61 protein-coding genes are annotated in these 57256 nt (G+C 38.3%); 41 read left to right on the top strand and 20 right to left on the bottom strand.

Annotated elements, in window-relative coordinates; translation table 11 throughout:
• Positions 1–405 precede the first annotated feature (405 nt).
• Complete coding sequence (locus FB379_RS11305; protein ID WP_066251605.1) at positions 406–933, top strand: nitroreductase family protein; 528 nt, start codon at positions 406–408, stop codon at positions 931–933.
• Positions 934–1012: 79 nt separating this feature from the next.
• On the opposite strand, the gene FB379_RS11310 is transcribed toward FB379_RS11305, so the two are convergent.
• Entirely contained in the window at positions 1013–1885 is an 873-nt protein-coding gene (locus tag FB379_RS11310) for a LysR family transcriptional regulator (RefSeq protein ID WP_066251606.1), read from the bottom strand.
• 144 nt (positions 1886–2029) lie between these two features.
• Between FB379_RS11310 and FB379_RS11315 the strand changes: the two genes are divergently transcribed.
• The 5 genes from FB379_RS11315 to FB379_RS11335 all read left to right on the top strand — a co-directional run bounded on the left by FB379_RS11315 (position 2030) and on the right by FB379_RS11335 (position 6886).
• The gene (locus tag FB379_RS11315) at positions 2030–3175 is read left to right on the top strand and encodes an AbrB family transcriptional regulator (protein WP_066251609.1); all 1146 of its coding nucleotides are present in this window, start codon (positions 2030–2032) and stop codon (positions 3173–3175) included.
• Positions 3176–3267: 92 nt separating this feature from the next.
• Positions 3268–3546 (top strand): YciI family protein, encoded by a 279-nt coding sequence (locus FB379_RS11320; RefSeq protein ID WP_066251612.1) that lies wholly within the window; start codon positions 3268–3270, stop codon positions 3544–3546.
• A 295-nt stretch (positions 3547–3841) separates the two neighbouring features.
• A complete protein-coding gene (locus tag FB379_RS11325; RefSeq protein ID WP_063387799.1) occupies positions 3842–4798 on the top strand; it encodes an alpha/beta hydrolase in 957 nt (318 codons plus the stop codon).
• Entirely contained in the window at positions 4795–5337 is a 543-nt protein-coding gene (locus tag FB379_RS11330) for a helix-turn-helix domain-containing protein (protein ID WP_063387800.1), read from the top strand. The genes FB379_RS11325 and FB379_RS11330 overlap by 4 nt, the downstream gene beginning before the upstream one ends.
• Before the next feature lie 301 nt (positions 5338–5638).
• Complete coding sequence (locus tag FB379_RS11335) at positions 5639–6886, top strand: restriction endonuclease subunit S (protein WP_144598026.1); 1248 nt, start codon at positions 5639–5641, stop codon at positions 6884–6886.
• Positions 6887–6939: 53 nt separating this feature from the next.
• Here the strand turns inward: FB379_RS11335 and FB379_RS11340 are convergent, their stop codons facing one another.
• Entirely contained in the window at positions 6940–7278 is a 339-nt protein-coding gene (locus FB379_RS11340; protein ID WP_063387802.1) for a helix-turn-helix domain-containing protein, read from the bottom strand.
• Positions 7279–7452: 174 nt separating this feature from the next.
• Between FB379_RS11340 and FB379_RS11345 the strand changes: the two genes are divergently transcribed.
• The 3 genes from FB379_RS11345 (at position 7453) to FB379_RS11355 (ending at position 12248) form a co-directional block, all read left to right on the top strand.
• Positions 7453–8175, top strand: coding sequence for an EAL domain-containing protein (locus tag FB379_RS11345; protein WP_082829624.1), 723 nt, complete (start codon positions 7453–7455; stop codon positions 8173–8175).
• A gap of 388 nt (positions 8176–8563) precedes the next feature.
• Positions 8564–10312 carry a methyl-accepting chemotaxis protein gene (locus tag FB379_RS11350; RefSeq protein ID WP_144598027.1) on the top strand — a complete coding sequence of 583 codons (1749 nt, stop codon included), beginning with the start codon at positions 8564–8566 and terminating at the stop codon, positions 10310–10312.
• A 691-nt stretch (positions 10313–11003) separates the two neighbouring features.
• Positions 11004–12248, top strand: coding sequence for an HAD-IIA family hydrolase (locus tag FB379_RS11355; protein WP_144598028.1), 1245 nt, complete (start codon positions 11004–11006; stop codon positions 12246–12248).
• Positions 12249–12799: 551 nt separating this feature from the next.
• Here FB379_RS11355 and FB379_RS11360 read toward each other — a convergent pair.
• The 5 genes from FB379_RS11360 to FB379_RS11380 all read right to left on the bottom strand — a co-directional run bounded on the left by FB379_RS11360 (position 12800) and on the right by FB379_RS11380 (position 16286).
• Positions 12800–13432: a response regulator transcription factor gene (locus FB379_RS11360; RefSeq protein WP_144598029.1), complete on the bottom strand. Its 633-nt coding sequence runs from the start codon at positions 13430–13432 to the stop codon at positions 12800–12802.
• The gene (locus FB379_RS11365; protein WP_063387806.1) at positions 13425–14471 is read right to left on the bottom strand and encodes a sensor histidine kinase; all 1047 of its coding nucleotides are present in this window, start codon (positions 14469–14471) and stop codon (positions 13425–13427) included. The genes FB379_RS11360 and FB379_RS11365 overlap by 8 nt, the downstream gene beginning before the upstream one ends.
• Positions 14468–15202, bottom strand: coding sequence for a cell wall-active antibiotics response protein LiaF (liaF, locus tag FB379_RS11370; protein ID WP_063387807.1), 735 nt, complete (start codon positions 15200–15202; stop codon positions 14468–14470). Before liaF ends, FB379_RS11365 begins: the two co-directional genes overlap by 4 nt.
• Before the next feature lie 82 nt (positions 15203–15284).
• Positions 15285–15929 carry a PspA/IM30 family protein gene (locus FB379_RS11375; RefSeq protein WP_063387808.1) on the bottom strand — a complete coding sequence of 215 codons (645 nt, stop codon included), beginning with the start codon at positions 15927–15929 and terminating at the stop codon, positions 15285–15287.
• Positions 15930–15944: 15 nt separating this feature from the next.
• Positions 15945–16286 (bottom strand): lmo0954 family membrane protein, encoded by a 342-nt coding sequence (locus tag FB379_RS11380; RefSeq protein WP_063387809.1) that lies wholly within the window; start codon positions 16284–16286, stop codon positions 15945–15947.
• A 134-nt stretch (positions 16287–16420) separates the two neighbouring features.
• Between FB379_RS11380 and FB379_RS11385 the strand changes: the two genes are divergently transcribed.
• On the top strand, positions 16421–16840 hold the full coding sequence (locus tag FB379_RS11385) for a hypothetical protein (protein ID WP_144598030.1): 420 nt from the start codon (positions 16421–16423) through the stop codon (positions 16838–16840).
• A gap of 348 nt (positions 16841–17188) precedes the next feature.
• On the opposite strand, the gene FB379_RS11390 is transcribed toward FB379_RS11385, so the two are convergent.
• Positions 17189–18166, bottom strand: a complete 978-nt coding sequence (locus FB379_RS11390) for a LacI family DNA-binding transcriptional regulator (RefSeq protein WP_144598031.1) — start codon at positions 18164–18166, stop codon at positions 17189–17191.
• Between the two features lie 95 nt (positions 18167–18261).
• Between FB379_RS11390 and FB379_RS18470 the strand changes: the two genes are divergently transcribed.
• From FB379_RS18470 to FB379_RS11410, 5 genes are all read left to right on the top strand, one after another.
• The gene (locus tag FB379_RS18470) at positions 18262–18405 is read left to right on the top strand and encodes a hypothetical protein (RefSeq protein ID WP_157727969.1); all 144 of its coding nucleotides are present in this window, start codon (positions 18262–18264) and stop codon (positions 18403–18405) included.
• Between the two features lie 565 nt (positions 18406–18970).
• Positions 18971–19912 carry a ring-cleaving dioxygenase gene (locus tag FB379_RS11395; protein WP_144598032.1) on the top strand — a complete coding sequence of 314 codons (942 nt, stop codon included), beginning with the start codon at positions 18971–18973 and terminating at the stop codon, positions 19910–19912.
• 41 nt (positions 19913–19953) lie between these two features.
• The gene (locus FB379_RS11400; RefSeq protein ID WP_144598033.1) at positions 19954–20565 is read left to right on the top strand and encodes an alpha/beta hydrolase; all 612 of its coding nucleotides are present in this window, start codon (positions 19954–19956) and stop codon (positions 20563–20565) included.
• 1074 nt (positions 20566–21639) lie between these two features.
• Complete coding sequence (locus FB379_RS11405; RefSeq protein WP_094245876.1) at positions 21640–22572, top strand: aldo/keto reductase; 933 nt, start codon at positions 21640–21642, stop codon at positions 22570–22572.
• Positions 22573–22669: 97 nt separating this feature from the next.
• Complete coding sequence (locus tag FB379_RS11410) at positions 22670–23251, top strand: LOG family protein (protein ID WP_066251226.1); 582 nt, start codon at positions 22670–22672, stop codon at positions 23249–23251.
• A gap of 83 nt (positions 23252–23334) precedes the next feature.
• Here the strand turns inward: FB379_RS11410 and FB379_RS11415 are convergent, their stop codons facing one another.
• From FB379_RS11415 to lexA, 3 genes are all read right to left on the bottom strand, one after another.
• Positions 23335–23919 carry a lysophospholipid acyltransferase family protein gene (locus FB379_RS11415; protein WP_066251223.1) on the bottom strand — a complete coding sequence of 195 codons (585 nt, stop codon included), beginning with the start codon at positions 23917–23919 and terminating at the stop codon, positions 23335–23337.
• A 732-nt stretch (positions 23920–24651) separates the two neighbouring features.
• Positions 24652–26031 carry an NADP-specific glutamate dehydrogenase gene (gene gdhA / locus FB379_RS11420; RefSeq protein WP_144598034.1) on the bottom strand — a complete coding sequence of 460 codons (1380 nt, stop codon included), beginning with the start codon at positions 26029–26031 and terminating at the stop codon, positions 24652–24654.
• Positions 26032–26360: 329 nt separating this feature from the next.
• Positions 26361–26984: a transcriptional repressor LexA gene (gene lexA / locus FB379_RS11425; RefSeq protein WP_063388299.1), complete on the bottom strand. Its 624-nt coding sequence runs from the start codon at positions 26982–26984 to the stop codon at positions 26361–26363.
• Positions 26985–27143: 159 nt separating this feature from the next.
• On the opposite strand from lexA, the gene yneA reads away from it, so the two are divergent.
• The 9 genes from yneA (at position 27144) to FB379_RS11470 (ending at position 33414) form a co-directional block, all read left to right on the top strand.
• On the top strand, positions 27144–27458 hold the full coding sequence (gene yneA, locus FB379_RS11430; protein WP_144598035.1) for a cell division suppressor protein YneA: 315 nt from the start codon (positions 27144–27146) through the stop codon (positions 27456–27458).
• Between the two features lie 18 nt (positions 27459–27476).
• Entirely contained in the window at positions 27477–28127 is a 651-nt protein-coding gene (locus FB379_RS11435; RefSeq protein ID WP_066251220.1) for a YneB family resolvase-like protein, read from the top strand.
• A gap of 75 nt (positions 28128–28202) precedes the next feature.
• Positions 28203–28433 carry a DUF896 domain-containing protein gene (locus FB379_RS11440; protein WP_066251255.1) on the top strand — a complete coding sequence of 77 codons (231 nt, stop codon included), beginning with the start codon at positions 28203–28205 and terminating at the stop codon, positions 28431–28433.
• Positions 28434–28504: 71 nt separating this feature from the next.
• On the top strand, positions 28505–30514 hold the full coding sequence (tkt, locus tag FB379_RS11445; protein WP_144598036.1) for a transketolase: 2010 nt from the start codon (positions 28505–28507) through the stop codon (positions 30512–30514).
• A 98-nt stretch (positions 30515–30612) separates the two neighbouring features.
• Positions 30613–31059, top strand: a complete 447-nt coding sequence (gene sirA / locus FB379_RS11450; protein WP_063388295.1) for a sporulation inhibitor of replication protein SirA — start codon at positions 30613–30615, stop codon at positions 31057–31059.
• Between the two features lie 86 nt (positions 31060–31145).
• Positions 31146–31364, top strand: a complete 219-nt coding sequence (locus FB379_RS11455) for a YneF family protein (RefSeq protein ID WP_063388294.1) — start codon at positions 31146–31148, stop codon at positions 31362–31364.
• Between the two features lie 321 nt (positions 31365–31685).
• A complete protein-coding gene (locus tag FB379_RS11460) occupies positions 31686–32396 on the top strand; it encodes a cytochrome c biogenesis CcdA family protein (RefSeq protein WP_066251214.1) in 711 nt (236 codons plus the stop codon).
• A 127-nt stretch (positions 32397–32523) separates the two neighbouring features.
• Positions 32524–32880, top strand: a complete 357-nt coding sequence (locus tag FB379_RS11465; RefSeq protein ID WP_063387698.1) for a response regulator — start codon at positions 32524–32526, stop codon at positions 32878–32880.
• Between the two features lie 69 nt (positions 32881–32949).
• Positions 32950–33414 carry a CcdC family protein gene (locus FB379_RS11470; protein WP_063387697.1) on the top strand — a complete coding sequence of 155 codons (465 nt, stop codon included), beginning with the start codon at positions 32950–32952 and terminating at the stop codon, positions 33412–33414.
• A 97-nt stretch (positions 33415–33511) separates the two neighbouring features.
• Here FB379_RS11470 and FB379_RS11475 read toward each other — a convergent pair whose 3' ends face one another.
• From FB379_RS11475 to FB379_RS11485, 3 genes are all read right to left on the bottom strand, one after another.
• Positions 33512–33937: a DUF2621 domain-containing protein gene (locus tag FB379_RS11475; protein ID WP_063387696.1), complete on the bottom strand. Its 426-nt coding sequence runs from the start codon at positions 33935–33937 to the stop codon at positions 33512–33514.
• Positions 33938–34003: 66 nt separating this feature from the next.
• Entirely contained in the window at positions 34004–34321 is a 318-nt protein-coding gene (locus tag FB379_RS11480; RefSeq protein ID WP_063387695.1) for a hypothetical protein, read from the bottom strand.
• Positions 34322–34844: 523 nt separating this feature from the next.
• Positions 34845–34985: a small acid-soluble spore protein P gene (locus tag FB379_RS11485; protein ID WP_063387694.1), complete on the bottom strand. Its 141-nt coding sequence runs from the start codon at positions 34983–34985 to the stop codon at positions 34845–34847.
• A 154-nt stretch (positions 34986–35139) separates the two neighbouring features.
• On the opposite strand from FB379_RS11485, the gene FB379_RS11490 reads away from it, so the two are divergent.
• From FB379_RS11490 to FB379_RS11525, 8 genes are all read left to right on the top strand, one after another.
• The gene (locus FB379_RS11490; RefSeq protein ID WP_063387693.1) at positions 35140–35403 is read left to right on the top strand and encodes a hypothetical protein; all 264 of its coding nucleotides are present in this window, start codon (positions 35140–35142) and stop codon (positions 35401–35403) included.
• Positions 35404–35647: 244 nt separating this feature from the next.
• A complete protein-coding gene (acnA, locus tag FB379_RS11495; RefSeq protein WP_063387692.1) occupies positions 35648–38374 on the top strand; it encodes an aconitate hydratase AcnA in 2727 nt (908 codons plus the stop codon).
• 158 nt (positions 38375–38532) lie between these two features.
• A complete protein-coding gene (locus FB379_RS11500) occupies positions 38533–39042 on the top strand; it encodes a redoxin domain-containing protein (RefSeq protein WP_144598037.1) in 510 nt (169 codons plus the stop codon).
• A gap of 204 nt (positions 39043–39246) precedes the next feature.
• Positions 39247–39387, top strand: a complete 141-nt coding sequence (locus tag FB379_RS11505) for an FbpB family small basic protein (RefSeq protein ID WP_082829475.1) — start codon at positions 39247–39249, stop codon at positions 39385–39387.
• A gap of 73 nt (positions 39388–39460) precedes the next feature.
• Positions 39461–39604, top strand: coding sequence for an acid-soluble spore protein N (locus FB379_RS11510; RefSeq protein WP_063387690.1), 144 nt, complete (start codon positions 39461–39463; stop codon positions 39602–39604).
• A 162-nt stretch (positions 39605–39766) separates the two neighbouring features.
• Positions 39767–39988, top strand: a complete 222-nt coding sequence (gene tlp, locus FB379_RS11515; protein ID WP_063387689.1) for a small acid-soluble spore protein Tlp — start codon at positions 39767–39769, stop codon at positions 39986–39988.
• A gap of 274 nt (positions 39989–40262) precedes the next feature.
• Entirely contained in the window at positions 40263–40688 is a 426-nt protein-coding gene (locus FB379_RS11520; protein ID WP_144598038.1) for an acyl-CoA thioesterase, read from the top strand.
• 3 nt (positions 40689–40691) lie between these two features.
• A complete protein-coding gene (locus FB379_RS11525; protein ID WP_144598039.1) occupies positions 40692–41000 on the top strand; it encodes a hypothetical protein in 309 nt (102 codons plus the stop codon).
• A 186-nt stretch (positions 41001–41186) separates the two neighbouring features.
• Here the strand turns inward: FB379_RS11525 and FB379_RS11530 are convergent, their stop codons facing one another.
• Positions 41187–41477: a HesB/YadR/YfhF family protein gene (locus FB379_RS11530; protein WP_063387686.1), complete on the bottom strand. Its 291-nt coding sequence runs from the start codon at positions 41475–41477 to the stop codon at positions 41187–41189.
• 72 nt (positions 41478–41549) lie between these two features.
• On the bottom strand, positions 41550–42704 hold the full coding sequence (locus FB379_RS11535; protein ID WP_158640190.1) for a CapA family protein: 1155 nt from the start codon (positions 42702–42704) through the stop codon (positions 41550–41552).
• Between the two features lie 224 nt (positions 42705–42928).
• Here FB379_RS11535 and FB379_RS11540 point away from each other — a divergent pair, with 224 nt between their 5' ends.
• The 3 genes from FB379_RS11540 (at position 42929) to FB379_RS11550 (ending at position 45978) form a co-directional block, all read left to right on the top strand.
• Positions 42929–44194 carry an ammonium transporter gene (locus FB379_RS11540; RefSeq protein ID WP_066248561.1) on the top strand — a complete coding sequence of 422 codons (1266 nt, stop codon included), beginning with the start codon at positions 42929–42931 and terminating at the stop codon, positions 44192–44194.
• A gap of 66 nt (positions 44195–44260) precedes the next feature.
• Positions 44261–45238, top strand: a complete 978-nt coding sequence (locus FB379_RS11545; RefSeq protein ID WP_063387683.1) for a DUF294 nucleotidyltransferase-like domain-containing protein — start codon at positions 44261–44263, stop codon at positions 45236–45238.
• Positions 45235–45978 (top strand): exonuclease domain-containing protein, encoded by a 744-nt coding sequence (locus tag FB379_RS11550; protein ID WP_144598041.1) that lies wholly within the window; start codon positions 45235–45237, stop codon positions 45976–45978. The genes FB379_RS11545 and FB379_RS11550 overlap by 4 nt, the downstream gene beginning before the upstream one ends.
• 19 nt (positions 45979–45997) lie before the next feature.
• Here FB379_RS11550 and plsY read toward each other — a convergent pair whose 3' ends face one another.
• The gene (plsY, locus tag FB379_RS11555) at positions 45998–46594 is read right to left on the bottom strand and encodes a glycerol-3-phosphate 1-O-acyltransferase PlsY (RefSeq protein ID WP_063387681.1); all 597 of its coding nucleotides are present in this window, start codon (positions 46592–46594) and stop codon (positions 45998–46000) included.
• A 155-nt stretch (positions 46595–46749) separates the two neighbouring features.
• Between plsY and FB379_RS11560 the strand changes: the two genes are divergently transcribed.
• The 3 genes from FB379_RS11560 to parC all read left to right on the top strand — a co-directional run bounded on the left by FB379_RS11560 (position 46750) and on the right by parC (position 51729).
• Positions 46750–47157 carry a CoA-binding protein gene (locus FB379_RS11560; protein WP_063387680.1) on the top strand — a complete coding sequence of 136 codons (408 nt, stop codon included), beginning with the start codon at positions 46750–46752 and terminating at the stop codon, positions 47155–47157.
• Between the two features lie 194 nt (positions 47158–47351).
• Positions 47352–49274 (top strand): DNA topoisomerase IV subunit B, encoded by a 1923-nt coding sequence (parE, locus tag FB379_RS11565; RefSeq protein WP_094246508.1) that lies wholly within the window; start codon positions 47352–47354, stop codon positions 49272–49274.
• A gap of 25 nt (positions 49275–49299) precedes the next feature.
• Positions 49300–51729 (top strand): DNA topoisomerase IV subunit A, encoded by a 2430-nt coding sequence (gene parC / locus FB379_RS11570; RefSeq protein WP_066248567.1) that lies wholly within the window; start codon positions 49300–49302, stop codon positions 51727–51729.
• 777 nt (positions 51730–52506) lie between these two features.
• Here parC and ric read toward each other — a convergent pair.
• Entirely contained in the window at positions 52507–53202 is a 696-nt protein-coding gene (gene ric / locus FB379_RS11575) for an iron-sulfur cluster repair di-iron protein (protein ID WP_144598042.1), read from the bottom strand.
• Between the two features lie 199 nt (positions 53203–53401).
• On the opposite strand from ric, the gene FB379_RS11580 reads away from it, so the two are divergent.
• Positions 53402–54145: a YwiC-like family protein gene (locus tag FB379_RS11580; RefSeq protein ID WP_144598043.1), complete on the top strand. Its 744-nt coding sequence runs from the start codon at positions 53402–53404 to the stop codon at positions 54143–54145.
• A 191-nt stretch (positions 54146–54336) separates the two neighbouring features.
• On the opposite strand, the gene FB379_RS11585 is transcribed toward FB379_RS11580, so the two are convergent.
• Entirely contained in the window at positions 54337–54549 is a 213-nt protein-coding gene (locus tag FB379_RS11585; RefSeq protein WP_242009325.1) for a YozQ family protein, read from the bottom strand.
• A gap of 88 nt (positions 54550–54637) precedes the next feature.
• Positions 54638–55330, bottom strand: a complete 693-nt coding sequence (locus FB379_RS11590; RefSeq protein ID WP_130156977.1) for a Crp/Fnr family transcriptional regulator — start codon at positions 55328–55330, stop codon at positions 54638–54640.
• A gap of 338 nt (positions 55331–55668) precedes the next feature.
• Between FB379_RS11590 and FB379_RS11595 the strand changes: the two genes are divergently transcribed.
• Both FB379_RS11595 and FB379_RS19240 read left to right on the top strand, forming a co-directional pair.
• Positions 55669–56781 carry a TIGR04053 family radical SAM/SPASM domain-containing protein gene (locus FB379_RS11595; RefSeq protein ID WP_144598044.1) on the top strand — a complete coding sequence of 371 codons (1113 nt, stop codon included), beginning with the start codon at positions 55669–55671 and terminating at the stop codon, positions 56779–56781.
• Between the two features lie 187 nt (positions 56782–56968).
• On the top strand, positions 56969–57091 hold the full coding sequence (locus tag FB379_RS19240) for a hypothetical protein (RefSeq protein ID WP_277874803.1): 123 nt from the start codon (positions 56969–56971) through the stop codon (positions 57089–57091).
• Positions 57092–57256: the final 165 nt, after the last annotated feature.

Here is a 57256-nt window from a genome sequence, read left to right on the forward strand (position 1 = left end):
TTTATGTTTTAAAAAATGTCAAATGATAATTTTGTACTTCCCAAAACCATTTACATCAAGCATTTAAACAAGATTTTGGACTGCGAAAGCTGAGTAAATAAAAAAAATTAACTTCAAACTGTGAAATAATTAAAAAGTAAAGTGAATGGCTCTGTCGGTATCATAAAGCTGCCATTATAGACAGCAGCATCTAAATAATAACGCTGTTCGTCCATTCCTATATTTTAATTTTTCGGAATGAAACTTCCTAAGTTTTGGCTAAAATGATTCTTTTGTGGATCCATATGAATCGATATAATGATTCCATATCATGTATTGAACAGGAGAGGGAAAAAATCGTTTATGAAAAGGTACATTCATACGAAATCAAAATAGGCGAAAAAATAGAAAGAAGGATGAAGGTGCATGAACGTTTTTGAAGCTATACAGAAAAGACGTGAAATGACAAAGTTTCTAGATCAGCCTATACCAAATGAACGGTTGGAGCAAATTTTAGAAGCAGCTTATTTAGCCCCTTCTGGGAACAATCTGCCTTCCAGGGAGTTTATACTTATAACAAATCGTGAAAAGCTTGATGAATTGGCAAACGCCACGCCTTTTGTTTCTTGGTTGAAAGAGGCGAAAGCGGCCATAGCCGTTACAGGCTGCCCGGAAGTGAGCAAATATTGGCTGCAGGACGCCTCGATCGCATGCGGTTTTATATGGCTGACTGCAACTGAATTAGGTTTAGGGGCTGCTTTTGGTGCGATATATCACTCACAGGATCAAGCAGAATCAAAAAAACGGGAAGATTTTGTCCGGACAGCCTTAAACATTCCATCAGACCGCCGCGTAGTTGCAATATTAGGTTTAGGTTATCCTGAAAAGGAACCGCCCGCAAAAGAAATGGTTCGGAAGGAATCTATTATTCATTATGAACGGTTTCAAACGTAATTACGTTTGCGGAAATTTTGAAAAACCTTTTTCCAAGCAACATATGTAAGGAAAAAGGTTATACGAGTGTCATAGCATTTTATGGAATTTTTTGAAAATCGAGCTTTTCCATAAACTCGACAAACGCTTTCACAAATTTCAGTTGGATCGATTCCTTGTGATAAAACATCCAAGTTTTTCTTAAAATGGGCTTCCCATTTTTCGATTTCAGATCGATTTTATAAATATCGTCGGCATCATCTAAAATCAAGCTTGGCAAAATAGCGTAACCTAATCCGTTCAACACCATTTTTTTGCACGTATCTGCTTTATCGACTTCGATGCTGATCAATGGTGGTTGGGAGTAATTCTCAAACCACCAATTGTCCACTGCCGTTTTTAGCAAGGGATCCATCCGGTAATCAATTCTCGGCAAATTTGGAAGCTCCCGGAGATCTATTTTGTCTTTAGAAGCAATACAAATGGATTCCTCAAATAGTAATCGTTTTTGATCGTTCCAGCTGTAAGCTCCTTTTACGAAAGCGACATGGACTTCGTGGCTGTGGATCAAATGGGCTATCTCGCTGCTCGAGCCTGTCAGGACCTTAAATTCAATGTCGGGATACTCGTTTTTAAAAAGCTTTAAAAGACCGGGGAGTTTATAATCTGTAAAGTAATTGGAAACCCCTAATCTTAATGTGCCGGTTACTCGGTTCTCCATGTTCACAACATTTTCTTTTATTTTTTGTATTTTCAGCAGCATTTGATTCGCACATTTCGCTAAATATTCTCCTTGCGGGGTAAATTCAACTCCCCGCCTTCCTCGATGAACAATCTGTACACCGAATTCCTTTTCAATTTGCTGAAGCCGGTTTGTTAAAGCTGGTTGAGAAATATATAAATTTTTTGCAGCTTTTGTAATGTTTTTTTCGTTGTAGAGAACTTTCAAAATAAGCCAGTCTCGATCATCCATCGTCATCACCTCTCTTTTTCCATCAATAATTTTTATAATCATGCATAGATTATTGATATTTTATTTATATCTAAAAAAAGTATACAATATGTTTGTAGCAAGTTCGAATGCCGCAAGATATTTTGTTTAGAAAGAAGGATTGAAATGATACGAACGAAAGGTTTCTTGCGCAATGTTTCGTTTATTTTATTCAGCAGTATTGGAGGATTGCTTTTATCTCTAACAGGCCTTTCCATCGGCTGGATGCTCGGAACATTGGTGATGGCAGGGGCTTTTTCATTTTGGAGCCATACCAATTCAACATCGTCCGATGACAAGTATGTTTTGCCCCGATTTTGGATGAATGCTGGGCAATTTATTTTGGCGATTGAATTAGGGCAAAAAATCAATTTAACGGTTATAGATATTTTTAGAGATCATTGGATGTCCATCATGACAATGCTTCTCTTGTCCATTGTTTTCTCGCTGCTGTCTGGACTCGTTTTGTGGAAGTTCAGTCATACAGATTTATTGACTAGTTTGTTCGGAACGGTGCCCGGGGGCTTGTCTGTTATACCAGGCATAGCAGAAGAAGTCGGGGGCAACATTGGTGTCGTCAGCATTATACAAACGATGCGGGTATTTTTAGTAGTGCTTGTGATCCCGTTTCTTGTTTCTTCATTTGCGGTCCATTCTGAGAAGCTTGAAGTTTCGAACAACCAATCAGCGTTCATTTTTCCTAGCTTGGAAATGGACGAAATGATTTGGACGGCAGTATTGGCACTAGGGGCATTGGCAGGGTATTACATTGGAAAGCGGCTGAAGTTCCCTGCACCTTGGCTCGTTGGCGGAATGCTTGGTGCTGCTAGTATTCAAGCAGCCGGCTCATCATTTGCAGGCCACAACTTGACTCCATGGTGGCCGAACATTTTGATCATAGCGGCGCAAGTTTTCATCGCTGCAAGCATCGGCTCGAAATTTCATAAAAAGATGTTTACAGGGCTAGGGAAAACAATGGCGGTTGCTTTATTCAGCACGATTGGTTTAATTCTTTCCTTGTTTATTTGCGCTTTTATTGTTTCAAAGCTGACTGGAATAACCTTTGTCACAGCAGTTCTTGCATTTGCGCCGGGCGGTATTACGGAGATGGCTACAACAGCCGCTGTACTTCATGAAGATTCAACATTTGTTGTGGTCGTTCAAGTACTGCGCATTGTGTTAGTATGCATCGCAGTACCTCCATTGATCAAACTGCTCCATCAAAGAAGATTGCGCAATAGAGCACATTCGCATGCAGCAAGAAATATTTGATTGACATTAGGAACTTAAGACATGAAGCTTTTCAAGACTGACAGCTTCAAGTAAAATGGTAAGCGATGAATCTAATAGAAAGAGTGGTTGAGATGAAATATTTTGTCGTATTATTGCCGATGAAAGATGAAGAAAAAAGCAAAGCGTTTCGGAATGATCACTTGAATTATTTAGAGCAGAAAGGAAAAGAAGGAAAAATATTTGCAAAAGGCAGATTTACCGACGGCACAGGCGGTATGGTGATTTATCGCGCCGGCTCTTTTGAAGAGGCCGAAAAGCTTGCGAAAGAAGATCCATATGTTGTGACTGGCGCTAGAGGGTATGAGATTCACGAATGGGAAATGGTCAGCGACGCAGTGCTCCCAAATTAAGATTTTGATAGGAAAGCCGTTGTAGAATGATAGAACATTTGCATCGGTGCTGTCCGTTAGTCTCTAAAATAAATCCCTTAGAGAAAAAGAGCTGTTTTTCTCTAAGGGCTTTTGTATGTTTACGATTTTTCTCAAAAAAACAGTTCGCAGATGCCGGCTGCTTTCAATATGCTGTGGGCTGAAGGCACAATTCTGATAACATTTATATGCAAAAAACAATCATCAGAATTTTCTTGACTTATTTGTTATTATTATCGATAATGATAATAATAACATAAATAAAGGAGAAATTAACATGATTGAACAATTTATCAGCTTTCAAAGCTGCGGATATGAGTTAAAAGGAACGTTATCCGTGTTACAGAACAGCCAAAAAAAGCCGGCTATTCTCATTCTTTCCGGTTCTGGTCCGTTGAATCGCGACGGCAATGATGCAAAAGGAAAATTCCAGTTGAATATATATAAGCAATTGGCATCATTTCTTACTTCTTTAGGATTTATCGTGTTGCGATATGATAAAAGGGGAGTTGGTGAAAGCGGCGGCGATTATTTATCTGCAGGAATGTGGGATTTCGTCCGGGATGCAGCTAGCGCTGTACAATTTTTAAAACAACATCCGCTTGTTGATGAAAATCGGATCATTGCCTTGGGGCACAGTGAAGGAACAACATTGGCAGTTGCTTTAAACACCTTGGAGAAAATGGATGGGCTCATTCTTCTCTCAGGGGCAGGGGAGCGGCTGGAAGAAGCTTTAACGAGACAGAGAAAGCTTGTGTATGAAGCTTTAAACAATGTAACAGGTTTAAAAGGAAAAATGATCCGCATGTTTAACATCGAGCAAAAAAACGAAAAAAAGGCGAATGCCCTTTTTGAAAAAATCATGCAATCTGATCAAGATGTGATCAAAGTTGGTTTTCAAAAAATAAATGCTAAATGGTTTCGGGAGCATTTGCAATACGATGTGCTCGAAGATTTGAAAAAAATAGAATGCCCTGTTTTGGCCATTACCGGTGACAAGGACGTTCAAGCTGATCCGGAAAAGCTCAACCGCCTCCCCGCTATAGTGAAAGGGGAGTTGGAATATTATATGATTCAAAATATGGATCATTTATTGAAAAAACAAGAAGATGAGATTAATATGTTGAAAATGAAAAAAAATTATATCAAAAATGCGGATCAACCGCTTCACGAAGAGCTTTGCGACCATTTGCAAAAATGGTTGAACAAACGGTACAATGAGGTGTTTTCATGATTGAATCAAAAGCTGCTTTAATCTTGCATCCGGTACGGATTCGGATCATTCAAACATTGATCGGAAAACGCTTGACTGTGCAGGAAATAATGGAGTTTCTGCCGGAAGTTCCGCAAGCATCCTTGTACAGACATTTAAAAAAACTTGAAGAAGCAAAGCTGATTGAAATCGTTGAGAAAAGAAAGATAAGGGGAACAATAGAAAAAGTTTATGCCTTGCCGGATGAAACGATTGGGCTCGAAGACAGCGATTTGCAGCATATAAGCAGAGATGAACATTTGAACATATTTATGAGATTTATCGCCAATATTTTAGCGGATTATGAGAGATATTTACGACAAGAACAAATCGATCTCCTAAAAGATGGAGTGGGATTTCGGCAGGTTCGCTTTTATGCAAGCGACGAAGAGTTTTTTCAATTTGCTGAAACTGTCAACCGAGCGATGAAAAAGCTAATGGGAAACCAGCCTGCTCATAACCGAAAAAAAAGAATTTTTACATCTATCATCATGCCGGAAGCAGAAGAAAAATTAAAATAGTGCAGTCTTTTTTATCCGCTTTGATTGGAAATGAAAAGCTAATCAATATGGATCAAAACAGGAGGATTATGTTCTGAATGAGCTATAACTAGAAAAATTGGGGAAGCGATCTGATTGTTGCTTCGGAATTGTCATGGGGCTGTCCAGAAAGTCAAAATCCACTGAAAACGAAACATCATAAGCATTGATATATCAACGTATCAACGTTTCTAAAACATTAAAGGGGCGTCTATAAGCCGGAAAATCGACTTATTAGACTGCCCCATAAAGTTTCAAAATTAATGCATGTGGAGGAATTTATGTGGCGAGCTGGAAGAAAGTTCGGCTTGGTGAGATTGTTCAAATAAATCCTGAATCATTAACGAAACAATTTCCCTTTCAAATGATCGATTACATCGATATTTCGTCTGTTGGAACAGGCGAACTGAGGGAGACATCGCAATATTTGATTCATGAAGCGCCCAGCAGAGCAAAAAGGCTGGTTCGAGCAGGCGATACAATTCTTTCGACCGTCCGTCCGAATCGAAGATCCTTTTTGTTTTTAAAAAATCCGAAAGAAAATCAAGTTGTATCGACCGGTTTTGCGGTTCTTCGGCCTACGGAGCATATTCATCCGAGGTATGTGTATTACCTTATTTCCAATCAATCTTTTACAGATTATTTAGTTTCTCAGGAACAGGGAGCTGCGTATCCGGCTGTCAGCATGGATTCTATTAAAAATGCGCTCGTATTGCTGCCGGACATGCGGACGCAAGAGAAGATTGCGGACATATTAGGAACAATTGATGATAAAATTGAACTGAATATCAAGATAAATAAAACGATCGATGAAACGATCATGACACTTTACAAATACTGGTTCATAGAGTTTGGGCCTTTTAAAGATAGAGGGTTCGAAATTTCTGAATTGGGAATGATTCCGAAAGGATGGAAGGCAGGAACATTAGGTGAAGTTATAGAATTACAAAATGGATATGCTTTTAAAAGCAAGGAATGGAAATGTGAAGGCATACCTGTAATAAAAATAAAAAATATTGTCCCGCCTTTCATCAACAAAGAAGATGCAGCATATGTAGATCCATCTTTATTCCATCGATTAGATCGTTTCAAAATTACACAAGGAGATCTGCTCATTGGGCTAACAGGCGCTGAAATCGGGAAATGCGGCATTTACTATTTTGAAGAACCCGCATTATTAAATCAACGTGTCGGCAAATTTTATTCTAGCGTGCACGAAATGAATACATTGCCATTTGTCTATGCCATAACTAAATTGCCGGATTTCCGCCAAAAAATTTTAGATCGGTCTACTGGATCTGCACAGCCGAATGTCAGCGCGGATGAGATAAAAAAAATGAAAATTGTGCTTCCGCCGGATGATATTTTAAAAAAATTTATACGTTTCACCAGCAATTATTATGCGATGATGATACATAATGCCAATGAAAATGACCGGCTCAAAAAATTGCAAAACGCTTTGCTGCCCCGGCTTTTATCAGGGGAGATGGATGTATTAGATGCTGAAAAGCATGTTGCTAACATGCTGTAAAATGATAAATAAGTTCCAAAAGAGGGGGATTGTTCCCCCTTTTTGGAATACTGCTACTTATCTTTCCAGTTCAATAGGAGATCCAGCATGTTTAGTATGAATTTTTGATCTTCAACCGGCCTTGCCTGAAGTTTTGTAATAATTTGCGACAAAGTATAATCTGGTTTTTTTGAATTTGGTTGAATAGATTTAAATAATTCCTCTAAAGAAACCTCAAGCGCCGTTGCGATTTTGTTAATACTTTCCAATGTTGCGTTTTTTTCACCTCTTTCTAATTGTCCAATATAAGTAGCATGTAGATTTGCTATATCTGCTAATTCTTCTTGACTCCACCCTTTCTGCTTGCGAAAATTTCGGATTCTTTCTCCGATTATTTGCTGTATTTTAGTCATGAACCGTCACTCCTTGGGGATAATAGTGATTCCTTTTTACAATCTACTATGAGAGTTAAGCCCCCAAGAGACTATTGATATTAAAAGTATTAAAATATATACTAAAAATATGAAATATAACATTAGACATTATCCGAAATAGGTCTATAGATAGACGTCTAGGAGGTTCTTCCATTGGTTAAATGGGAAATTAGAAGGATAAAAGAAATTATAGATAACAAATCATTTTGTCATTTTTTTCAACCTATTTATGAATTAAAAGAATCAAAAATATATGGATACGAAGCTTTGCTTCGCTGCAAATATTTTTCCGATCCGGAAATTTTGTTTCAAATCGCCCGTGAATGCGGTTTTTTATATGAACTGGATACTTGCTCCATTCACAATGCAATAACATCGATGGGAGACCTGCAGCAAAAGCTGTTTATTAACGTATTTCCATCGACGATTGTTCATCATTCTTTTACCCAATTTATAAAAAAAATAAACCTTTTTTTTCAGTCGACCGAAAAAGTAGTTTTTGAAATAAATGAAAGTGAAAAAATCGAAAATATTGAATTGTTGAAAAAAAATATTCAATTTTTAAAAGATGAAGGGTATAAAGTTGCCGTTGATGATTTCGGAAAAGGTGAAATATCGTTAGAAACCATTGTCGATTTAAACCCGCATTATATTAAAGTCGATCGTTCTTTAGGCCAAAATTTATATAATTCGGGCAAAAATCAAGATGTTATTAAAAAGCTTTTATTTCTTTGCGAACGTACCAATATGAAACTAGTTTTAGAAGGAATTGAGAAAAAAGAAGATTTAGACATGGCTAAAGCATTGGGGGTTCATTACGCTCAAGGATATTTATTAGGCGAGCCGAAGCCGATGAGGGAAAATACAAAAAAATAATTGCTGCTTATTCATAGTAAATGAATTAGAAAAATAAATTTTATCGGATCGAACATATAGACTATTTTCAGATTATTTTTGCTTCATTGACGTAAAAGAACCGCACTAAATGAACGATAAAATTAATGAAAACGCTTAAATAAAGGATTATCGGTTCATTATATTTTTGACCATATACGTTCGATGTTAGCTAAAAAAATACATATTTGACAATAAATGATTAATTAACTAAAAAAAGTATGTTTAGAGGCCGATAATTAAAATGTCAAGCAACCAATTTCGGATTTGGGGAGTGAAAATGGATGGAAATGAGTTCGTAACGCTTTTCTAAGAGGAAAGAACTAAGTCTTTAAAAAAATTATGGCATAACAAAGGGGTAATGATTTTCATGAAAAAGAAATTTCAATTCACGATACGTATGAAGCTAATGACCATTTCATTTCTATTATTAACGATTCCGTTAGTCATTTTAGGCTTGTTAAGCTATCAGAAAACAACTTCCAGTTTAAACAAGCTGGGGGAAAAGAACTTAAAAAATAGCGTCGAAATGACCATTGAGTTAATCGATGCGTTAAATAAAGAGGTTGAAAAGGGAACATTGTCTTTAGAAGAAGCGCAGGAACAGGTAAAAGTTGCGATATTGGGGGAAAAGAATGCTGACGGCAAACGGCCAATTAATAAAAATTTTGATTTAGGTGAAAACGGCTACCTGTATATTATCGATCAAAAAGGAACTCTTATTGCACATCCAGTTATAGAAGGCAGACAAGGCTGGAATGACGAAGATTCCAAAGGCGTAAAATTCAATCAAAAAATGATTAAAACCGGAAATGAAGGTGGCGGTTTAACTTATTACGAATGGGCTTTGCCTGACAACGAAAATCGAATTGAAAAAAAAGTCGCCTATTCAAAAACTGATCCTCATTGGGGATGGGTTGTATGTGCGGGCACGTATTTAATGGATTTCAATCAGCCGGCTAAAGATCTTCTCGTTTTTTTAATGATTGTCATTGGCGCAACGATTGTGATTGGATTTTTCATCGTATGGTTGTTTTCAAACAGCATTTCCAAACCAATACACGCCGTATCTGAGCGCATGCATTTGCTGGCTAATGGAGATTTAACACAAGGTGAAATAAAAATCCGTTCGAAAGATGAAACACAAAATCTGGCACATGCCATAAATCAGCTGCAAAATAAACTGAAAGAAATGATTACAAACATTTCGAATGCTTCTGAAGTGCTGACAAGCCACAGCGAGGAGATGACCCACTCTGCAAATGAAGTGAAGGCCGGATCAGAGCAGGTTTCAACCACCATGCAGGAATTGGCATCAGGCGCTGAAACGCAAGCAAGCAGCGCGAGCGACATGGCAGCAAAGATGGAGGTATTTGTCGAAAAAGTCCAAGATGCCAGCGAAAAAGGGGAGCATATTGAATCAGTCTCTAGAGAGGTGCTTGAAATTGCCGGCAAAGGAAATAAACTAATGATGTCTTCTACCGAACAAATGTCGAAAATTGACGAAATTTTTCAACAATCTGTTGATAAAGTGCTTGGTTTAAACGGACATTTGCAAAAAATTACAAAACTCGTATCAGTCATACAAGGAATTGCGGACCAAACGAATCTTCTAGCATTAAACGCAGCAATTGAAGCGGCAAGAGCAGGCGAAAACGGAAAAGGCTTTGCCGTAGTTGCAGATGAAGTAAGAAAGCTCGCTGAACAAGTTTCCGTCTCAATCTCAGACATAACAAGCATTGTCGACAATATCCAAAATGAATCAAAGAATGTAGTTGATGCTTTAAAGAGCGGCTATCAGGAGGTTGAACAAGGAACAGAGCAAATTAAAAATACAGGCGCAACATTTCAAACGATCAACAAAGCTGTTACGGACATGGTTCATCATATTCAAACAATTGCGAACAACTTGACGGAAATCGCTTCCAACAGCCGGGAAATGAACCGTTCCATCGAGGAAATAGCCTCGATCTCCGAGCAATCAGCAGCAGGTATTGAGCAAACCTCTGCGGCAGCCGAACAAACAAGCAGTTCTATGGAAGAAGTGGCGAACAGCTCCGAACAACTAGCGAAGCTAGCCGAAGAGCTGAATGAATTTGTACGGCAATTTAAGCTTTAGAAAATAGAAGAATGTGTTTGATTTTTTTGATATCAGAAGATGTTTTTGGGTGGGGATAAATGTCCTCACCTTAAACTTTTGAGCGATACATAGACCAACTCCCTGCAAAAAGGGGAATAAATGTTCAGTATTGCTGGCATTTAGAAGGGGAAGACAACTGGCATAAATGTCAGATCAAATGCAGACCTTTCTTTATTAGAAAGGAGGTCAGTCGTAAAAGTATATTTGATTAGAGATTAGTTCTTAGAGTGCACGAATTGCACAGTCTTTTTGAAAAAAAACTTTTGTCTTATTGCTCAAATTCCCAATATTCCACATCACATTTTCTTCATTAAAACCGCCTTTTTGCTGCGTGAACGATAAATCTATTATAATCATATGTAGAAGTGGAAATAAAGAGAGAAGATTCTCCTCATACAAGCTCATGCAAACTTTCAAACAAGGCAAATCATTTCATTGAAACATCTTTTGGTTTGACAGCAAAAAAACTTCTAAAAGTTTTGCGCCAGTTTAAGAAATGGTTCATTGAGAAAACGATTGTTTTAACACGAGTTAGTTTTGAGGTACTTTAAATTAAGTTCAAATCTTTTCGAGAAAACGATCACTTTAACTTAAATTAGCTTGCTGATGAGGAGTTTTTTTCAATCAGTTTGGTTCATGCGAAAATGGTTCACTAAGGAAGGATGATTTCATGATCATAGATGAATTTGACGTGTTTTTATTTGACCTGGACGGAGTGATTTACATAGGAGAAAATCCGCTTCCTGGGGCAGTTGAATCTTTGCGGCGCTTGCGTCAAGAAAAGAAAATGATTCGGTTTCTTACAAATGATCCTTGTACTACGAGAGAAAAAATTGCCGGACGGCTCAAGCGAATGGAGATTACAGCAAGTCCAGAGGAAATCATTACATCCGCTTGGTTGACAGCTCAATATTTGCGAAAACAAAATATTCGCAGTGCCTACGTGCTGGGGGACGATCATTTACAGCACGAGTGCAGTCAAGCAGGAGTAATGGTTGTAAAGGGTGAAGAGGAGGCAGAAGCCGTTGTTGTCGGCTGGAGCGGCAATGTATCTTTGTACGATATTCAGGAAGCGGTAAAACAAATACATAATGGTGCGAAGTTTATTGCAACGAATGCCGATATGAGTTTCCCTACTTCGAAAGGTCCTTTGCCTGCAACAGGAGCTGTTGCTGAAATGATACGAGCATCAACCGGGAAAAAACCGTACATTGTCGGCAAACCGAATCCATTTATGTTCCAGAAAGCGATTGAATCGATTTCGTCTAAAGCAAAAGTGGTTATGATCGGCGATAACCCGTTAACTGATATATTAGGTGCTCATCAAGCAGGGATTCAAGCGATTTTAATTTCCAACGGGAAGAATGCACCGTTTCCATCTCCTGGGGATTACCGCAATCCGGATGCGGTGATCGGAAATTTGCAGTCTTTATTTGATGATCGTGTCAAAATTAAACAATGGAATACGCGTGATTTTGCATGGCCGGAGCGGATCGAAGCAGGAGTGGCGGGAATTATTTTTAATGAACAGCAGCAAGTTCTCCTATTAAAACGGTCGGATAACGGACTATGGGGCATTCCATCAGGGCATGTAGAGCCGGGAGAAAAGGTGGAAGAAGCAATTATAAGAGAAATTTATGAAGAAACAGGTCTTGAAGTGGAGGTAACCCGGTTGATCGGCATTTACTCAGATCCGGATTCACAAATTTTTTTATACCCAAATGGCGAAATCAGCCACTTTATTACAACCTGCTTTGAGTGCAAAATCATTGGAGGGACGCTGCGTCAAAAAACAGATGAAACGCTTGATGCACGATTTTTCGCTCCAAACGATCTGCCGGAAAACCTTTTAACGATGCATCCGAGATGGCTGCAGGATGCATTGGAAAAAGAGCATGCTCCATATATACGATAAAAGCCGGAATACTGTTGGGGGAAAATTACGTCTTTTTCAAGTTTCGAGCAGAAGAACCTTATTATGAATTTCATTTTACACTGTTCCTAAAGCTAGAAACAAAAGGCTTATTAGATGTGCTATCTGCAAGGAAAGGCTGCTATTTTTCGGCAGCCTAGATAGTCATGCTAGGACTTTTGTTCATCTATTGTTTTTTTAAGAGAAAACTAGTTTTTGGCGGAAAACGAATAGGAGGATTTCTGATTTCTTTTACCGATTTTACCGATTATTTCGATTTCCGCCATCGTTTCGCTTGAGATTTTTGAGTTATTTTTAGCCGATTTTATCAAGCGTTAACATGTTTATATTTGCTTTTGTCGACGAATATGCATTCATTTGGTAGATGAATAACTCGCTTACGTATGAGATCTTCTATTAGGTTGGGAAAACTAGCAATTTTTTTGTTTTGATTATATATGTAAAATGATAAATAAATTTCGATTGAAATTTCCTGTATTTGTGTTTCGGTGAAAAACCATTCCACTTTCTCTTTTCTTCGCTTATTGTCAATTTTACTTGATTAGCGAATGCTTGAACGCATAAATGACGGCTTGGGTGCGGTCTTGAACGCCCAGTTTGCTTAAAATGTTGCTGACGTGAACTTTGACGGTTTTTAATGAAATGTACAACTCATCTGCAATTTCTTGATTTGATTTCCCTTGAGCCATTAAAAGCAGCACTTCCATTTCTCGGTTTGTTAATTCTTCATGAGGATGGCGGTTTTGTTTTTTATTCATTCTTGCCATCATTTTCGTTGTCACTTCAGGCTCTAAGACAGATTGTCCCTGATATGTTGAACGGATCGCATCGGCGATTTCGTCTGCTTTTGAAGTTTTTAACATATAGCTGACAGCACCGGCTTCAAGGGCAGGGTAGACTTTTTCATCATCGAGAAAGCTTGTGACAATAATGATTTTTGCCTCTGGCCATTGATGAAGTATTTCTTTTGTCGCTTCAATCCCGTCCATTTCCGGCATGACGAGGTCCATTAAAATAATATCAGGCTTTAATTGTAAAGCTAGTTCAATGCATTTTTTGCCATTATCAGCCTCGCCGACGATTTCTATGTCAGGCTGGGACGATAAAAAAGCCGAAACGCCGATTCTTACCATTTCATGATCATCAACTAGTAATACTTTAATCATTTTTATCACCTTCATCTGTTAACAACGGTACTTTTATTTCCAATCTAGTTCCTTCATGAGGGACACTGACAATTTGCAATGTTCCGCCGATTTCGGCTGCACGTTCATACATGTTTTGCAAACCATATGCTCCTGATTTTGCCGATTGAACGTCAAATCCTACACCATCGTCGACAATCCGTAAAATGGCCATATTTTTCCGTTTGATCAGCAATACTTCAAGTGTATTCGCTTTGGCGTGGCGAAGAGTGTTTGACACCGATTCTTGCAAAATGCGGAATAAATGGTCTTCAATCCCTTTATCTAGAGGAAATTGCTCTGTCTTCCATTGGATGTTCATCGGCACCTTTTGCCGCAGCTCTGTGAGCAGTTCTTCAATTCCAGTTTGCAAAGATTTACCTTTTAAAGGGACAGGCCGCAAATGCAAAAGAAGAGCGCGCATTTCAAGCTGGGACTGCTGAATAATTTCTTCAACTAAATGGATTTGTTTGCTCGTTCCTTCATCGATTTTTTCCTTGTTTCCTTTAACAGCAGAAATGAGCATCGAGGCTGCAAACAAGTTTTGACTGACAGAGTCATGCAGCTCGCGTGCCAGCCTTTGCCTTTCTTGTGAAATGATTTCTTCCAATCTTTTTTCTTGTTCTTTTGCGTTTTCACCTGCAAGTTTTTGCGTTAATTTCGTCTGTTCAATGAGATGATGCTGCACTTGGTCAATTCGAAGGTTGATTTCATCTAATTCTTTAATGTTTATATGTTCATTTTGTTCAACCGTTTCTCCTTTTGTTATTTTTTTTAGTTTGTCTTCAATCTTGTGTAGTTTATCTTTAAAAGGAAGTCCGAATAGAATGCCGAAAAGCAAGCCGATGGCGCTGCTGATTACGAACGTGAAGAGGATAAACGGAATATCAAGAATTTTTTGTTTCCATAATAATGTCCAATTAGGAAACAGGAACGTAAGCAAAAGCGAAACAGTGAAAAATAAAAAAGTGACTACTGATGTTACTAAGCAGATAATAATTTGTCTTTGCAATACATTCATGTTCTTTTCACCTCTATTCTGCCAAAGGTTATAGAGGTGATAATTTTCACTTTTTGGGCAGATTCATGATAGTTTTTGGACTCATATCGAATTGTTTCGTTCCATACATTCGGTTCACTATAATCAAAAATGGAGTAGGAGCCGATGAAACCGGAATGGTGGACGGACACTTCCAGCTCGTAAGGAACAATTATTTCGATATTGCCGATAAGCTTTCGGATGACAATCACCGCTTCACCTTTCGGAAGAATCGTATAGTTTAAATCTATTACTGTATCGCCGATGCCTGTTTGAATGTTGACATCGTTCCATTTGTATATTTGTTCTTCGGTTCGCTGCGTTCCGAACAATCTGTTTTGAAAAAGAGGCGTTTTGGAAAATGTCTCTTCTTGCGAGAGGATTGGATCTGCTTCTTCAATTTTAGGAGACTTTTTAGCAGCTACCTGCTTGTTTTGAACATAGTGAAAAATAAAGTAAATGAAAACAGCAAATAGAAGCAGTCGGAATGTAAACATATTGAAAAAAGATAGAACGCCGCCAATTATTCCGATCCAAAATAACAATAATCCTGATTTTTTCGGCATTCTTTTTCTTCCAATATATACGCAAAAAATCATCATCATTAGGAAGAAAAGGGCCTCACCATTGAAAAATAAAAGCTCTGCGATGAATAAGATGATGCCAATGACGAAAATCCATTTTGTAAAATCTATTTTCGATTGATGAAACACGAGGCTCCTCTCCTTCCTATTAGTGTGAACATAAATATGGAAAGGCGTAGAGAACTACGCCCTTATAGCATAACAATTTACGTTAAGAATTTGAATCCGTTTCTTGATTTTTTAATTCTTTTTCAAGCTTTGCGATTCTTGCATCAAATGTTAATGTATCGTATCTGTTGTTGATTCGATTTTCCAGTTCATCAAGGTAATTCTCTATTTCAGCAAAGCGAACAAAATGGTTCTTTTCGGAATTATGCTGCTCAAGAACTTGGTTGATCCGGGAGTAGGCGCGTGCAATATTTTCTCGTCCCATCAGCTCCATGCGCTTTATATGCATATCTTTTAATTTATGTTTCATTTCTTCATATTTATGTTCTAAGTCAATGAGCTGTTTCGTTGCTTGTTCAAGCGCTTGTTTTAATTTTGATGCACGCTCCTCATACTGCTGCTGCTCGTTGATGGCAAATTGATGCAATTCTTCTTCTTGCGCTTTCAACGCAATTTCGGCTTGATATTTTCTTTTTTCTTTTAAGTGTTCAGCATGGTTGTATTCTCTTAACAGCTCTTGTTTTAATAATCGTTGGCGTTCGATTAATTTTTGAACCTTTTCAACTTCCTTTTCACATTGGCGCAAATATTCATTTAATAGCGCAATTGGATTCCTTTGTTCCTGTTCATTCAATAAATCATGTAAATCGGCCATAATCACATTTTTTAATCTCGTAAATATGCTCATTTTTTTCCCCTCCATTTATTGTCGTTTTAGTGATTCCCATTGTTTTTCAAAATTGGTGAATGGATCGTCTGACACATACGGATCATTCGATTTTTTCCAATTATTAAAAATGAGATAAAGCACATATGCGGCGATTAAACCGAGAATAGCTGGGACATTTGCAGCTGAAACAGATAGTGCAATCAGCCCGACAATCCCCCAAAACCATTTTTTTGATTTTTTGTCGGATTTCACAAATTGTTTAAACGAAAAGTATAGAACAAGCAAACTGATAAGAAGTCCGACGATTGAGCCGAGATTGGCGATTAAAACTATTGCGGCTATTGCACCTGCGATGAACAAACCGATTTTTTTCATAATTTGAATGACCTCCTTTCAATTTTCATCTTACCTTTTGTGGTCGCTGCTCATAACGAACCTGAGGCATATTTTGAACTACGACTTGAGGCGTATTTCGATTTCCTTTCAATGATTATGTTCTGCTTAGGATCATGGTTAGAAGGGAGGACGGGGCATGGGATACATTGATCAATCTGTATAAAAAGCACGCCATTATTGATTTAATGCGATATTACACCGTGATGAATTTGTTAATGATCTTGTTGCTTTTCTTCCTTAATCTAGCGGATGTGCCTTGGCATTTAATTTTATTCGCCTTGCTGCTCGGGTTGAATTTTTTGCTGATTGGTGCGTTATTGATTTTATTGGTCAAAAATGTTGAAATGGCGTTCGGATTCATTGCCATTTATACGGTTGTCGAATACGTGACAAACGGCGAACTTATACCATGGCCGCACTTTTTTTACAAATTCAACTCGATGGTTGACGGAAATAAAGCGTTTGTTTATGCAGCAAATATTTTGAGCATCGTGATCGCAAGCTTGCTGATAAGAAGAAAATTAACGGAGTAGGAAAATTGTTTTAAAAAGCGGTTTGGGGAAATAACGCTCCAATTTTAAGGATTTTCATTGCTATGCAATTGAAAACATCTGTAAGGCCATTTGTGATTGACGTACACTTTGCTGTCGGCCAAAAAGGGGAGTAAGTATGCAGACAAGTTGTTAACCAGCTTTGAGTAGTAATCGATGAATTTCACACTGAACGTCAAAAGAAAACGGAATATGGAAAAAGACGCATGCAAATCGTCAAAATGATTACAAAATCAAATGAAAAATCCTGCCAAGCTGCTTCGGTTTTTGCAGATGATCGTTTGGCAGGAAAGATTTGAACTCTAAAGAGGGGGCATCCTTCTTCATGGGTTACACAGTTTTCCGCTCAATTAACCGAAAGGGGAGAGTCATCTTCTTATTTGTTTGCTCCCGTTTTTCTTTACAATGAATAATCGATTGCACCGCAAGCTTCCCCATTTTTCTTATTGGGATTTCAATAGTAGTGATTCCCATGATGTCGGCAATAGGCTGATTATCAAAGCTTAAGATGGCAATGTCTTGAGGAATCTTTATTTTATATTGTTCGGCACTTAATAAGATACCTGCTGCCACTTGATCGTTTGTAACAAAAAAGGCAGTCGGTTTTTTCTCTAAATGCTGAAGCTTTTCCATAAGCTGTTTGCCGTCAGTGATCGATAGGCATTTGTCGAAGATCCACTCGCTTCGAATCGGTTCGCCTAATTCCTTCATTTTTGTTTTATAGGCTTTTCTTCTTTTTTTACTGTTTGGCCCTTCCATTCGTCCTAAAGTAAATGCAATTTTCGTATGACCTTTCGAAATTAAATAGTCCAAACCAAACTGAAATGCCTGTTCATGCGGAATGCTCAAAGAAGGGAAATGGCTTTGGTCTGAATCTTCGCAAAGAACGATCGGTCCAGCATTTTTATATTCTTTCAATACATCAAAGGAAATGGCTCTTGAACAAAAAATGACACCATCCAATAAGGTTCCCCGCAACAATTCCAATGCTTCAAGCTCTTTTGCTGGTTCATAATTCGTTTGAAAGAGAACAAGCTGCAAATGATGCTTGATCGCTTCCTCCGAAATCCCTTCCACAATGCTGCTAAAATAAGGATGATCGATTTTAGGCAGGACGACGCCGATCAAATTTGAAAAGCCTTTAGACAAGTGGACTGCATGAATGTTCCGTTTATAGTTGATTTCTTCTATCACTTTTAAAACCGCTTCTTTTTTTTTGTCACTGACATATGGATGATTATTTAAAACTCTCGAAACCGTTGTAACAGAAACACCTGCAAGCTTTGCAATATCACGAATCGTTGCCATGAAATATCCCTTTCTTTTAAAAATCCTTGACCTGAAACGCGTTTCATACATTATGTTGATGTTGACAAAGAGATGAGTTTGAGGGGGGGAGGAATATGATGAAAGGATTACTTATTTTAATTGGCTTATGTCTTCTTGAAATCATCTTAGCAAAATTGGCGTTAAAAGACAAAGATGCTTTGTTAATGGATTTTGCTGAGTTCTTTGAATTAGATGATAAAAAAGAAGATCAGAAATGATACCTGTCCGGTTACGGTATTCAACTTCATTTGTCTACATTTGCTAAAGCCATACGGATTTACTAATATTAAATTGCAACGGTCATTCCGATCAGTCTGCAAAAAGCAATTTGCTTTTGCATGTTTTCGGTTTATCTGAAAGCAGCTGGCGGATGCCGGCTACTTTCAGGATGTTGCGTGTTCATCACCAATCTTAAATTCGACTGTGTTTGCCGAGTCATCACAAAAAAATTTATGGAACGGCCAATTGCCCTTGCTGCGGCCAGAACAACAATTTCTGTAACGATTTTGCGCGCAAGAGGAGAGGGAGGTTTCTCTTCGCATTCAAACGCTGCTCTTGCGATTGCTTTCATTTTGGTAAGGATGGTATTTTAGTGAATACGGAACGAAAAGAGATGAAAAATTCAACAGATCAGCTTTTTGACAATAAATGAAAGATTTGATAAAATTATTTTGAATTAAAAATAATTTAATTCGAGATATTTTAATTCGAAATAATGACCCGTTAAAATGATTGATTTACAAAAACGAATCGCGTAAAGAAAATAATAAAGGAGAATCAAAGATGAAAAAGAAAACAGCTGGAATTCATCATATTACTGCTATTGTCGGCCATCCGCAGGAAAATATTGATTTTTATGCTGGAGTTTTAGGGCTGAGGTTAGTTAAAAAAACTGTGAATTTCGATGATCCCGGCACGTACCATTTTTATTTCGGGGATAAAGAAGGAAAGCCAGGGACACTGATTACTTTCTTTCCTTGGCCTGATGCGTATCAAGGAAAAATCGGCAATGGTCAGGTGGGTGTAACTTCTTATGTGATACCAGAAGGTTCCATGAGCTTTTGGCAAGAAAGACTAGATAAATTTAGAATTCCGTTTACAATGACAGAACGGTTTGGTGAGTCACTGCTTGTATTTCAAGACCCGCACGGTTTGAACATTGAGCTAGTGGAACGAAAAGAAGGAGAATTAAATCAATGGGAATTTGGCCATGTCACCTCTGATGTTGCCATTAAAGGATTTGGCGGCGCCGTATTATATTCATCATTTCCTGAAAAAACGTCAGAGTTGTTGGAGAATATTTTTGGACTTCAACGAATTGGAAGGGAAGGAGATTTTATTCGTTTTCAGTCTCCAAGTGAAATCGGCAATGTCGTTGATGTAAAAATTACTTCTTCCGGACGCGGCATTATGGGGGTTGGAACAGTCCATCATATCGCGCTTCGGGCAAAAGACGACAACGATCAATTAGAATGGAAAACATCTTTAGAATCAAATGGATACAGGGTAACGCCAGTTCAGGATCGAAAGTATTTTCATTCTATTTATTTTAGAGAGCATGGTGAAATTTTGTTCGAAATTGCAACAGATCCTCCGGGTTTTGCAATTGATGAATCTTTAGATGCACTTGGAAAAGAATTAAAGCTTCCGGAGCGTTACGAAAAGTATCGGGAACGGTTGGAAAATAAGTTGATGCCAGTGGAAGTCCGAAACCTTGACGAATAAGAAAAGTAATGCTTAATAAACGCTGAGAAGGAGAAAAAACGATGAAACATATTTTTCAAAAAGGAAGCAATCCGGCAAAACCGACTCTCCTATTGCTGCATGGAACCGGCGGAAATGAGTTTGATCTTCTTCCCATTGCAGAAATTATTGATCCAGAAGCATCGATTTTAGCTGTGCGCGGAAATGTAATTGAAAATGGAATGCCGCGTTTTTTTAAAAGACTTGCCGAAGGAGTTTTTGATGAAGAAGATCTTGTTTTCCGTACAAAGGAATTAAACTCTTTTTTAGATGAAGCAGCACAAACATATCGATTTGATCGAAATTCTGTAATCGCAATCGGTTATTCCAACGGAGCAAATATAGCAGCCAGCCTTTTATTCCATTTTCGGGATGCGCTAAATGGAGCCATCTTGCATCACCCGATGGTGCCGAGAAGAGGGATGGATCTGCCGGATCTTTCAGGAAAAAACGTTTTTATTGCAGCTGGAAAGCGTGATCAAATTTGCTCTCCTGAAGAATCAATAGAGCTTAAAACATTTTTAGAAAATAACAACGCAAATGTGCACTTGCATTGGGCAAACGGAGGACATGAGCTGACTTTATCAGAAGTTCAGGCAGCATCCAATTGGTACCGGCAGCTTTATCAAAAATAAGCTGTGAAAGATACCAATAAAAGCAAGTAAATTGGATCAAAATGTTGCCAGCAATCAATTAGCCGTCATTCCAAAATGTTTATAACAAAATGCGGAAGGAAATTGGGCGTGCTCTTTCATTTGTAAATGTTTGTCATTCTCAAGGCTCGTACATCATATATCAAAAGAGCTGCTTAATTCCACGCAAAGCGGATCAAAAATGATCCGTAATGCAAAAAGTTTCGTCAAAGTGCGGGAGTTCTTATATTTGAAAAAATGTTTATCAACTTTGAACCTTGTGCATCAAATATATTAACAGAGCTGCCGAATTCCACAAGATTTACAATAGAAAATCGTGAGCGTTCGGTGGATTTTATGAAATCAAGATAAGTATTCGCAAAATAAATGTTTTGACAGAGGCATTAATTTGCAATTTTTCAGTAATGCTTTATCTGTTTTAATTAATTGATATAATTGCCGAAAAAAAGAATATCCTTCTAAATAAAAAGATTGAAAGTAAAGGACGGAATTGCTTTCAAGCAAACAGTGGGGCTGTCCGATGAGTTGCTAAAATGAAAGGTTTTGAGAAATACAACTGTGAAGGACAAAAATAATGAAATAAAATTTATAAATGTTCTTTATAGAGGCAATGAAGTCCAACAAGAAGCGATTGTATGTGCTGAATGTCCGTCATAAAACTTTTGAAGAACCTAATGAAGAAAGAGAGCAAAAGAAAAGTCCTTCATAAGACTTCTGAAGGATATAAAAAGATTGAAAAAAATTGTATGTCCGATAAGTCTCTAAAATAATGCTCCCAAAAGTCAGTTAACCCTACTTTTGGGAGCCTCTTTATTTTGTTATTGCAGCAGGCTGCAGTTGCTTAAGATATTTTTATGATGCTTTAGACAACCTCAAGAATTTGAACATAATGGAACAAACAATAAACAGTCGAGCAACTGCTGCTTGAAAATGAATAAAAGAATCCTTTCATAATTTCATTTATAAAGCCATAATAATATTTAATAGCTTATTAGTTAAAAAACTGATTTTTCTGATAGAATTTGTTATAATGTAAATGAAAGGAGTTGAAATATTGTGACAAAAAAGACTAGATTAGGCAAGACCGATATATATGTGAACCCAATCGGACTTGGAACAAATGCTGTTGGCGGGCACAACATTTTTCCAAACCTTGACGATGAAACTGGGAAAGAAATCGTTCGTACAGCTTTGGATCATGGAATAAATTTTTTGGATACGGCATTTTATTACGGTCCTGAGCGTTCGGAAGAAATTATCGGTGAAGTCGTCAAGGAGTTTGGCCGTCGTGATGAAGTAGTCATTGCTACTAAAGGTGCTCACAAATTTGTAGACGGAAAAGTTGTTCTTGATAACTCTCCCGATTTCCTTCGCGAGTCGGTCGAGGGCAGCCTGAAACGCTTAAAAACGGATTACATAGATTTATATTACATTCATTTTCCGGACGAAACGACACCGAAGGATGAAGCTGTCGGTGAATTGAAGAAGCTTAAGGATGAAGGGAAAATTCGTGCGATCGGTGTATCGAACTTCTCGCTCGAACAATTAAAGGAAGCGAACAAAGATGGGTATGTCGATGTAATTCAGTCCGAATATAACTTATTTAAACGACAAGCAGAAAAAGATTTGCTTCCTTACACGGCGGAAAATGGAATATCGTTTATACCATATTTTCCACTTGCCTCAGGTCTATTAAGCGGAAAATATTCGAAAGATGAGAAGTTCAATGATTCACGTGCACAAAATCCTTTGTTTCAAGGGGAAGCATTTGCGCGTAATCTCGAAAAAGTCGAGCAATTGCGTCCAATCGCAGAAGCGAAAAATGCTGAAATTGCTCACGTTGTGCTAGCATGGTATTTAACGGTCGATTCCATCGATGCGATCATCCCTGGTGCGAAGAAGCCGGAACAGGTACTTGACAATTTAAAAACGTTAGATGTCCAGTTAACAAAGGAAGAAATAGAGAAAATCAGTCAGATTTTTCAATAATTTTGTAAAAAAGCTGTGATGGAAATATCCCATTCACAGCTTTTAATAGGACTTTCTCATTCGTCAGAACGTTTAGAGAAGAAGCAGGAGTGGTAATATGAGACGTGTTTGTGTTTTTGCAGGATCGAATCCGGGAACAAATCCTAAGTATAAAGAAGCAGCTATCAAACTGGGAGAAGAATTGGTAAAAAACAGGCTTGAGCTCGTATATGGAGGCTCCAGCATTGGTCTGATGGGAGTGATTGCAAACACCGTATTAGAGTTAGGAGGCACCGTATTGGGCGTTATGCCGACGAATTTATTTCAAGGAGAGGTTGTCCACAAGCATCTCACTCAGCTTTATGAAGTCAATGATATGCATGAGCGGAAAGCAAAAATGGGAGAGCTTTCAGATGCGTTCATTGCTCTTCCCGGAGGCTATGGTACTTTTGAGGAAATATTTGAAGCGGTTAGCTGGGGGCAGCTTGGGATTCATGAAAAGCCTGTGGCGTTGTTAAATATCGATGACTATTACACGCCGGTAAAACAGATGATTGAGAATGCGGTAGAGGGAGGCTTCATGCCTGAAACGCATAAACAGTTTATGATTTTTGCAGACAATCCCTCTATATTAATAGATAAACTTCGTGCGTACAAACCGCCTTTGAAGACAAATAAGTGGATCGAACTAGATCGATAAATGAAAATATCAGAACTTTACTTCGCCTTTAGCTTTCTGATCAGTTTGTCTAAAAATGACAAGCTGATCAGAAACGTCAATGTTTAGTCGTTTATGCTTTTTTCAAGAGCTTTCAGCTTATGTTCAAGCTGTTGAAGCGCATCATCAATTTGATTTGCATTTTTCTCTAAATAGATTGGTTCGCCAAATGCAACGACAGCTTTTTTCCCGGCAAAAAAATCTTTTAAACTTTTTGGACCATGATAGGTTGCAGGCAATATGGGAACGCCGGCTTTCATCGCAATTGTAACCGCGCCTCTTTTTAAAGGAACTTCCTCGTCTGTTCTTGTGCCGCTCGGGAAAATTCCAACAACTTTATTTTCTTTTAACAGTTTCAAAGGAATTTTTAGTGCGCTCGGTCCAGGATTTTCACGATTAACTGGAAAAGCATGCATCTTTTTCAAAAACCAACCTATGAGCGTGTTCTGAAACAATTCTTTTTTGGCCATATAATGGACATGAATTGGAAAAAGTGCTGCGGCGAGCAAGACTACATCTACCCAGCTGCGATGAGAGCATGTAACAATAAAACGATGGTCTGCCGGAATATGCTGCTTGCCTTTGACTTCTAGCAAACTAAAAATTTTAATGATCAATATTGCAAGTTTTCCTGCTAAATGATAAATCATTTTGTTCCCCCCCCGAATGACTTCCAGAAATATGTTTGCGTTGCAAAAGATCTGTATTTTCGGTTAGGGCGCATGTCGATTTTGTCTGCGTTCAGTTTAGCATTTTTACGTGATGCATGTAAAGTCGGTAGTACATCGTCAACGAATCGTCTTATCCAAAGTCAGTCAGTGAAAATACCGCCGTTTCATTGGAGGATGGGCAGCCGTATTCGGTGTTTTTTAGATGAACAAGTATTTGTGCTGAAGGTTATTGGCGCTGGATAAAAGGAGCAACCATATCAATAATAAAATGCTTTAATTGGAAAAATCAATTTTAATAGCAGTTACTTTGTTTCTATAAATTTTATACTTGATGATACAAAATATTGAGAGTAAAGAAGAGATGAAGCAGAAAAACAAACATCAGTGCAATCTGTCTTTTTTATTTAAAAAACAAGAGAGATAATCAATCCAGGCATCAGCGTAAAAAAATATGTAAGATAATCTGACATAAAACTTCAATTCTCTCATTGAATGGGATACACTGATAGGGAAAAATTTGATCCAATCGTGGAAATAAAGAAGAGTGAATTTGGATCGGTGTGATGTCAATTTCTATTCACTCAAGTTAAGATGGGGTATTATAGTGAGCATGATGAATCGCCAAAGCAGGGTAGGTAAAGCTTTAGCGATTATCATATATGTTTACTCACTATAAAGAATAAATGATGGAAATGACCATTTTTCTATCTTTTAAATGACTCCTTGTTCTACCATTGCATCAGCGACTTTTTTAAATCCTGCAATGTTAGCGCCGACGACAAGATTTCCGGAGCAGCCGTATTCATTTGCAGCGTTGACGCAATTTCGGTAAATGTTCTTCATGATATCACGTAATTTTGCGTCGACATCTTCAAAGCTCCAAGATAATCTTGCGCTGTTTTGAGCCATTTCTAATGCTGAAACAGCAACTCCGCCTGCGTTAGCAGCTTTTGCAGGTCCAAAAAGAATATTGTTTGATAAAAACACGTCGATCGCTTCTAATGTAGACGGCATGTTGGCGCCTTCTCCAACAGCTTTGAGTCCGTTGGAAACAAGGAGTTCAGCTGCTTTTTTATCGATTTCATTTTGAGTAGCGCATGGGAGGGCAATATCGCACGGAATGGACCAAATTCCGGAACAGCCTTCATAATATTCTGCATGAGGATGTTCATTTACATATTCTTTAATTCTTTTTCTTTCAACTTCTTTTAACCTTCTAACCGTTTCAAGATTAATTCCATTTTTATCAAAAATGTAGCCATCAGAGTCGCTGCATGCGACAACTTTTGCACCTAATTGTGTTGCTTTTTCAATCGCATATATGGCAACGTTCCCAGAACCAGAGACAACAACTGTGCTTTCTTTGAAGCTTAATCCATGGTCTTTAAGCATTTCTTCAACAAAATAAACAGTTCCATACCCTGTCGCTTCGGTTCTCGCTAGGCTTCCGCCGTAACCAATGCCTTTTCCGGTTAACACCCCAGCTTCAAATCCGCCGCGTATTCTTTTATATTGGCCAAACAAGTATCCGATCTCTCTTGCGCCAACTCCAATATCACCGGCAGGAACGTCAATATCTGGTCCAATATGTTTGTAAAGCTCTGTCATAAAGCTTTGTGTAAATCTCATAATTTCCCCATCTGATTTACCTTTCGGATCAAAATCAGATCCGCCTTTTCCTCCGCCGATCGGCTGCCCAGTCAATGAATTTTTGAAGATTTGTTCAAATCCTAAAAATTTAATAATGCTGGCGTTGACGGTCGGGTGAAAGCGCAAGCCTCCTTTATATGGCCCAATTGCACTATTATATTGCACTCTAAATCCGCGGTTTACACGCACTTTTCCTTCGTCATCCACCCATGGAACGCGAAAAATGATCAATCTTTCCGGCTCAACAATTCTTTCAAGTATTCCGTGCTTTATATATGTAGGATGTTGAGCAAATACAGGCACAAGCGAGTCAAATATTTCTTTTACAGCTTGAAGAAACTCAGGCTCATTCGGATTTTTTTCTTGCACGGATTGAAATACTTCATTGACATATTGCTTTGCATTTTCCAGTTCACTTTGTTTCATAAGTAATTGATTCATAGCACCTCTCCTATACCTAAAATTTAAGCAGTTAGAAGAATTCAAACAATTCAGTAAATCATCCCGGCACTGGCTAAGGAAGCGAAATCTACAATAAAAAATTCTACAACAAAATAAATCAAAAAACAATGACTGTTGAGAATTGTTGCATAATAGCTTTGCATGCAGGCGCGGAGAAGGCGCCTGAAATTTGTTTCATTGAATCTAGCTTGTCTGCATACATATTGATTAGAAAACATTTTTAAAAATTTAACATCGCTAAGAGAGGGAATTTTGAAAATTTTATAAAAAGAAAAAGGATGCCTCACCTGTTTTGAGACATCGAATATTCAGTGTATGGAACGGTATAGCCCGATCACTTTTCCGAGTATTGTCACATTTTTTAAAATAATCGGTTCCATTGTTGGGTTTTCCGGCTGAAGCCGTATAAAGTCTTTTTCTTTGAAAAACCTTTTTACGGTCGCTTCATTGTCGTCTGTGAGCGCGACAACGATGTCGCCGTTATTGGCTGTTTGCTGCTGTCTGACAATAACTAAATCTCCGTCCAGAATGCCTGCTTCGATCATGCTTTCTCCGACTACTTCAAGCATGAAAAGTTGATCATCACCTGATGCAATATGATTCGGAAGCGGAAAATATTCTTCGATGTTTTCAACGGCAGTGATCGGAATACCAGCCGTCACTTTTCCTATGACCGGCACGTTGATCACATTGTTTGTTAGAAGGTGGCTGCCATCATCGTCCAAAATTTCAATGGCTCTCGGCTTTGTGGGGTCTCTTCTAATCAGTCCTTTGCTCTCAAGCTTTGCTAAATGCCCGTGAACAGTTGAACTGGAGGCAAGACCGACCGCTTCGCCGATTTCTCTTACAGAGGGAGGGTATCCTTTCTTTTTTACTTCCTCCTTAATGAAGTTCAAAATATCTTGTTGTCTCTTAGATAATTTTGTTGACATGTCAAGCACCTCAGTCATATCAATTTGTGTCGATTATAGCATGATTTTTCCAAAAAAGCAAACGTAAGTTCGAATATTTGCTTGACAGAAACATGTGTTCCCTTTTATACTTAAAAACAAAAAACCGAACAAATATTCTGTTTCAGGGGGCGGTTCTAAATGGATAAATTATCATGGTCTTACATCGTTTCTTTTTTCCTTGTCATCATGGCGGCAGTTTTGGCGATTTCGTATACTGGAGAAAGGGAAGAGCTCGATCATTATTTGGTGGTTCAAGTGAAGGAAGGGGACAGTTTGTGGAAAATCGCTGATGAATATAAAGAATATGACAATATGTCTCATTCAGAGTTTGTTAAATGGGTTCAGGAGCGAAACAATCTCCAAAGCCTTGTTGTAAAACCGGGGGAAACAATCGTCATTCCGATTGAAAAAAATAAATACTACAATGCTGAATATTTGGCAAACAAAGAATAACCGCAAGGAGCATTTAACATGAGAGCAGTCGTTTATGCAAGAGTCAGCACTGAAAAAGATGAGCAGGAAACATCTTTGAAAAGACAGAAGGACGAGCTGTTAAAGCTCGCAGCTGAAAACGGTATGGAAGTTGTTGAAGTGATAGAAGAAAAAGCGAGCGGGTATGATGTTGATCGTGAAGGGGTTTTTCAACTGCTGGAATTGATTGAGGAGAAAGAAATTGAAGCGGTATTAATACAGGATGAAACAAGAATTGGCAGAGGGAATGCCAAAATCGCCATTGTCCATTCCATTTTGAAACAAGGTGTGAAAATTTTCACCGCTGCCCATCGCGGGGAGATGGAACTGTCTGAATCAGACACGATGGTGCTTGAAATCATAGGAATTGTCGAAGAATATCAACGAAAAATTCATAATTTGAAAATAAAGCGGGGAATGTTGAGAGCTATACAAAATGGGTACAGGCCTGAAAAAAATTTAAAGAATAGAAATTCTTCCTATAAAAGAGAGCGAAAAGAAGTTCCGATCGAGGAGATTGACCGATTGCGGAAAAACGGCCTGACATTTTCAGAAATAGCGGCAACATTAAGAGGATTCGGCTATGACGTTTCAAAAGCTACTGTCCATCGCAGATATCAACAATTTTTGTCAGAAAAAGGAGAATCATAGCAATAATTGTTGTCATTAGTGGTCGCATTTAGTATGATAAAAGAGCGCGGCAAAAATATACAAGGGGTTCAGCTTATGATTTCAAAAGAAAAACTTAACCGTATTAATGAACTATCTAAAAAGTCTAAGTCAGAAGGATTGACGCAAGAGGAAAAGCTTGAGCAGCAGCAATTAAGGCAGGAATATTTAGAGTCGTTTCGTCGGGATTTTCAAAACACCTTAAAAAATGTTACAGTGATTGATCCGAAAGGTAATGATGTTACACCGGAAAAATTGAAAAAATTTAAAAATAAAAGGCTGCATTAACGGATGGGTGTTGCCTTATTGCAACAATAAAGATAAGATTATAAACTGAAAATACAGATGAGAGGATGATAATGGTGACTCATTCCATTCAAGATTTATCCATCATGACGATTCGAACATTATCCATTGACGCGATTGAAAAGGCGAATTCCGGACATCCTGGAATGCCAATGGGCGCCGCACCAATGGCTTATGCGCTGTGGACGAAATTTATGAACATTAACCCTGAAAACCCTAATTGGTTTAATCGAGATCGCTTTGTTTTATCTGCCGGACATGGGTCGATGCTGCTTTACAGCTTGCTTCATTTATCGGGTTATGATCTTTCCATGGGTGATATTAAGTCGTTTCGTCAATGGGGAAGCAAAACACCTGGACATCCTGAATACGGACATACACCTGGCGTTGACGCAACAACTGGACCATTAGGCCAAGGAATAGCAATGGCCGTTGGAATGGCGATGGCAGAACGTCATTTAGCAGCTACATACAATAAAGAAGGATACAATATTGTTGATCATTACACATACGTCATATGCGGTGACGGTGACTTAATGGAAGGGATTTCCTCTGAAGCAGCTTCCTTAGCTGGTCACTTGAAGCTTGGACGATTAATTGTTCTTTATGATTCGAATGATATTTCCCTAGATGGGGATTTAAATAAATCATTCTCAGAAAATGTAGAAGAGCGCTTTAAATCTATGGGCTGGCAAGTGCTGCGCGTTGAGGACGGCAACAACATTGAAGAGATTTCGAAAGCCATTGAAGAAGCCAAATTGGATGAACAACGACCGACATTAATTGAAGTAAAAACAACAATCGGATATGGTTCGCCGAATAAAGCAGGCACTTCTTCCGTTCATGGTTCGCCGTTAGGTCCAGAAGAGGCAAAATTGACAAAAGAAGCCTATGCATGGACATTTGAAGAAGATTTCTATGTTCCAGCAGAAGTTTATGAGCATTTTGAGAAAAATGTAAAAGAACGTGGAAAGCAGAAAGAAATTGAATGGAATAATTTGTTTGAAAAGTATGAGAAAGAATATCCTGAACTTGCAAAAGAGTTAAAGGCAGCAATCAATGGTGAATTGCCAGAAAATTGGGATCAATCTTTACCTTTTTATGAAGAAGGAAAAAGCGTTGCAACCCGTTCTTCTTCTGGAGAAGTATTAAATGCAATAGCTGAAAAAGTTCCTTATTTCTTTGGGGGATCTGCAGACTTAGCTGGATCAAACAAAACGACAATAAAAGGTTCAGGAGACTTTTCTGCGGAAGATTACAGCGGACGAAACATTTGGTTTGGTGTCAGAGAGTTTGCCATGGGAGCAGCATTGAACGGTATGGCTCTGCATGGAGGTTTACGTGTTTTTGGCGGAACGTTCTTTGTTTTCTCTGACTATTTGCGGCCAGCGATTCGTTTAGCAGCATTAATGAATCTCCCTGTAACTTACGTGTTCACTCATGACAGCATAGCGGTTGGAGAAGACGGACCAACACATGAGCCGATTGAACAATTAGCTTCTTTGAGAGCAATGCCGAATCTTTCTGTCATTCGTCCAGCTGATGGAAATGAAACAAGAGCTGCGTGGAAGGCTGCGCTGGAATCTAAATCAACACCGACTGCATTAGTATTAACGCGCCAAAATTTAGAAACTATTAAAGGTACGAAAGAAAATGCTGAAGAAGGTGTTGCAAAAGGCGCTTATGTCATTTCACCGGCGAAATCGGATCAACCGGATGCTCTTCTACTTGCATCAGGTTCAGAAGTAGCATTAGCTATTAAAGCTCAACAAATTCTTGCATCTGATGGAATTGATGTGCAAGTCGTCAGCATGCCGTCATGGGACCGTTTTGAAAAGCAATCAAAAGATTATAAAGAATCAGTTCTTCCTAGCAGCGTAACGAAGCGTCTTGCGATCGAAATGGCATCTTCGCTTGGCTGGGAGCGCTATGTCGGATCTGAAGGTGAAATCTTAGCTATCGACAAGTTTGGAGCATCTGCACCTGGGGAAAAAATTATAAGCGAGTACGGTTTTACTGTTGAAAATGTTGTCGAAAAAGTAAAAGAATTAGTTCGGAAATAATCGCCAAAATTAGTGCCTCTATCCGCCACCATAAGACAAACCTTTTACATTCCTTGCTTTATAATAGCAAAAAAGGAATGTAACAATGAGGTGAGCGCATGAGGCACTTTTATTTGTATTTGATAAAAAAGGAATTTGCTGAGCATTTTTATCATAGGGAATCGAAAATTTTTCAGTTATATCAAGAATTTTTTTGGACAAGGAAAACGCATCCTATTTTTGAACAATTGGAAAGGCAAGTCAATTATATTTCAAGAGCCATTCCCATTTCAGAAATAGATTTGCTGCTTCAGTCATTCTTGTCTCACCGAAACCATTATCAAAAGGTATCATCGATTCACGCCATCCAAATGGAAAATCAAAAAGGACAAGCTACTATGGTTTTAAAGGAACGGTATATTGAAATGATTTGTACCGGCAGCTTTGACGGTGAGTTATTGTTTTTTGATATATTGGGAAAATTTGATCCTTATTTTTTTGCCATGGATTTTACAAATGAACGATACGGGTGGCTGAGTCCAATTAAAGAAAGAAAATTTGTCTAAAGTTGAGGAAATTTGCTAATGAAATATTGTATAATGTCATATGGTTTAGTACACTGTATGATAGACAACATGAAGGAGGAAATAAGATGGAACTTTGGCTGGCGATATTAATCGCTGTTCTGGCATTACTTGCCGGCGTAGCGCTAGGCTTTTTTATCGCTCGAAAGTATATGATGAATTATTTAAAGAAAAATCCACCTATTAACGAACAAATGTTGAAAATGATGATGATGCAAATGGGAATGAAACCGTCCCAGAAGAAAATCAATCAAATGATGAAAGCGATGCAAAATCAATTAAAATAATTTCGTCTCAGGCATTATTGAATGATGTTTCATTAAATTAGTTCATGATGACCAATCATATTTTTTGACATCATGTAATTTTTATCTATACTATTTAATATATGCGTTGTTTTATAACGGAATTGTGAAGTAAGAATTAGTCTTTCCTTTCTCAAGGTAAGATTAATTCTTTTTTCGTTGTAAGAAGTTGTAAAAATAGTCATTCATGGCGGGAGAAGGTTCATTGTAATAATGTGCGGAAAATGTCAAACGTTCTTTTAAACATTTATTCAATGATCTGTTAGAATGGATGGAGGTAAATCTTTTGGAAGGAGCAGCAAAATGTCGGAAATTAATGTGTTTTTAGCATTTGGAGCAGGTTTTTTATCGTTTATTTCTCCGTGCAGCTTGCCTTTATATCCTGCTTTTTTATCGTATATAACTGGGGTATCGGTTAATGAGTTGAAAACTGAAAACGCTATGCTGCAAAAAAGAAGCTTATTACATACTTTCTTTTTTTTAGTTGGTTTTTCTGCCATTTTTATCGCAATGGGATTCGGCACATCCTTGATTGGAAACTTTTTCTTGAACTATCAAGATCTGATAAGACAAATAGGAGCGATCCTCATTATCTTTTTTGGACTCGTTATTCTCGGTGTTTTTCAACCTGATGTTTTAATGAAGGAAAGAAGGATTGAATTCAAAAATCGTCCAGCCGGATTTCTTGGATCTGTTCTGATTGGTATGGCGTTTGCAGCTGGATGGACTCCCTGTACGGGCCCAATTCTTATGGTAGTAATCGGTTTAGCGGCAACCAATCCTAGTTCTGGAGTTCTGTATATGACAGCATATGTGCTAGGCTTTGCAGTACCGTTCTTTATTTTATCATTCTTCATCGGGCGGATGAATTGGATCAAAAAACATAATGTGAAAATCATGAAAATTGGAGGCATATTCATGATTTTCATGGGAATTCTGCTGTTTTTTGATTGGATGACTAAAATTATTAATTGGATGAACAAAATTCTTATATTTTTACCAACCGGGTTTTAATTTTTAGTCATTTAAGAGAAAAACGAGATTTTTGACAATATTTTAAACCTCTCGGTACTTTTTTGTGACAGAAAGTAGTATAATATCAAAGGATTTAGTTTGCGAGGATAATTGAGGTGGAATTAATTTGAAAGCATTGATCGTTGACGATGCGAAATTTTTAAGGGAAACATTAAAGGACATTTTGAAAAAGCATAGTATTGAGGTTGTTGCAGAAGGGGAAAACGGCATCGAAGCGGTACAATTATACAAACAATTACAACCAGATGTATTAATCACAGATATCACAATGCCGAAAATGAACGGCATTGAGGCTATTACAAAAATTAAACAGGAATTTCCTGATGCGAAAATCATTATATGTTCGGCAATGGGACAGCAAAAAATGGTTATCGAAGCGATAGAAGCAGGAGCACTCGATTTTATTACAAAGCCTTTTGATGAAGATCGTGTGATGGAAGCCATCAAAAGAGTTATGAATTAGCCTTTTCATTTTGCTTTTTTTCTATAATATTATTAAAGAAAGAAGCTGAAAATAAAAGGATGGTTCTGCATGGTCATTTGGTCTTCTATTACGGCTGTATTAATGGGCATTGTCGTAATTATGATCAGAACAAAGGCTGCTAAAAAGCCGGCGACAGCGAAAAAAATTATTTTGCCTCCGATCTTTATGAGCACTGGAGCCCTTATGTATTTATTTCCGCAATTCCGCATAACGCCGATGGAAATTTTAGAGGCGTTGACAGTCGGGCTGATTTTTTCGATTTTTTTAATAAAAACCTCTACTTTTGAAGTTCGGGGAGAAGAAATCTATTTAAAAAGGTCAAAAGCTTTTGTTTACATTTTGATTGGTCTGTTAGTTGTACGAATTCTGCTAAAATCTTATTTAAGCGCGTCTATCGATGTTGGCGAATTAAGCGGTATGTTCTGGCTGCTGGCTTTTGGAATGATTGTGCCTTGGAGAATTGCGATGTTCATTTCGTATAAAAAACTGAAAAATCAACTGAACGGAACGTAAAAAATACATATAGCTGCCGGCTGTTCAAAGCAGGTTACTGTTTATTCCATATAAATAAGCCTTTCGGGACAAATCCCCGAAAGGCTTATGTTTTTGTTTAAAAGAGTGCTTCATATTTGGAATAGTCGATATTTTTTTCTTTTAGTCTTTTAATTAAAAATTTATGGTCCCGTTTTGGAGTTGCGATAATATAGCCTCGAATGACTAAATCTTGCGTAATAGATGGAGCTTTTTCTTCTAATGCCAGTTGACCGATTTTTGCTGCGATTTTTTGTCTGGCAACATCGCGGAAAAGCTCTGGAACCGGTGCAACCAATTCTTCTAACAACGCCTTTTGTTCCTCTGACCATAAATGCCGAGTCTGTTGAATATAATACTCTTCCCAATCAAGTTCAGATTTTCCGTCTTCTTTCGGCAGCCGTTTCAAAAATTTGCGAAACATGAAGAAGCCGCCAATCGATAACATAGTTATAAGAAACACAACCCATATGAGAATAAACCATAAAAACCAGCCTTCAAGCATGAAATCACCCCCATCGCCTTAACATTTCCATTAATTCGTGCACTTCGGCGAAGTTGATGAAAACCGTTAAGGATTAATCGACTCATATGCATCTATCAATTCTTTTACAGCACGTCTCACAGCTTCTAATTTCTTTTTATGACGGCCGACAGAAAAGCAGTCATTAATTTCCGCGAAAACTTGGTATTCAACTGCATCACGGTAAATACTGATTTTAATATCGCCTGATTTGGAAGGATAAATTAACATTTCATATAAACGCCCGTTCATGACAGCCTCCAGACTTAAAAATTTTATATTATCAATATCTGTCATTTGCTGAAAAAAAGCTTCCATTTTCACCTTACTATATTTTATGATAGATTCCACTTTCATTTCAATCATTTGTCATCAACTTTTTATTATTAACAAAAACATTGTTCTAAATGAAAAATAGATATAACTTAAAAATTCGTCGTTAAAGAAAAACCATAAACGAAGGATTTCCGCAAGACATAATATGTAGAAAAGACGTGTATAAATTCAAAACTGCGGCTGTCCAGAAAGTCAAATTCTCATTGAAAACATAAACATCATTTCAACATTTCTATAAGATGAAAGGGGACGTCTATAAGCTGAAGAAAGACTTATGATATGCTTAAAAGCCATAGTATGACAAGAGTTGGACGTTGCATTGATAACGGCCCAATGGAATCTTTTTGGCGAACCTTATAATGTGAAAGAGGGATATGAAACGTTTGAAGCGTTACAACAGACCATTAAGGAATATTCAGTTTTATAATAACGAACGTTATCAAAAAAATTAAACGGCTTAAGCCCATTAGAATGTAGAGCTCAAGCCGCTTAAAGCATTTTTATTATTTCCGCTGTCTACTTGGGGACATTTCAATTAAACATCCCCATTTTTTTATAAATCATGCTCCGAGTTATGTTTTTGGCGGCTATGATTTCGATTTTTTATTTTTTTCGATCCAGATAACGGCTCTGGCTGTCCCTTCCGATTTTGAACGTTTTGTTTTTGATCATTTTGTACTTGATCTTTTGCCATATACATCGCTCCTTAATATTTAATAGTAAAGAATAGCATTGTTATCTTTCGTCGTTTAGTTTGAATGATTTTGAAATCATTCATTCATTTTAGAATAAATTGATTTCTTGAAAAAAACACTATAGAAGATAAAAAAACGAAAGGAGTGCTATATTTGCCGTACCATAAAAATAAAAAACAAGCATTTGATGCAGTGCAACAAGGAATGGTGGAAGTTCATAAAGTACATGTCAATCTAACGAAAAACAGTTCTGATTATGGACATCAGCTAAAGCATCTTCGCCAGGAAATTAATGAGGCGTATGAACAAATTCAAAATGCATTGGAAGTTGCATCGGAAACGCAGAGAAAGCATTTAGAACAGTACAAGCGCGATTTAGATCGAATTGTGCAGGAAGTGAATTTGGATGAGACTTGAAAGCGGCGGAGCTTCCGTAGTTTTTCACTATTTTTTCTCTTATACGAACGTTTTCATTAGCAAGAAAAATTATACTGAAAATATTTAAATTTTTTAGTGAAATAAGCATTTCTTATAATAATTGATAACATCATTGATATTTACTTATCATAAAAAGTATATTAAGATTTAAATGTGTGATGTTTAAAGTGGGGAGATATTCGGCATTTTTGTCGAAATTACGTTTAAAGGGGGATAAAATGACATGTCACAGCAACAGTTAGAGAAAAATGACGTTTTCCGTGCAAGAAAAAGCTTTTCAATTAACGGAAAAACGTACAACTACTATTCATTAAAAGCGCTAGAAGATGCAGGAATTGGTCAAGTTTCCCGTTTGCCTTATTCAATCAAAGTTCTTTTGGAATCAGTCCTGCGCCAAGTGGATGGACGAGTTATTACAAAAGAACATGTTGAAAACCTTGCGAAATGGGGAACAGATGAAATTAAAAATTTGGATGTTCCATTTAAACCATCTCGTGTCATTTTGCAAGACTTCACCGGCGTTCCTGCTGTCGTTGATTTAGCTTCATTAAGAAAAGCGATGGCTGACATGGGCGGAGATCCACAAAAAATCAATCCGGAAAAGCCTGTTGATCTTGTTATCGACCATTCTGTTCAAGTGGATCGTGCCGGAACAGATGATGCGCTGCAATATAACATGAATCTTGAATTCGAACGAAATGCTGAAAGATATAAATTTTTAAATTGGGCTCAAAAAGCATTTGACAACTACCGTGCTGTTCCGCCAGCAACAGGTATTGTCCACCAAGTAAACTTGGAATATTTAGCAAGCGTTGTCCATGCGGTTGAAGGTGAAAATGGAGAATACGAAACATATCCTGATACGTTAGTTGGAACAGACTCCCATACAACCATGATTAACGGACTCGGTGTTTTAGGTTGGGGTGTCGGCGGAATCGAAGCTGAAGCTGGAATGCTTGGACAGCCTTCCTATTTCCCTGTACCTGAAGTCATCGGAGTAAGACTTGTTGGCGAGCTGCCTAACGGAACAACAGCAACAGATTTAGCCCTTAAAGTAACTCAAGTACTGCGTCAAAAAGGCGTGGTAGGAAAATTTGTGGAGTTTTTCGGCCCTGGTGTTGCAAAGCTTCCGCTTGCTGACCGTGCTACTATTGCGAATATGGCGCCTGAATACGGAGCAACATGCGGATTTTTCCCTGTTGATAATGAATCGCTTGAATATTTGCGTTTAACTGGTCGCGATGAAGAGCATGTAAAAGTAGTGGAAACATATTGTAAAGAAAACGGTTTATTCTTCACGCCTGAAGCAGAGGATCCTATTTTTACGGATGTAGTTGAAATCGATCTTTCTCAAATTGAAGCAAATCTTTCCGGTCCGAAGCGTCCTCAAGATTTAATTCCTCTTTCAAAAATGAAAGAAGAATTTCATAGAGCTCTTACAGCTCCGCAAGGAAACCAAGGATTTGGCTTGCAGCCGGAAGAACTTAATAAGGAAGTAACGGTTGAATTTGCGAATGGTGAAAAAACAACAATGAAAACGGGTGCAGTCGTTATTGCGGCGATTACAAGCTGTACGAATACGTCAAACCCATATGTTTTAGTAGGCGCTGGTCTCGTTGCAAAAAAAGCTGTTGAAAAAGGATTGACTGTTCCGAAATATGTAAAAACATCATTGGCACCTGGTTCAAAAGTTGTAACCGGTTATCTTCAAAATTCTGGCTTAATGCCTTATCTTGAAAAATTAGGGTTTAACCTCGTCGGTTACGGATGTACAACTTGTATCGGGAACTCTGGACCGCTTGCAGATGAAATTGAAAAAGCGATCGCTGAAAATGATTTGCTCGTCACATCTGTTCTTTCCGGAAACCGGAACTTTGAAGGCCGTATTCATCCGCTCGTGAAAGGTAACTATTTAGCTTCACCGCCTCTAGTTGTTGCTTATGCATTAGCAGGGACTGTTGACATTGATTTACTGAATGATCCAATCGGAAAGGATCAAAACGGAAGCGATGTTTACTTTAAAGATATTTGGCCTTCAATGGAAGAAATTAATGAAGTTGTGAAACAAACTGTTACACCAGAATTATTCCGTAAAGAATATGAACGTGTATTTGATGATAACGAACGCTGGAATGCCATTGAAACAACAGATGAGCCATTATATCAATGGGACGAAGAGTCTACTTATATCCAAAATCCGCCATTCTTTGAAGGATTGTCTCCTGAGCCTGGTAAAGTAGAACCGTTGAAAGGGCTTCGCGTTGTTGGAAAATTCGGTGATTCTGTCACAACAGACCACATTTCTCCAGCAGGTGCGATTGGCAAAGATACTCCTGCAGGCCAATACTTGCTGTCTAAAGGTGTATCGCCAAGAGATTTCAACTCTTACGGTTCAAGACGCGGAAACCACGAAGTAATGATGAGAGGTACGTTTGCAAACATCCGCATTCGCAACCAAATTGCACCGGGAACTGAAGGCGGATATACAACGTACTGGCCGACAGGCGAAGTAATGTCTATTTATGACGCTTGCATGAAATATAAACAGGACGGAACAGGACTTGTTGTACTGGCAGGAAAAGATTACGGAATGGGAAGCTCTCGCGACTGGGCTGCTAAAGGAACGAACTTATTGGGAATCAAAACGGTTATCGCTGAAAGCTTCGAACGTATTCACCGTTCTAATCTTGTTCTTATGGGTGTTCTTCCGCTTCAGTTTAAAGAAGGCGAAAATGCGGAAACACTTGGTTTAACCGGTAAAGAAGTATTGGATGTTCACATTGATGAATCGGTAAAACCGCGCGATTACATCAAAGTAACGGCAACTGATGAGAACGGAAACAAAAAAGAGTTTGAAGTATTAGTTCGCTTTGACAGTGAAGTTGAAATTGATTACTACCGACATGGCGGAATTTTACAAATGGTATTAAGAGAAAGATTAAAAGGATAATAATTGAAAAAAAGCGGGAACTGTTCATAGTTCCCGTTATTTTTTGGCTAAAATTAGACAATTGATATGAAATACTGTTTTTTTCACAAAAATAATATATGATGAAATTGGGCATCTTTTCGTAATGCTATCGTATTGAATCAGAGGTGTTATCGTTTATGAAACAAAAGCTTGCTGTTTTTTTATTAATCGTATTAGCAGCGATTGCAGTATGGCAATGGATCAATTCCCAGAAGGAAACAGTCGGTTTAGAAATAGGAAACAAAGCTCCGAATTTTGAAGTAACGACTTTGGATGGAGAAAAGAAATCGCTTTCTGATTTTCATGGAAAAAAAATACTTTTAAACTTTTGGGCCACTTGGTGTCCGCCATGTAAAAAAGAAATGCCGATCATGCAAAAAATATATGAAAAGCATCAAGATGAAGTAACAATTGTCGCGGTTAACTTTACTGCCAGTGAGAAAAGTGCAAAAGATGTTGAAAATTTTGTTCAACAGGCTGGATTTACGTTTCCGATATTACTTGATCCAAAAAATAAAATGAACAGTGGATATAAAATTCTTACATATCCGACGTCATTTTTTCTTGATGAAAATGGAGTCATACAAGATAAAGTAGTGGGAGAATTAAATGAAAAAACGATAAAAGAAAAACTAAACCTGAAATAAAAAGACGCTGATTTCCTTTCGGGAATCAAAAAGAATCGGCTGACTTTGCCGATTTTTTCTTTTTGCAAAAGAAGAGTTTTTTTGAAACGTATGAAATTTTGCATTATTGGTTATATTGTCATTAAACATTCAAATTTTCAACGGGAAAGTGTCGGAATATTTTGTACAATAAAAGTAACAGAGAAAAGAAGTGAGGGATAAAAAATGAAAAAAACGAAAATTTCGTTTAAACAGCTTGTGTTGGAAAATAAGCAAAACTTGCTAAAAGACCGTGAAGCATTGAATGAAATTGAAGAAAGACTTGAAAAAAGGCTGGAAAAACGGCAATTGGAAAAATCGAGCTGATAGCAAACAGTCGTGTTTGACAGCATGTTTTCTGCTTTATTGGTAAACAATAAAAGCAGGAGGCGATTGTTTTATGACAAATTCAAATGATATCCAGTCTCATTTTAATCCGAATCATATCGGAACAAAACCGAGAGGATTCGGTGGAAACAAAGGGAAAAAAATGCAAAATAAGACGAATGAGCATCCTCAAGTGATTCAGACAAAAGGCGAGTAGGACATATGTCCACCGCCTTTTAATTTACATAATATAATTATGGTTACATCATTTTTCTCCTTTTCATTGAGGAAAAAGGTTCGTTTCATAATTTAACATCAAATGCACAAACTATATTTGAAATGGCGATAAAACAATTTTTCCCAGAAAGGAGAATATTTGATGCAAAATCGAACAAATCGTGATGACCGTTCCGACAATGTTGAAAAATTGCAGGAAATGGTACAAAATACGATTGAAAACATCGAAAGAGCAGAAGAAACATTAGAGTTTGCCAACGACAGAGAGCGTGAACAGATTGAGGCAAAAAATCGCCGCAGAGAAGAAAGCATTGAGGCGATGCGACAAGAAATTAAAGATGAAGCTCGTGAACGAAACTCCTAGCTTTCAATTTAGGTTGATTATTCCATTTTAGTTTTCGATTGCAAATGGAAATGTTATAATAAAATTGTTCATTGAAAATTTTTGCCTTCTGGATTCATTTGATGAACGGCCAACAATGGGACAAACTTTGTTTGACCGGCTTGAATAAAAAACAGACTCCGCAAAAAAGTTTAAGGAAGAAAGTTGAAATGGCCTAAAATAGAAAGCCTGTATCACAGCCGCTGATGCAGGCTTTTTCGATCGATTTCATTTTTTGCAAGGGAGAGAGAAGCTTATGTTTGTTTCATCAAAAGAAATAGAAGTTCGTTATGCGGAAACCGATCAAATGGGTGTCGTGTACCATGCCAATTATATTATATGGATGGAAGTTGGACGGACGAAGCTGATCCAAGATCTTGGCTTTTCGTATGCAGCGATGGAGAAAGACGGAATAATTTCCCCTGTCGTGGATATTCAAATCGAATATAAAAAACCGATTACATACGGTGAAAAGGCAATAATACATACGTGGATTGAGAAATATAACGGAATTAAAACGGTATATGGGTACGAAATTTTCAATTCTCAAGGCGAATTGGCAGCAAAAGGTTTTTCCAGCCATGTTTGCGTAAAAAAAGAAACGTTTCGCCCAGTTGTATTTAAGAAATTATATCCTGAATGGCACGAAGCATATGTAAAAGCGATGAAAGAGGAGAGATAAAGATTGGCCTTTGGAATCAAGAAAGAGGAGCTTGCTGAGTGGAAGAAAAAAGTGCGGAAAGGGGAAATCGCCTTTTTAACGCATTATTGGTATGATGAACGGTTTCCGGATTATCATTCTGTAACAAAGGTTGGATGCAGCAATATAAAGCATTTAATAGAATGGGGAAATAAGAACGGTTTGAAAATGGAGTGGATCCATCATCATAAAGATTTTCCGCATTTTGACCTGCTGGGGGAAAAACAAGTAGAAATCCTGCAAAAATATCAGCTAACCGATCATTTAAGAAGATTTAAATTGCTGAAAAAATAAAAGATTTGACGGGCATTTTGTGGAAGTCAGATTTGAGTAAAAAATGATGAGATGAAACAAGAAACCCAATCGGCAAATTAAATTTGCGGTTGGGTTTCTTTACTGACTATAGCATGCTTCGTCTACTAGAACAGCTCTTTGACAAAGACTTGTTTTTCGACCTATAGCATACTTTCAATCGATTTGCTAATTTATAAGACGAACAACAGGTTCATGAATTTTTTCATCCAATTGAATGGTCACGTCATGATTGTCGAAATACCATAAATCATCATGTTCAACATAAAATGTGACCCCTAGTTTTTCGGCTTTTATTCCGATTTGATTTGGTGCTTCTTTTGCAATTCCAAGGGAAAATCCGCTTTGCACATGGCCGCATCCGCCATATCGGACAAAGAAGCGGACTGCATCTCCCTCGTTTAACTCCAATTCTTCCTTGTACCATTTTGCTGCATCATCGGTAATATTCAGTTTCATTTTTGTCACTCCTAATATCAGCTTCCTGTTTACATTATATTACATGAAAAGCTTTCTTTCCATGAATAAACTCTACTGGATAGAGTTCGTCACTTCTTTCGTTTCCAACCATTGATGCATATGCTTCATCACTTTTTCATAGGCGTTTTTGTCGATTCGGTCCAGCAATTCAACATAGTAATGATGATTTTTATTTTTGGTAACGTAGGTAGGGAGTAAACGCGGATTTTTCAAAGTCAGTGTCGTACCGTTAGCATCAGTCCGCTTAATTACATCAATCGAAAAAATCCCTCCGATGTCTTTTCCATCTCCCTTTTGGCCAGACAAGAAGTTGCCTAACGAATACACAACGATACTCTTGTTTCCATTTTTTCCTTCCAGCCATTCGATCGGCTGCAATACATGAGGATGGTGACCGATGATTATGTCCGCTCCATGATCGACTAGCAGCTGTGCCCATTGTTTTTGAGCGTCGCTTGGAAAGGATTGATATTCTTCTCCCCAGTGCATGTTAACAATAGTTACATCAACTTGTCCATTTAGTGTGTCTAAATCCCTTTTCATTTTTTCTTCATCTATAAGGTTTACTAAATAGGGTTTATTTTTCGGAACTGGAATACCGTTTGTCCCATATGTATACGAAAGAAAGCCGATTTTCACCCCGTTGACCTGTTGAATTCTCCATGTATTGGCGTCCGCTTCGTTTTTAAAGCTCCCTACATACGGTAGCCCGATTTGTTCATAATGCTGAATCGCATTTAAAATACCTTTTTCTCCTTTATCTAAACTATGATTGTTTGCTGTTGAGACGAGATCAATGCCAGCATCTTTTAGCGCATCTGCCACTTCGAACGGGCTGTTAAACAACGGATAACTGGAGATTCCAAGTTCTGTTCCCCCAATGATCGATTCTTGGTTGGCGATGGCTAAGTCGCTTTTTGAGAGCAAAGGTTTTACTGTTGCAAACATTGGCTTAAAATTGTATGATTCGCTCCCGGTTCTCGCATCTTTAAAAAGCTGGCTATGTATGAGAACATCACCTATTGCAGAAACAGTGACGAGCGATTCGGTCGGCTCCACTTTTTTGGGAGCAGCTTGTATAGATTGTGGCGAATCATCCACATTTTCTTTTTTTACCGCGTTTTGCTCATTTGCCTGACCTTTGCTGCCGCATCCTGAAAAAAGCATCAAACAAATAATTGCGAAAATTAAGAAAACCTTTCTCATAAAACCCTCCTTAAATACTGTTTTTACTATCATAAACGTTTTGTCGGAAAAAATAAACTATTGTCTAATTTTGTTTGTATGTTAGATTTCCTAACATACTTTTTCGAAAAATTATGGAAAATGAATTGACATTAAAATAAAACGGGTGTAAAAATAGAGATATACTTCTTATGTTATTTTTTATAACATAATTAAGAAGAAATAATTACATGGGAGGTTGTGCTATGGACTCATTAACGTTAATGAACAGTTTATGGGTGATGCTGGGAGCTATTTTGGTCATCTTTATGCAAGCAGGATTTATATTGCTCGAAGCGGGTTCTACACGAATGAAAAATGCCGGACATATTGCCGGAAAAACTGTTTTTACATTCGGAATTGCCTCCATTGTTTTCTGGGCAGTCGGCTATGGATTTATTTTTGGGAAGAACGGCAACTTTTTTGTAGGAATGTCTGACTTTTTTTATTCAGGATATGAAATAGATGGATTATCTCTTTCAACATCCGTCTTTTTTGTATTCCAGTTAGCCTTTGCCGGAGTTTCTCTCGCCATTGCCTTTGCTGGATTTGCGGAACGGGCGAAACTTTCAGTTTATTTAATTTTTTCTGTATTGTTTACCGCACTTGTTTATCCAGTTGTTGCTCATTGGATTTGGGGCGGAGGATGGCTGTCGGAACATGGAAAACAAGATTTTGCAGGTTCTACCGTTGTTCATTTGACAGGTGCAATGGCAGCTTTGGCTGCAACGATCTTGTTGAAGCCTCGGATCGGTAAATATAACAAAGATGGTTCTGTTAATAATATTTATGGACATAACCAAGTTTATACAGCTCTAGGCGTACTTATTTTATGGGTTGGCTGGTTCGGTTTCAATGCAGGAAGCACGATTACAGTTGAGGATGGATTTTTTGGATTTGTTGCTTTGAACACGAATTTAGCTGCCGGAGCAGGAGCCGTAAGCGCCTTGATCATTTCATGGATCGCTGGCGGAAAAGCTGATATACCGACAATGTTAAACGGAGCGCTTGCAGGATTGGTCGCCATTACCGCATCTTGTGCATTTGTCGACACATGGGCTGCTGTCGTAATCGGACTAATAGCTGGAATTCTTGTATATTTTAGTATGAAGTTTTTTGATAAAGTTAAAATTGATGATCCGATTTATTGTTTGTCTGTTCACGGAGTAGCTGGTGTTTGGGGCACTTTATCAACTGGATTTTTTGCAACCCCTGAATTAGCAACTATTGGTAACCCTGGATTGTTTTACGGCGGAGGCTTTACGCAGCTCGGCATTCAAGCATTGGGAGTGTTTACTTCAGGTTTATACGCCTTTGTTGTTTCATTCGTCATCTTAGCTGTGATGAAAAAATTGCTCAATGGTTTGCGGGTGACAGAAGAAGAAGAAATGATCGGTTTGGACTTAAGCGAGCACGGAGTTTATGGGTATCCGGAAGCATTTGAATCTAATGAACAAAAGCTTGGAAGCTAACCGCAAGAGCGTATGGATGATGTATCATCTGTACGCTTATTTATAAAAAAGGGGATTTTTATACACATGGGGAATCCTTACAAACAATTGAAGGAATGGCGCAACAGCCATTTGCAAAAAGCGAAAACAGTGACGGAATTAAACAGTATACACGATCAGGTTATGAAACAATCCTTCCATCTTTCTTTCGAGATTGTAAAAAAGAAATACGGCCCTGCGCCTTGTGAATTTACTTGGTTTTTAGTCGGAAGCGGCGGAAGAGGCGAGCAGGCGAAAATAAGCGATCAAGACCACGGACTCATTTTTCATTCCAATGAGAAAGAAGCTCTCGACTACTTTTTGCTGCTTGGAAAAGAAGTTTCATTCGGCTTGAACGTCATCGGTTATCCTTACTGCGAAGGAAATGTCATGTGTTCAACTTCTTTATGGTGCCGATCGGAACAAAGCTGGAGCAAGCAGATCAATAAATGGCTACAGGATGAAACATTTGATTCTATCCGCTATTTATTAATCTTTTTTGATGCGCGTATGATCATCGGACAATCCGAATCGATTCATCGACTGAAAAACCAAATTTTCCAATATATTCAATATAATCCTGATTTTCTCGGTCGATTGTTAAACAACACAATGCATGTCAAAAAAGGGGTGGGTATTTTTCATCAGCTGCTTCCTGAAACATACGGCCCTCATTCAGGCGCTATTGATTTAAAACAGGCCGGGTTATTGCCTTACATTAATTCTGTCCGCTTATTGGCGATCAAAGAACGATTGTTGGATACGTCTACGCTGTCGAGGTTTCAGCTTCTGATGAAGCAGGAGTATTTTCGTCATGTATTATCTCCATATCACACATATTTTCAAGAATTAGTAACGATTCATTTTAAAAATTCATTAAAAGCGAACACATATGATGAAGTTCATTACCTCTCTTTAAAGGATTTATCAAAAGAAGAAAAAGGAAGGCTAAAAAAAATCATTTTAGGCGGAAAAAAATTGATGAATGAAACGAAATCCATCATTGAAAAGGGCGTTAATCCATGAAACTTCCATCTTTTTTTCACTTGATGAAGCAATTTCAGGGGAAAATGCAATCTTCAGCATTTACAGGTCTTGAAACAAATCTTCAGCATGCAGCGTTTTTGCGGAAAATGGAACAAGACTTAAAGCGGGAGGAAAGCTTGTCAACTCCTCTTCAGGAGCTGGACGTTGTTGTGCTTGATTTGGAAACAACAGGTTTTTTTCCGGAAAAAGGGGATCAAATTCTTTCGATTGGAGCAGTTAAAGTTCACGGCATGCAGATTGAAGAAAAGCATACATTTTACTCTTTTGTTCAGTATGAAGGGGAAATTCCCGTTGACGTAAAGAAATTGACAGGAATTGTTGAAGAAGACGTAAGAGCTGCTCCCCCTATATCGGAAGTATTGATTCGTTTTTATCAATTTGCAGAAAATCGGACGCTTGTCGCCCATCATGCCAATCATGAAAAAAATTTTCTTACAGAAGCTAATAAGGAGCATTTCCGCATTCCATTTAAACATCGGATTGTGGATACAGCCATGCTGTTCCAGCTCGTTCAGCGAGAACAAATTGCCGTAAGTTTAGATGAATGCTGCCGGTTTTTTTCCATCCCGGTCCAAAAGCGTCATCACGCCTTAGAAGATGCAAAAATGACAGCCGCGATCTGGTGTGAATATGTAAAAATGTTTGTTGAATCAGGCTATAAAACGTTGATGGATGTGTTTATCAAACTATCACTATTAAAACAAGGAGCGAGAAGATGAGTTCCCGCTCCTTTCTATTTTACAGCCATTTCACTTTTGGCTCTGTTTTATTTATGATCCTTTTAATATTGGCTCTGTGCCGATAGAAAACAAAGGTTGCGAGGATCGCGACAATGATCATTAAAGCCGCATCACCGGTAAAAATGGTATAAACTAACGTATACAGTGCTGTAACCATAGAGGATAAAGAAACATATTTTGATACATATAAAACAAGAAAAAATACAGCAAGCATAGATAAAAAGAGTAATGGGCTATAAAAAAGCAGCACCCCTCCGCTTGTCGCCACGGCTTTTCCGCCCCGAAAGCCTGCGAAAATTGGATACATATGTCCTACAGCAGCCACCATTCCTGCAATGAGCGTCCATGCTTGGTGAAGGTCGCCACTAAGCAATACGGGGAGGCTAGCTGCGAGAGTTCCTTTTAAAATGTCTGCAACCGTAACAAACAGCCCGGCTTTTTTTCCAAGCACTCGAAAAGTGTTGGTTGCACCTAAATTTCCGCTGCCATGTTCGCGAATATCAATGCCGTATCCAATTTTGCCAACGATAAGTCCAAAGGGGATGGAACCAATTAAATAAGCTAAGATAAGGACTAAGATTAATAGAAAAGACATAATGAAACTCCTTTATATTCATGATTCTATTATTATTGTACACAATTGATTCGATCAGGACTATATTTTGTTGATAAAAGCCGTTTTAAAACTTTGGTGTTCGACGCTTTTACAGTTATAATAAAAGAAACATTGGAAGGAGTGAACAAATTTTCATGCAAAATCCAAGTCTAGACGAAATCCGTGATATTTTAAAAAAAAGCAAACGAATCGCTGTTGTCGGCTTGTCCAACAATCCTGAAAGAGAATCTTACCAAGTTTCACAAGCGATGCAAAATGCGGGGTATGAGATTATTCCTGTCAATCCGATGATCGATGAAGCCTTGGGTGTCAAAGCGGTCTCATCCTTAAAAGAAATTGAAGGACATGTGGATATTGTAAACGTTTTTAGACGTTCTGAGCATTTATTAGATGTTGCGAAAGAATTTTTAGAAATTGATGCCGATGTTTTTTGGGCTCAATTAGGCTGCGTTAACGAGGAAGCTTATCAATTATTAAAAGAAAAAGGTTATCCCGTTATCATGGATATGTGTATAAAAGTGGCGCATGCGTTAACAAAATAACAAATGTTTCCCCCATCATCTTGATGGGTTCTTTTTTTGAAGAAAGGTTTGAAACATACGACATTTGAGTAATACAATAATATACGTTGCCGTGTAAGATTGCCAAACGCAGGGAAACCATGTAAAATACAGTTTACAAACATCTGTTCTTGTTTTTTGAAAGGAGTTATTTGTTTGTGGGAAAAGCAAAGATAATGGAATACAATGACGATGCGATTCAAGTATTGGAAGGATTGGAAGCAGTAAGGAAGCGGCCGGGGATGTATATCGGCAGCACGGATGCTAGAGGATTGCATCATCTTGTATATGAAATTGTTGACAATTCTGTAGATGAAGCATTAGCAGGCTTCGGAGACCATATCATTGTCAAAATACATAAAGATGAAAGCATTTCTGTTGCTGATAAAGGAAGAGGAATGCCGACTGGCATGCATAAGCTTGGTAAGCCGACTCCGGAAGTAATTTTAACCGTGCTTCATGCAGGAGGAAAATTCGGGCAAGGCGGTTACAAAACAAGCGGCGGATTGCACGGAGTAGGCGCTTCAGTCGTCAATGCTTTATCTGAGTGGCTTGAAGTGACGATTAAACGGGACGGATTTATTTACAAGCAAAGGTTCGAAAAGGGCGGGAAACCCGTTACGACATTAGAAAAGATAGGAGAAACAAAAGAAACCGGTACGACAGTCCATTTTAAACCAGATCCTCTCATCTTCAGCACTACGACTTTTCAATTTGACATATTGAGTGAACGATTGCGGGAGTCTGCATTCCTCCTAAAAGGATTAACAATTGATTTGATTGATGAACGGAACAATGTTCAAGAATCTTATTGTTATGAAAATGGGATCGAATCATTTGTCGCATATTTAAATGAAGGAAAAGAAACTCTTCATCCTGTTGTCTTTTTCGAAGGTGAGCAGCAAGGGATTGAAGTCGAATTTTCTTTCCAATTTAATGACGGCTACAGCGAAAACATTTTGTCGTTTGTCAACCATGTGAGAACAAAAGACGGCGGCACACATGAAGCAGGCGCCAAAACTGCCATGACAAGAGTGTTTAATGAATACGCACGAAAGACCGGTTTATTAAAAGAGAAAGACAAAAACTTGGAAGGAACAGATATTCGTGAAGGGCTATCGGCAATTATCTCCGTCCGAATCCCTGAAGGACTTTTGCAGTTTGAAGGGCAAACGAAAGGAAAACTCGGTACAACAGAGGCGAGATCTGCTGTTGACACAGTCATTTCGGAAAAATTATCTTATTTTTTAGAAGAGAATGCGGAGATCAGCACCCTCCTGATTAAAAAGGCGATAAAAGCGCAAGAAGCAAGAGAGGCGGCAAGAAAAGCGCGCGAAGAAGCAAGATCAGGAAAAAAACGAAAAAAATCTGAAATGTCTTTAAGCGGAAAGCTTACGCCTGCTCAATCACGGAATCCAAAGAAAAATGAATTGTTTCTTGTAGAGGGGGATTCTGCGGGAGGATCAGCGAAACAAGGTCGGGATAGAAGATTTCAGGCTGTTCTGCCTCTGCGCGGAAAAGTGATCAATACGGAGAAGGCGAAGCTGCAGGATATTTTTAAAAACGAAGAAATCAATACAATTATTCATGCAATCGGAGCTGGCGTCGGTGCTGATTTTAACATTGAAGATTGCAACTACGACAAAGTGATCATTATGACGGATGCTGATACGGATGGCGCCCACATCCAAGTGCTTTTATTGACTTTCTTCTATCGATATATGAAGCCGCTCATTCAGGCAGGGAAAGTCTATATTGCGCTTCCGCCTTTATATAAAGTAAGCAAAGGCAGCGGCAAATCCGAAGTCATCGAATACGCATGGAATGAGAAGGAGCTGTCCGCTGCCATTAAGAAGGTCGGCAAAGGCTACACAATCCAACGATACAAAGGGCTTGGAGAAATGAATGCGCCGCAGCTATGGGAGACGACGATGAATCCTGAAACACGCACTCTCATCCGCGTCCGGATTGATGATGCAGCAAGAGCGGAAAGAAGAGTGACAACCTTAATGGGTGACAAGGTTGAACCGCGTCGACAATGGATCGAAAAAAATGTGTCTTTTGGTATTGACGAAAATGACAACATGTTCGAAATTTAAAACAATGTGCTAGAGGAGGAGCAGCATGGAAGCTCAACAACGTTATGTCGATTTACCCCTTGAAGATGTGCTGGGCGACCGTTTTGGACGGTACAGCAAATACATTATTCAAGACCGCGCGCTTCCGGATGTTCGCGACGGGCTGAAGCCGGTGCAGCGGAGAATTTTATACGCGATGCTGATGGACGGAAATACGCATGATAAAGGATTTCGAAAAGCGGCCAAAACAGTCGGGAATGTTATCGGGAACTTCCATCCGCATGGAGATTCTTCTGTATATGAAGCGATGGTTCGGATGAGCCAGGAGTGGAAGGTTCGCAATGTTTTAGTGGAAATGCACGGAAACAACGGAAGCCTTGACGGCGATCCTCCTGCCGCCATGCGTTATACGGAAGCACGGCTGTCCAAACTTGCTTCCGAGCTTTTAAAAGATATTGAGAAAAATACAGTCGAGTTTGTACCGAATTTTGATGATACAACGAAAGAACCCGTCGTTCTCCCGGCGATGTTCCCAAACTTGCTTGTCAATGGTTCAACAGGGATTTCAGCCGGCTATGCAACTGATATTCCTCCGCATAATCTCGGCGAAGTCATTGATGCTGTGATTATGCGAATGAATCATCCGGATTGCACAGTTGAGGAATTAATGGAAGTGTTAAAAGGCCCTGATTTCCCGACTGGAGGAATCATTCAAGGAATCGACGAGATTAAAAAAGCATATAAAACAGGAAAAGGAAAAATTGTTGTTCGCGGCAAAGCGGAAATTGAAAAAATCCGAGGCGGAAAAGAGCAAATTGTCATTACAGAAATTCCGTATGAGGTCAATAAAGCAAATTTAGTAAAAAAAATAGATGACCTTAAGTACGAAAGAAAAGTGGACGGAATCGCCGAGGTGCGCGATGAAACGGACCGGACAGGTCTTCGCATCGTCATCGAACTGAAAAAAGATGCCGATGCTGAAGGAGTTTTAAATTACTTATATAAAAACACAGATTTGCAAGTTCCATATAACTTTAATATGGTTGCAATTCACCGTCGGCATCCGAAATTATTAAGCCTGCCTGAATTGTTGGATGCTTACATCGAACACCGAAAGGAAGTCGTGATTAACCGATCGACTTTTGAGCTCCAAAAAGCTCAAGAAAGGGAGCATGTCGTAAAGGGATTAATCAAAGCTCTATCCATCTTGGATGAAGTGATCGCTGTTATTCGTGCTTCAAAAGATAAACGGGATGCGAAAGATAATTTAATTAGTGAATTTGCATTTACTGAACCGCAGGCAGAGGCGATTGTCTCGTTGCAGCTGTACCGTCTGACAAACACTGATATTACTGCGTTGAAAGCGGAAGAAGAAGAGCTTGAGAAAAAAATCAAGGGGTTAACAAGCATTTTGGAGGATGAAAAAAAGCTTTCCAAAGTCATTCAATCCGAATTAAAACAATTGAAAAAAACATTTGCCGATGAGCGGCGGACGAAGATTGAGGCGGAAATTGAATCCATTACTATCAATATGGAATCCCTCATCGCAAGCGAGGATACAATTGTTACTGTGACAAAAGACGGCTATGTGAAACGTACGAGCTTGCGGTCGTATACAGCATCAAACGGAAAAGATTTCGGCATGAAGGATTCGGATCGACTGCTATGCCAGTATGAAATGAACACAACAGATGTTCTTCTCTTATTCACAAACAAAGGAAATTATTTATATTGTCCTGTTCACGAGCTTCCGGATATTCGCTGGAAGGATATTGGACAGCATATTTCAAGGACCATTCCGATTGATCAAGATGAACGGATTGTACAAGGCATTCCTTTAAAAAGTTTTGACGACGAGAAATTTTTCTTGTTTGTTACGAAAAAAGGCATGGTGAAGAAAACGGAAATTCGCCAATATAAAGCTCAGCGATACTCCAAGCCGCTTGTTGCGATCAATTTAAAAGACGACGATGAAGTGGTTGCGGTTCATATAACTGATGGAACAGGATTGATTTTGTTATCCACCCGTTTTGGATACGGTCTTTTATTTCACGAAGAAGAAGTGAATATTGTCGGCTCCCGTGCAGCAGGAGTCAAAGGCATCCAATTAAAGGAAGGCGATGCAGTCGTTTCTGGACTTGTGTTTGCTGAGAAACATGTTAACGATCAAAAGCTCGCCATTGTCACGCACAGAGGCGCTGTGAAAATGATCAATATCGGGGAAATCGAACGAACACAACGAGCCAGAAGAGGATCAATGCTGTACAGAGAGCTGAAAACAAACCCGCATCGGACAGCGGCCATCTTACTCGTCAACGGAAATGAGAATTTGGTATTGGAAACGGAGAAAGGTATCAGGGAAATAGTGCCTCTTTCCAATGTGAAGGTGACTGATCGATACAGCAACGGTTCCTTTTACATAGATAAAGAGGAGGCAGGAGAAGTCGCTGATAGCTGGCTGGAAACGGAAGCATAAAAAATGATCACCCCTATCCGGATTTAGTGAGGATAGGGGTTTTTCACTCTAATACAGTGATATTTTGCTTCATTGGCGGTTTAGGAGCAAATTCTGAAAGAAAACCCCTTGGTCTCGATCAGACATATTATTCGGACACATTTCTAAACGTTGTTTGAAATGCATAATCTAAATGCCATTTATTTGCGCTTTCAATGGGATTGATGAGAAAAATCCGAATTTTCATTCTCTTCTAAGCATGAAAAACAAAACAACGACCCATTTTTTTCGTCAATAGCCCCATTCAAAAAACCGTTTAGACAATGAATAGGTTTGCTGCACCTTATACAAAATCCTACAAATTCCTCCAATTTCCCTTCACTTCCTTTGTGATCGTAGTGGTGTAGTTGAAAAAAGTTGGATATAACTTATTATACTTATTATATCAGAAGAAAGATGTTTAAGTTATTCTTCTTTTGTGCCAAACAAGCAGAATATCAAAACAAGAAAAAGAGCGCTTCCAAAAAGAAAGAAACCATATCGAAAGCCGCTTATTCAGCAACATCAGCGAAAATGACGTCACACACCGAGGCGCTTTTCGTTTTTAGCTTTCTATTCTCTGAAAAAAACTCTATTACGACGGCATGCCATGAAACTTTGCTTGTCAATAGCCTTTAGCTTCGTCCTTGATAAAACGTTTTAAGTTTTAATGGTTAGATCAAGGTCTGAACAGTCCGTTTCCGTGATGTTGAAATGGTGAAGAAAGAGGCGGGGGATCGCCGCCTCTTCCACCCGAAATTATTGAAGAATGCGTGGAAATAATACGTTATTTTCCAAATGAATATGTTCAAATAAGTCTGATTCCAAAGCTTCTAAACGATTGTAAACGAGTTGATATGTTCGGCAAGCCCCGTTCGGAAGGGTATAGTCATTTGTGATCCGCCTAATTTCTTTTATGATATCCCCTGTTTTATCATGTTCATTCGTAAGATCGGCAATCATTTTTTTCATTTTTTGTTCGTTTTCGCTTGTCGGCTGCTTCTCGAACTGGCTAATAAGCGGAAATACTTCAGACTCTTCTTTCCATAAATGTTGTTCTAGTTCCGTTTTTAATTCATTAAACAATTTATGAACCTTTATTAGATGTGGATGATTTCCGCCGTGGTCTCGCATAACTTTTGTCACATAGGGACTAAGGTTTGGTAGTTCTTCCAACAAATAACGATGATGTTTATTTATGATATGGTCAATAAGTTCTGAGTATGTTGCTGTCAACCAATTTTTCTCTGTTTTTTCATCAGTTGCAGCATACAGATCCTGCAATTGACTCATTAATTCCTCAATCGCCACTCCCCGTTTATCGGCTGCTTCTTTTAAAGAGCGATCACCGCCGCAACAAAAATCAATTTTATTTTTTTTAAAAACATCGCTCGCTTTCGGAAGCATTGCGACAATTTCTCCAACTGTCGTATTTTCCGTAAATATTGTTTTCATTATTTTGCCCTCCCAATTTCATTGTTAAAAAGATAATACCGCAACTCGTTCTTTTCAATAGTGACAGGTGTCACTTTCCCGTTTAGTGTTGTGGCTATTTTGTGACAAAACAAAGAGGTATGCAACAAATCACAACGTAGCTAGTTTTTTTCACTATAATGGAATTTAGAAGAAATTGTTGATGAAAGGTGGATACATGATGGCAACCGTCAAGAAATTAGTGATTCCAAAACAGCATGGAGCCTGGGCAATGCTTGTTATACCATTTCTATTGGGGGCTTATATAGGAGGGTTCTCTTGGATTCATATTCCATTATTTATCGGCTGGTTATGTTTATATTTAGCAACATATCCGTTACTGATGGCTATGAAAAATAAGCGCAAGCCATTTTATATAAAGTGGTTTGCTCTTTATTTTGCCGCTGCTGCCGTTATACTGCTCTTTCCATTAATTTATAGATGGGAAATAATATATTTCGGAATGGCGATGACACCGTTTTTTTTAATAAATATTTATTATGGGAAAAAGAAAAAAGATCGTGCTTTTTTCAATGATCTAGCAGCAATCGCTGTTTTTTGCATTGGAGGTCTTGCCAGTTCTTTTATTGTAAGCGGAGAAATAACAAAAGAAGCCTTCATCACCATAATGCTTTGTTTTTTATTTTTTGTGGGCAGCACTTTTTATGTCAAAACAATGATTCGGGAAAAAAACAATCCGAACTATAAATGGTTGTCATGGGGTTTTCATGTTTTCTTAATGATCGGCTTGGTCGCTACCGAGTATGCCGTTTTTATAATAGCTTATATTCCGAGTGTTATTCGAGCTGTTTATTTTTACGGAAAAAAAATGCCGATTTTAAAAATCGGTTTAATTGAAGTGGGCAATGCCGTATATTTTTGTTTTGCAATGTTTATGATCATCAATCTGTTCATGCTGCCGTAAGCGCATTTTCCCTTTGCAGAAGGTTGATTGCCCAATGATCATTCGATTTTTTGGGGGAAGTAATGCCGATATATTTTTTTAAACGCTGTCAAGACAAAATTGGCCATGAAATTCCCCCGCAATCATCATGATGATTGCGGGGGGTACAGGCATTTCACTTAAATTTTTAATATCAGGAAAAAAAGGAATTATTATTCTTTTTCAGTCTTCAACGGGATGTTGTTGCCGTCAACATCCTCCATCATCCCATCAATTGTGCCCTCCGTATATGTATCTCTTATTTGTTCCTGCGTTATGGCCAAACCTTGTTTGAGGTCGGATTCGCTGCCGCTCTTAAAAGGTTCATCATATGCTCCGAAGGTTGGGTTATTTTTCATTTTCTTGTCTTGACGTTTTGTGGACATTTCGTTTCCTCCATGAAAATTCGTTTTCCTTTATTATGATTCTTAAACGCTTCAAACATTCATCAAAAAGACAGTTTTTTTGCGGCCGCTACATAAAGATTTCTTTCTCCAATTGTTCAGCATCAACCAAATAATATCCGTCGTCATCAACAAGAATAAGACCTTTCCGCTTCATTTGGTTAAGCGTTCTGCTAACGGTTTCACGGGAAGTTCCGATCATATTTGCCAATTCCCGATTCGTTAAATGGGTTGTCAAACGATAAAGTTTTCCTTGCGGCAGTGCATTCGTTTTTGTAAGCCGCAACAGCAACAATACGATTTGTTCATATGTATTATGAAGAATTTGCTCTTCTAACCGATTTTGCAAATCTATAATTTTTTCACTCATCACGCGAAACAATTTGATGGACAATACCGGAAAGAGCATAAGCGTTTCCTCAAAATCTTTGATGGGAATGACAATTAATGTAGATTCTTCCATAACTTCTGCATGAGCAGGGTAAGATCCTTTGCAAAAAAATCCGGTATGTGGAAACATTTCTCCATTCTGCAAGATGGAAACGATTTGTTCTTTTCCATTTCTGTCCGTTTTATATATTTTAATCGTTCCTGAATGGATGAAATATACGTTTTCCAGCATGTCGCCTTGCATGAATACATACGATTTTGGTTGATAAGTACGTACTTGAGAGATAGCAACTATGGAAGTCAATTCTTCATCAGACAGTTCACGGAAAAGGGGAACGCTTCTTAATCTTTCAAACACCCAGCTATTTGTCATGGTATCACACCTTTTTTTCAACTTTGATTTTCGTTTCATATTATAGCGTTTCTTTACAAATGAGTCGTGTGATGTAAATCATAGTTCCTAATAAAAATAAGGTGTCTAACATACTTAAGGTTTGGGGCAGACCACCTCATCCATTTGCGAATTACCGAAGCAATCGCGGGGAAGATCCGCAGCAGCTGAACATTTGTCAAAAGAATGACTTTTTCGTAAAAATCATTTCTTCCCTTTTACCGGAAAGTGTGATGGCTTTCACTTCGAAAATTTCACCTTTTTATATGATGAGAAGAAGCAGAGATATTTTTCATTTTAAAGAAAGGAGTTTGTATGTGATGATGGATTATGACCAAAACCCTTTTATTGTCATTTGGGAGTTGACGAGAGCATGTCAATTAAATTGTTTGCATTGCCGAGCCGAGGCGCAATATCATCGTGATCCCCATGAGTTGACTTTTCAGGAAGGAAAAAAATTAATTGATGATATTTTTGCGATGAACCAGCCGCTATTAGTATTTACCGGCGGTGATCCATTAATGCGGCCGGATTTATTCGCTCTTGCCGAATATGCTATTGAAAAGGGATTGCGTGTTTCAATCACGCCGAGTGCAACTCCAAATGTAACAAAAGAAGTGATGCAGAGGGCAAAAAATATCGGGCTTTCCCGTTGGGCATTTAGTTTGGACGGCCCGAATGCGGAAATTCATGATCATTTTCGCGGCACAAAAGGTTCTTTCGATTTAACGATGCAAGGAATCAAATATTTGCATGAATTTAAGATTCCTGTTCAAATTAATACAGTTGTATCACGCTACAATGTTCATGTTCTTGAAGAAATGGCGGATTTTGTTGAAAAACTTGATTGCGTTCTTTGGAGCGTTTTTTTCCTCGTACCAACTGGAAGAGGAAAACAATCGGATATGATTTCTCCCGCCCAACATGAACAAGTTTTTCGTTGGTTATATGAAAAGAGCAAACGTGTACCATTTGATATTAAAACGACTGCCGGACAACATTACCGTCGTGTTGTCTTGCAAGCCAAAATGCGTGAACAGCAAATAGATGGAAAAGAAATCCATTATGAAGATATTTTGTTTAAAGGGGCTACAGGGGAAGTGGACGGACTCGGCCGTGCTCCGAAGGGAGTAAATGATGGCAACGGGTTTGTGTTTATTTCCCATATTGGCGATGTTTACCCGAGCGGATTGCTTCCAATCAAAGCGGGAAATGTGAGACAAACACCACTGGCCGATATTTACAGAACTTCACCAATATTTCAAAAATTGCGCAATCCAAATCTTTATAAAGGAAAATGCGGTGTTTGCGAATTTCGTTTTGTTTGCGGAGGCTCACGCTCAAGAGCGTATGCTGTGACAGGCGACTATTTGGAAAGTGAGCCTTATTGTGTATACATTCCTAAAGCGCTTCGCCAAAAACGGGAAGTTTAAACCGTTGGAAACGCAAGCGGTATTCAATTTGATTGAATGGGCAAAAATCGGAAAAACATTTTTGTTGAGGTGAAATTTTAACAATTATTTGGCAATCAATAATTATATGATAAAGTTCACAAACATTCCCCGCCTATTTTTATGGTACAGATGATGGCACCATTCATCTGTTTAGGAGGGGATTTTGGTGAAACAAAAAGCATTACTGCCAGTCACCACTTTAGCCATGACATTTGCATTTGCCGTATGGCGAATTTTATCTCCGTTAGCAAGTACGTTCCAAGATATTTATAACCTGACATCAACATAAAAAAGCATCTAAGTTGCCAACCCGTCTGCTAGGTTCTGTCATGCGAATTCCACTCGGAATTTGGACTGACCGGTATGGCCGACGGTAAATGTATTCTTTGCTTTTATTATTTTTAATTGTCTCATTAGTTGGCATCAGTTTTGCCAATTCTTACGGAATGACGAT

This window comes from Aeribacillus composti, from assembly GCF_007827555.1.
Classification (GTDB): domain Bacteria; phylum Bacillota; class Bacilli; order Bacillales; family Aeribacillaceae; genus Aeribacillus; species Aeribacillus composti.

Coding starts and splice junctions, on each gene's coding strand:
- FB379_RS11305 (WP_066251605.1), top strand. CDS start 406: ATGAACGTTTTTGAAGCTATACAGAAAAGACGTGAAATGACAAAGTTT.
- FB379_RS11310 (WP_066251606.1), bottom strand. CDS start 1,885: ATGGATGATCGAGACTGGCTTATTTTGAAAGTTCTCTACAACGAAAAA.
- FB379_RS11315 (WP_066251609.1), top strand. CDS start 2,030: ATGATACGAACGAAAGGTTTCTTGCGCAATGTTTCGTTTATTTTATTC.
- FB379_RS11320 (WP_066251612.1), top strand. CDS start 3,268: ATGAAATATTTTGTCGTATTATTGCCGATGAAAGATGAAGAAAAAAGC.
- FB379_RS11325 (WP_063387799.1), top strand. CDS start 3,842: ATGATTGAACAATTTATCAGCTTTCAAAGCTGCGGATATGAGTTAAAA.
- FB379_RS11330 (WP_063387800.1), top strand. CDS start 4,795: ATGATTGAATCAAAAGCTGCTTTAATCTTGCATCCGGTACGGATTCGG.
- FB379_RS11340 (WP_063387802.1), bottom strand. CDS start 7,278: ATGACTAAAATACAGCAAATAATCGGAGAAAGAATCCGAAATTTTCGC.
- FB379_RS11350 (WP_144598027.1), top strand. CDS start 8,564: ATGAAAAAGAAATTTCAATTCACGATACGTATGAAGCTAATGACCATT.
- FB379_RS11355 (WP_144598028.1), top strand. CDS start 11,004: ATGATCATAGATGAATTTGACGTGTTTTTATTTGACCTGGACGGAGTG.
- FB379_RS11360 (WP_144598029.1), bottom strand. CDS start 13,432: ATGATTAAAGTATTACTAGTTGATGATCATGAAATGGTAAGAATCGGC.
- FB379_RS11365 (WP_063387806.1), bottom strand. CDS start 14,471: ATGAATGTATTGCAAAGACAAATTATTATCTGCTTAGTAACATCAGTA.
- FB379_RS11375 (WP_063387808.1), bottom strand. CDS start 15,929: ATGAGCATATTTACGAGATTAAAAAATGTGATTATGGCCGATTTACAT.
- FB379_RS11380 (WP_063387809.1), bottom strand. CDS start 16,286: ATGAAAAAAATCGGTTTGTTCATCGCAGGTGCAATAGCCGCAATAGTT.
- FB379_RS11385 (WP_144598030.1), top strand. CDS start 16,421: ATGGTTAGAAGGGAGGACGGGGCATGGGATACATTGATCAATCTGTAT.
- FB379_RS11390 (WP_144598031.1), bottom strand. CDS start 18,166: ATGGCAACGATTCGTGATATTGCAAAGCTTGCAGGTGTTTCTGTTACA.
- FB379_RS18470 (WP_157727969.1), top strand. CDS start 18,262: ATGATGAAAGGATTACTTATTTTAATTGGCTTATGTCTTCTTGAAATC.
- FB379_RS11395 (WP_144598032.1), top strand. CDS start 18,971: ATGAAAAAGAAAACAGCTGGAATTCATCATATTACTGCTATTGTCGGC.
- FB379_RS11400 (WP_144598033.1), top strand. CDS start 19,954: ATGAAACATATTTTTCAAAAAGGAAGCAATCCGGCAAAACCGACTCTC.
- FB379_RS11410 (WP_066251226.1), top strand. CDS start 22,670: ATGAGACGTGTTTGTGTTTTTGCAGGATCGAATCCGGGAACAAATCCT.
- FB379_RS11415 (WP_066251223.1), bottom strand. CDS start 23,919: ATGATTTATCATTTAGCAGGAAAACTTGCAATATTGATCATTAAAATT.
- gdhA (WP_144598034.1), bottom strand. CDS start 26,031: ATGAATCAATTACTTATGAAACAAAGTGAACTGGAAAATGCAAAGCAA.
- lexA (WP_063388299.1), bottom strand. CDS start 26,984: ATGTCAACAAAATTATCTAAGAGACAACAAGATATTTTGAACTTCATT.
- yneA (WP_144598035.1), top strand. CDS start 27,144: ATGGATAAATTATCATGGTCTTACATCGTTTCTTTTTTCCTTGTCATC.
- FB379_RS11435 (WP_066251220.1), top strand. CDS start 27,477: ATGAGAGCAGTCGTTTATGCAAGAGTCAGCACTGAAAAAGATGAGCAG.
- FB379_RS11440 (WP_066251255.1), top strand. CDS start 28,203: ATGATTTCAAAAGAAAAACTTAACCGTATTAATGAACTATCTAAAAAG.
- tkt (WP_144598036.1), top strand. CDS start 28,505: ATGGTGACTCATTCCATTCAAGATTTATCCATCATGACGATTCGAACA.
- sirA (WP_063388295.1), top strand. CDS start 30,613: ATGAGGCACTTTTATTTGTATTTGATAAAAAAGGAATTTGCTGAGCAT.
- FB379_RS11455 (WP_063388294.1), top strand. CDS start 31,146: ATGGAACTTTGGCTGGCGATATTAATCGCTGTTCTGGCATTACTTGCC.
- FB379_RS11460 (WP_066251214.1), top strand. CDS start 31,686: ATGTCGGAAATTAATGTGTTTTTAGCATTTGGAGCAGGTTTTTTATCG.
- FB379_RS11470 (WP_063387697.1), top strand. CDS start 32,950: ATGGTCATTTGGTCTTCTATTACGGCTGTATTAATGGGCATTGTCGTA.
- FB379_RS11475 (WP_063387696.1), bottom strand. CDS start 33,937: ATGCTTGAAGGCTGGTTTTTATGGTTTATTCTCATATGGGTTGTGTTT.
- FB379_RS11480 (WP_063387695.1), bottom strand. CDS start 34,321: ATGATTGAAATGAAAGTGGAATCTATCATAAAATATAGTAAGGTGAAA.
- FB379_RS11485 (WP_063387694.1), bottom strand. CDS start 34,985: ATGGCAAAAGATCAAGTACAAAATGATCAAAAACAAAACGTTCAAAAT.
- acnA (WP_063387692.1), top strand. CDS start 35,648: ATGTCACAGCAACAGTTAGAGAAAAATGACGTTTTCCGTGCAAGAAAA.
- FB379_RS11500 (WP_144598037.1), top strand. CDS start 38,533: ATGAAACAAAAGCTTGCTGTTTTTTTATTAATCGTATTAGCAGCGATT.
- FB379_RS11505 (WP_082829475.1), top strand. CDS start 39,247: ATGAAAAAAACGAAAATTTCGTTTAAACAGCTTGTGTTGGAAAATAAG.
- FB379_RS11510 (WP_063387690.1), top strand. CDS start 39,461: ATGACAAATTCAAATGATATCCAGTCTCATTTTAATCCGAATCATATC.
- tlp (WP_063387689.1), top strand. CDS start 39,767: ATGCAAAATCGAACAAATCGTGATGACCGTTCCGACAATGTTGAAAAA.
- FB379_RS11520 (WP_144598038.1), top strand. CDS start 40,263: ATGTTTGTTTCATCAAAAGAAATAGAAGTTCGTTATGCGGAAACCGAT.
- FB379_RS11530 (WP_063387686.1), bottom strand. CDS start 41,477: ATGAAACTGAATATTACCGATGATGCAGCAAAATGGTACAAGGAAGAA.
- FB379_RS11535 (WP_158640190.1), bottom strand. CDS start 42,704: ATGAGAAAGGTTTTCTTAATTTTCGCAATTATTTGTTTGATGCTTTTT.
- FB379_RS11540 (WP_066248561.1), top strand. CDS start 42,929: ATGGACTCATTAACGTTAATGAACAGTTTATGGGTGATGCTGGGAGCT.
- FB379_RS11545 (WP_063387683.1), top strand. CDS start 44,261: ATGGGGAATCCTTACAAACAATTGAAGGAATGGCGCAACAGCCATTTG.
- FB379_RS11550 (WP_144598041.1), top strand. CDS start 45,235: ATGAAACTTCCATCTTTTTTTCACTTGATGAAGCAATTTCAGGGGAAA.
- plsY (WP_063387681.1), bottom strand. CDS start 46,594: ATGTCTTTTCTATTAATCTTAGTCCTTATCTTAGCTTATTTAATTGGT.
- FB379_RS11560 (WP_063387680.1), top strand. CDS start 46,750: ATGCAAAATCCAAGTCTAGACGAAATCCGTGATATTTTAAAAAAAAGC.
- parE (WP_094246508.1), top strand. CDS start 47,352: ATGGAATACAATGACGATGCGATTCAAGTATTGGAAGGATTGGAAGCA.
- parC (WP_066248567.1), top strand. CDS start 49,300: ATGGAAGCTCAACAACGTTATGTCGATTTACCCCTTGAAGATGTGCTG.
- ric (WP_144598042.1), bottom strand. CDS start 53,202: ATGAAAACAATATTTACGGAAAATACGACAGTTGGAGAAATTGTCGCA.
- FB379_RS11580 (WP_144598043.1), top strand. CDS start 53,402: ATGGCAACCGTCAAGAAATTAGTGATTCCAAAACAGCATGGAGCCTGG.
- FB379_RS11585 (WP_242009325.1), bottom strand. CDS start 54,549: ATGTCCACAAAACGTCAAGACAAGAAAATGAAAAATAACCCAACCTTC.
- FB379_RS11590 (WP_130156977.1), bottom strand. CDS start 55,330: ATGACAAATAGCTGGGTGTTTGAAAGATTAAGAAGCGTTCCCCTTTTC.
- FB379_RS11595 (WP_144598044.1), top strand. CDS start 55,669: ATGATGGATTATGACCAAAACCCTTTTATTGTCATTTGGGAGTTGACG.